Here is a 57,490-nt window from a genome sequence, read left to right as displayed (position 1 = left end):
ATCGCCACCGGATTCGAACGGCGCTACGGGGTGCTCAAGCGGCTCGGCGCCTCGCCGCTGCCCCGCTGGGCGCTGATGACCGCGAAGACCCTCTCCGTGCTGGTCACCGAGGTGCTCCAGGTGGTCCTGCTGACGGTGATCGCGTTCGCGCTCGGCTGGTCGCCGCACGGCAATCCGTTCGCCGTGCTGCTGCTCCTGGTACTGGGTACCGCCGCGTTCTCCGGGCTGGGGCTGCTGATGGCCGGGACGCTGAAGGCGGAGGCGACGCTCGCCGCCGCCAACCTGGTGTTCCTGCTGCTGCTGGTGGGCGGCGGGGTGATCGTGCCGCTGGAGAAGTTCCCGGACGGCGTGCAGTCGGTGCTCGGGCTGCTGCCGATCGCGGCCCTGTCGGACGGGCTGCGGGACGTCCTCCAGCACGGCGCCGGGATGCCGTGGGGCGACCTGGGCATCCTCGCCGTCTGGACGGTGCTGGGGCTCGGGGCCGCGGCGCGGTTCTTCCGCTGGGAGTGAGAGGGCGGATGCGTTCCGTCGCCGTTTCGGGCAACTCGTCCCCCTCGTGAAAGCTTGCACAAGCGGCGTCCTACGATGGTGCGCGTGCCCAAGCTGACCAGAGCCGAAGTCGCTCAAGCCCTGCGCAATCCGCTGCTGTACATCGCCGAGCGCTGGACCCCCGAGCCCAGGACGGTGCGCCGCGCCGCCATGTCGGCGGTCGTCATGGCCGTCGTCATCGTCGTGACCGGCGGCGCCGTCCGGCTGACCGGCTCCGGTCTCGGCTGCCCGACCTGGCCCAAGTGCACCGACGAGAGCCTGACGACCACGAGCGCGATGGGCTTCCACGGCGTCATCGAGTTCGGCAACCGGATGCTGACGTACGTCCTGTGCGCGGCGGTCGGCTGGGCGATCATCGCGGCCCGGTCCGCGAAGCCCTGGCGGCGCAGCCTCACCCGGCTCGGCTGGGTGCAGTTCTGGATCGTGATGGGCAACGCCGTGCTCGGTGGCATCGTCGTGCTCGTCGGCCTCAACCCGTACACCGTGGCGGCGCACTTCCTGCTGTCCTCAGGGCTGCTCGCGGTCGCCCTGGTGACCTGGCAGCGGGTGCGTGAGGGCGACGAGGCACCACGTCCGCTGGTCGGCAAGGCGGTCGCGCAGCTGTCCTGGCTGCTGGCGGTCGCGGCGGGGCTGCTGATCGCCGTCGGCACGGTGGTCACGGGCGCCGGGCGGCACGCGGGCGACTCCAGCGATGTGCACCGCATCCCGATCGACTGGAAGATGACCGCCCAGCTCCACGCCGACCTGGCCTGGGTCGTGGTCGCCCTGACCGTCGCGCTCTGGTTCGTCCTGAAGGCGGTGGACGCCCCCATCGGTCCGCTGCACCGGGTCCGGGACCTGTTCCTGATCCTGCTGGCGCAGGGCGTGATCGGCTATGTGCAGTACTTCACCGACACGCCGGAGATCCTGGTCGGACTGCACATGTTCGGCTCGTGCCTGGTGTGGATCGGGGTCGTACGGGTCCTGCTGTCGCTGCGGGAGCGGCCGGTGGAGGTCCCCCGGGTGCCGGAGCCCGCGACCGAGCGGCCGGAGCCCGCGGCGGCCGGCTGACACCGCGCTCCACCACGGATCAGGGGCTCCCGCTCCACGGCTGTGCGCCGTTGAGCGGGAGCCCCTGATCCGTTCTGTGGGCCTCAGGCCTTGTTGGACGGGCCGCCGACCTGGATGCCGGCCATCCGCGCCCACTCGTACGGGCCGGTGTGCACCTTCGCCGCGAACTCGCCGTCGAACTCGTCGTGCAGGGTGATCCCGGACCGCTGCGCGGCGCTCTCGGCCACCGCGTACGAGGGGGCCACCAGGTCGCCCCAGCCGCCGTCCTCGCCCACGAGGACGATGCGGGTGCCCATCTGCCCGAGGTAGGCGAGCTGCCCCTCGGCGCCGCCGTGCGCCTTCGCGAAGGCGCCGATCTGCTTGGCCAGCCGGGCCGCCCTGCGCTCCGCGCGTGCCGCCTGCCTGCCGTCCGCCTGCTGGGTCTCAGCCGTCTCTGCCGTCTCTGCCATGAACAAGATGCTACCGATGGGTAGATCAACTGGCGACGGGCGGGGAGCGTGGCCTCTGCCACGCTCCCCGCCCGTCGGCCGGAGCGGAGGTGTTACCGCAGGAAGGGGTCCACCGCCACGGCGACGAACAGCAGGGAGACATAGGTGATCGACCAGTGGAACAGCCGCATCTCCTTGAGCTTCGTACCGGTCACCCCGGACTTGGCCCGGCCGAGCAGCGCGTGCGCCTCCCAGAGCCAGAAGCCGCCGGTCAGCAGGGCCACCGCGGTGTAGAACCAGCCGGTGTAGCCCAGCGGGGTGAGCAGCAGCGAGACGGCGACCATCACCCAGCTGTAGGCGACGATCTGGCGGGCGACCACCCGGTTGGAGGCGATGACCGGCAGCATCGGGACGCCGACCCGCGCGTAGTCCTCCTTCACCTTCATGGACAGCGGCCAGTAGTGCGGCGGCGTCCAGAAGAAGATGACGGCGAAGAGGATCACCGCGGCCCAGGAGACCTCGTTCGTCACGGCCGACCAGCCGATGAGGACCGGCATGCAGCCCGCGATGCCGCCCCAGACGATGTTCTGCGAGGTACGGCGCTTCAGCAGCATCGTGTAGACCACGACGTAGAAGAGCAGGGCGCCCAGGGCCAGGGCCGCGGACAGCCAGTTGACGAGCAGCCCGAACCAGACCGTCGAGATCACCGCGAGACAGACGCCGAAGGCCAGGCACTCGCGCGGGCTCACCATGCCGGTGACCAGCGGGCGCTGCGACGTACGGTCCATCAGCGCGTCGATGTCGCGGTCGATGTACATGTTCAGTGCATTGGCACCGCCGGCGGACAGATAGCCGCCGATGGTGGTTGTGAGCACGAGCCACAGGTCGGGTACACCCTGAGCGGCCAGGAACATCACCGGAACAGTGGTGATCAGCAACAGCTCGATGATCCGAGGCTTGGTCAGTGCCACGAATGCCTTGACACGGGCCCCGAACGGGCGTTGGCCCCCTGGGCTCGGAGTCAAGGCGACCCCTGCGGGTCGGGACTCGACGGCCGTCACGCACACCCCTGACAGAGAAATCCCAGCAAGCTCCGGGCGTGAGGGCCCGGTAAAGACTTGCGCGAACCCGACCACTGTAGACGTTGGGGACAGGCCGCCCTTCGCGGGGGTGGGGTCGTGTTGATGTGGCGCCGGAGGCCGTCGTGGAGCACCCTCGCGAGGCTTCGCACGTACGAGTGACGCACAGGTGTCGCAGGGGCGGCGCCGGGTGCTTCGGAGGGCCTCGCGACCGCGCCTCCGGCCGCTCGTCGGAGCGTCTCAGGAGTGGGCCCGCACGCTCATCGGAGAGGCCCATCGGTGAGCCTTCCCGCTCATACGGGAGGCGGATTCCACGGGCCGCCCGCACCCTGGTAGGAGCCGGAAATCGCGGGTACGGACGAGGGTAGGCTCGGCTGCATCCGGTGCGGTCGAAGTCACCGGTCTACAACAGTTGGAGAGGAGCCCTGACTCAGGGTGAGCACCAAGCCGACCACCACAGACCTCCAGTGGACCGAATTGGACCAGCGGGCCGTGGACACCGTCCGCGTCCTCGCCGCGGACGCCGTACAGAAAGTCGGAAACGGCCACCCGGGTACGGCCATGAGCCTGGCTCCCGCCGCGTACACCATCTTCCAGAAGGTGATGCGGCACGACCCCGCCGACGCGGAGTGGACCGGCCGCGACCGGTTCGTGCTCTCGGCGGGCCACAGCAGCCTGACGCTGTACATCCAGCTCTACCTGGCCGGCTACGGCCTGGAGCTCGACGACCTGAAGTCGTTCCGCACCTGGGGCTCCAAGACCCCCGGCCACCCGGAGTACGGCCACACCACCGGGGTGGAGACGACCACGGGCCCGCTGGGCCAGGGCGTCGCCAACGCCGTGGGCATGGCCATGGCCGCCCGCTACGAGCGCGGTCTGTTCGACCCCGAGGCGGCCCCCGGCACCTCCCCCTTCGACCACATGGTGTGGGTCGTCGCCGGTGACGGCTGCCTCCAGGAGGGCATCTCCGCGGAGGCGTCCTCGCTGGCCGGGCACCAGAAGCTGGGCAACCTGGTCCTGCTGTGGGACGACAACCACATCTCCATCGAGGGCGACACGGAGACCGCGGTCTCCGAGGACACCGTCAAGCGCTACGAGGCGTACGGCTGGCACGTCCAGCGCGTCGACCAGCTGCCCAACGGCGACCTGGACCCCGAGGGCCTCTACCACGCGCTGCTGGCCGCCAAGGCCGAGACCGGGCGCCCGTCGTTCATCGCGGCCCGCTCGATCATCGCCTGGCCCGCCCCGCACGCCCAGAACACCGAGGCCTCGCACGGCTCCGCGCTCGGCGACGACGAGGTCGCCGCGACCAAGCGGGTCCTGGGCTTCGACCCGGAGAAGTCCTTCGAGGTCTCCGACGAGGTCATCGCGCACACCCGCCGCGCCCTGGACCGGGGCCGCGAGGCCAAGGCCGAGTGGGCGAAGACCTTCGACGCGTGGCGTGCCGCCGACCCGGAGCGCGCCGCCGACTTCGACCGCGTGCGCGCGGGCGAGCTGCCCAAGGGCTGGGAGGACAGCCTGCCGGTCTTCGAGGCCGGCAAGGGCGTCGCCACCCGCGCCGCTTCCGGCAAGGTGCTCCAGGCGCTCGGCGAGATCGTCCCCGAGCTGTGGGGCGGCTCCGCCGACCTGGCGGGCTCGAACAACACCACGATCGACAAGACGTCGTCGTTCCTCCCGGCGGGCAACCCGCTGCCGGAGGCCGACCCGTACGGGCGCACGATCCACTTCGGCATCCGCGAGCACGCCATGGCCGCCGCCATGAACGGCATCGCGCTGCACGGCAACACCCGCGTCTACGGCGGCACCTTCCTGGTGTTCTCCGACTACATGCGCAACGCCGTGCGGCTGTCCGCGCTGATGCACCTGCCTGTGACGTACGTGTGGACGCACGACTCGATCGGTCTCGGCGAGGACGGCCCGACCCACCAGCCGGTGGAGCACCTGGCCTCGCTGCGCGCCATCCCGGGCCTGAACGTCGTGCGCCCGGCCGACGCCAACGAGACCGCCATCGCCTGGCGCGAGATCCTGCGTCGCTACACCAAGGTGTTCGGCAAGGGCGCCCCGCACGGTCTGGCGCTGACCCGCCAGGGCGTGCCGACGTACGAGGCGAACGAGGACACGGCGAAGGGCGGCTACGTGCTGCGCGACGCCGAGGGCGGCGAGCCGCAGGTCGTGCTGATCGGTACGGGCTCCGAGGTCCAGCTCACCGTGGAGGCGCGCGAGGAGCTCCAGGCGGCCGGAATTCCGACCCGCGTGGTGTCGATGCCGTGTGTCGAGTGGTTCGAGGAGCAGGACCAGGGTTACAAGGACAGCGTGCTGCCGCCGTCGGTCAGGGCCCGTGTGGCCGTCGAGGCGGGCATCGGCCTGACCTGGTACCGGTACGTCGGGGACGCCGGCCGGATCGTTTCGCTGGAGCACTACGGCGCTTCGGCGGACGCCAAGGTCCTGTTCCGCGAGTTCGGCTTCACCGGCGCACACGTCGCCGCCGCCGCGCGGGAATCCCTCGCCGCCGCAGCGCGCTGACGCTGTTATACGACTAGTAGGAGATGCAATTCTCATGACAGACGCACTCAAGCGCCTCTCCGACGAGGGCGTGGCGATCTGGCTCGACGACCTCTCGCGCAAGCGGATCACGTCGGGCAATCTGGCGGAGCTGATCGACCAGAGCCACGTCGTGGGCGTCACGACCAACCCGTCGATCTTCCAGAAGGCGATCTCCTCGGGCGACGGTTACGAGCAGCAGCTCGCCGACCTCGCCGCCCGCCGGGTGACCGTCGAGGAAGCGATCCGCATGATCACCACCGCGGACGTCCGCGACGCGGCCGACATCCTGCGTCCGGTCTTCGACGCGACCGACGGCCAGGACGGCCGGGTCTCCATCGAGGTCGACCCGCGCCTGGCCCACAACACCGCGGCCACCGTCGCCGAGGCCAAGCAGCTGGCCTGGCTGGTGGACCGGCCCAACACGCTCATCAAGATCCCGGCGACCAAGGCCGGTCTGCCGGCGATCACCGAGACGATCGGCCGGGGCATCAGCGTCAACGTCACGCTGATCTTCTCGCTGGAGCGCTACCGCGAGGTCATGGACGCCTACCTGGCGGGCCTGGAGAAGGCGAAGGCCGCCGGCCTGGACCTCTCCAAGATCCACTCGGTGGCGTCGTTCTTCGTGTCCCGCGTGGACACCGAGATCGACAAGCGGCTGGACGCGATCGGCGGCGACGAGGCGAAGGCCGCGCGGGGCAAGTCCGCCCTGGCCAACGCGCGCCTGGCCTACGAGGCGTACGAGCAGGTCTTCGCCGGTGAGCGCTGGGACGCCCTCGACAAGGCGCACGCCAACAAGCAGCGCCCGCTGTGGGCCTCCACCGGCGTGAAGGACCCGTCCCTCAAGGACACCCTTTACGTCGTCGACCTCGTCGCGCCGAACACGGTCAACACCATGCCGGAGGCGACCCTGGACGCGGTGGCGGACCACGGGGAGATCACCGGCAACACCGTCGCCGGTTCGTACGACCAGGGCCGCGCCGACCTCGAAGCGATCAAGAAGCTCGGGGTGGACTACGACGACGTCGTCCAGGTCCTGGAGGACGAGGGCGTCGAGAAGTTCGAGGCGTCCTGGACCGACCTGCTGAACTCGACCGAGGCGGAGCTCAAGCGCCTCGCCCCTTCGGAGGGCTGACCACTTTGTCTGGTGTTCCCGGAGCCAACCCGCTCCGTGACGCCCAGGACCGACGGCTCCCGCGCATCGCGGGGCCGTCGGGCCTGGTCATCTTTGGCGTCACGGGCGATTTGTCCCGTAAAAAGCTGATGCCCGCCGTCTACGACCTGGCCAACCGCGGCCTGCTGCCACCGGGCTTCTCGCTCATCGGCTTCGCGCGCCGCGACTGGGAGGACGAGGACTTCGCCCAGGTCGTGCACGACGCGGTCAAGGAGCATTCCCGTACGCCCTTCCGCGAGGAGGTCTGGCAGCAGCTCAGCCAGGGCATGCGCTTCGTGCCGGGCAACTTCGACGACGACGTGGCCTTCGAGACCCTCAGGGCCACGATCGAGGAGCTCGACAAGGCGCAGGGGACGGGCGGCAACTTCGCCTTCTACCTGTCCGTGCCGCCGAAGTTCTTCCCCAAGGTCGTCCAGCAGCTCAAGAAGCACGGGCTGGCCGACCAGAAGGACGGCAGCTGGCGCCGGGCCGTCATCGAGAAGCCGTTCGGCCACGACCTGGAGAGCGCTCAGGAGCTCAACCAGATCGTGCACGACGTCTTCCCGCCGAACGAGGTCTTCCGCATCGACCACTACCTCGGCAAGGAGACGGTCCAGAACATCCTGGCGCTGCGCTTCGCCAACACGATGTGGGAGCCGATCTGGAACAGGTCGTACGTCGACCACGTCCAGATCACCATGGCCGAGGACATCGGCATCGGCGGCCGGGCCGGCTACTACGACGGCATCGGCGCGGCCCGCGACGTCATCCAGAACCACCTGCTCCAGCTGCTGGCGCTGACCGCGATGGAGGAGCCCGGCTCCTTCCACCCCAAGGCCCTGGTCGCCGAGAAACTCAAGGTGCTCACGGCGGTCGAGCTGCCCGACGACCTGGGCAAGCACACCGTGCGCGGCCAGTACACGCACGCGTGGCAGGGCGGCCAGGAGGTCCCCGGCTATCTGGAGGAAGAGGGAATCGACCCCAAGTCGAAGACCGACACCTTCGCCGCGATCAAGCTGACGATCAACAACCGCCGCTGGGCGGGCGTGCCGTTCTACCTGCGGACCGGAAAGCGGCTCGGCCGCCGGGTCACGGAGATCGCGGTCGTCTTCAAGCGCGCCCCGTACCTGCCGTTCGAGTCCGGCGCCACGGAGGAGCTGGGCGGCAACGCCCTGGTCATCCGGGTACAGCCGGACGAGGGCGTCACGGTGCGGTTCGGCTCCAAGGTGCCCGGCACCTCGATGGAGGTACGGGACGTCACGATGGACTTCGCGTACGGCGAGTCCTTCACGGAGTCCAGCCCGGAGGCGTACGAGCGGCTCATCCTCGACGTCCTGCTCGGCGACGCCAACCTCTTCCCGCGCCACCAGGAGGTCGAGCTCTCCTGGAACATCCTCGACCCGATCGAGGAGTACTGGGACAAGCACGGCAAGCCCGCCCAGTACCCGGCCGGAACCTGGGGACCGGCCGAGGCGGACGAGATGCTCGCACGCGACGGACGGAGCTGGCGCCGGCCATGAAGATCGACCTCACGGAAACCACGTCCAGCAAGATCAACCAGGCCCTGGTCTCGGGCAGGCGCGCGGTCGGCGCCCCCGCCATCGGGATGGTTCTCACCCTCGTCATCGTCACCGACGAGGAGAACGCCTACGACGCGCTCAAGGCGGCCAGCGACTCCTCGCGCGAGCACCCCTCGCGGATCATCGCGGTCATCAAGCGGGTCAGCCGTTCGCCGCGGGCCCGCCGCGACGCGCGGCTGGACGCCGAGATCCGGGTCGGTTCCGACTCGGGTTCCGGCGAGACCGTCGTGCTGCGGCTGCACGGCGAGCTGGCCAACCACGCCCAGTCGGTGGTCCTGCCGCTGCTGCTGCCGGACGCCCCGGTGGTGGTGTGGTGGCCGCAGGACGCCCCCGCCGACCCGGCGAAGGACCCGCTCGGCGCCCTCTCCCAGCGTCGGATCACCGACACCTACTCGGCCGAGCACCCGCTCGACGAGCTGGCGGTGCGCGCGGCGACGTACCAGCCCGGTGACACGGACCTGGCATGGACCCGCATCACGCCGTGGCGCTCGATGCTGGCGGCGGCGCTCGACCAGCAGCCCGCCGAGGTCGTCTCCGCCACGGTCGAGGGCGAGTCGGACAACCCGAGCTGCGAGCTGCTGGCCATGTGGCTGGCGGACCGGCTGGGCGTTCCGGTGGAGCGCACCACGTCCGGCGGCCCCGGCCTCACCGCCGTCCGGATGGCGACGAAGAACGGCGACATCGTCCTGGACCGGGCCGACGGCTCGCTCGCCACGCTCTGCATGGTGGGCCAGCCGGACCGCGCGGTGGCCCTCAAGCGCCGCGAGACGGCGGAGCTGCTCGCGGAGGAGCTGCGCCGGCTGGACCCGGACAACGTCTACGAGTCCACGGTGAAGTTCGGTGTGGACCGACTCGACACGGCGGGCGTGCCCGCCGCCGAGGAGCCGGCCAAGGCCCCCGCCAAGGCGCCGGCCGCCAAGAAGGCCGCCCCGGCGAAGAAGGCGGCGTCGAAGTGAGCACGGTTCCGCAGCTCGTCGTGCACCGCGACAAGGAGCTGATGGCGCAGGCCGCGGCGGCCCGGCTGATCACGAGGATCGTGGACGCCCAGGCCGCGCGCGGCGATGCCTCGGTGGTGCTCACCGGCGGCCGCAACGGCAACGGTCTGCTGGCCGCGCTGGGCGCCGCCCCCGCCCGGGACGCGGTCGACTGGTCGCGGCTCGACCTGTGGTGGGGCGACGAGCGGTTCCTGCCGGAGGGCGACCCGGAGCGCAATGTCACCCAGGCCCGCGAGGCCCTGCTGGACGCGGTGGGGCTGGACCCCTCCCGGGTGCACGTCATGCCCGCGTCCGACGGCCCCTACGGCCCGGACGCCGACGCCGCGGCCGCCGGGTACGCGGCGGAGCTGGCCGCCGCGGCGGCGCCGCAGGACCACGGCCCGGTGCCGGAGTTCGACGTGCTGATGCTGGGCGTCGGCCCGGACACCCATGTAGCCTCGCTCTTCCCCGAGCTGCCGGCGGTACGGGAGACCGAGCGCACCGTCGTCGGTGTGCACGGCGCGCCCAAGCCGCCGCCCGTCCGTATCTCGCTGACGCTGCCCGCCATCCGGGCGGCGCGCGAGGTGTGGCTGCTGGCGGCGGGCGAGGACAAGGCGGAGGCCGTGGCCATCGCCCTGTCGGGGGCCGGGGAGATCCAGGCCCCGGCGGCCGGGGCGTACGGCCGGAGCCGCACGCTGTGGCTGCTGGACGCGGCGGCGGCCTCCCGCCTGCCACGCGCCCTGTACCCGCCGGCTTCCGCCTGACGGGCCGCCACCGGCCGTGCTCCCGGGCCCGGTCCGCTCTTCGCGAGCGGGCCGGGCCCGGGTGCGTGGTCAGCGGTCGCGCAGTTCGCGGTAGGCGGTGACGAGCGCGGCGGTCGAGCTGTCCAGCTGCTCCCCCGCGCCCTCGGCACCCTCGTCCCCGGTCAGCACGGGCTCGATCTTCTTGGCGAGGACCTTGCCGAGCTCGACACCCCACTGGTCGAAGGAGTCGATGTTCCAGACGGCTCCCTGGACGAAGACCTTGTGCTCGTACAGGGCGATCAGCTGGCCGAGCACGGAGGGGGTCAGCCGGTCGGCGAGGATCGTCGTCGTCGGGTGGTTGCCCCGGAACGTCTTGTGCGCCACCAGCTCCTCGGGGACGTCCTCGGCCCGTACCTCGTCCGGTGTCTTGCCGAAGGCCAGGGCCTGGGTCTGGGCGAAGAAGTTGGCCATCAGCAGGTCGTGCTGGGCGACCAGGCCGGGCAGCAGGTCATCGACCGGCTGGGCGAAGCCGATGAAGTCGGCCGGGATGACCTTGGTGCCCTGGTGGATCAGCTGGTAATAGGCGTGCTGCCCGTTGGTGCCGGGGGTGCCCCAGACGACCGGTCCGGTCTGCCAGTCGACCGGATTGCCGTCCCGGTCCACGGACTTGCCGTTGGACTCCATGTCCAGCTGCTGCAAGTACGCGGTGAACTTGGACAGGTAGTGGCTGTAGGGCAGCACGGCATGCGACTGGGCGTCGAAGAACGCGCCGTACCAGACGCCCAGCAGGCCGAGCAGCAGCGGGGCGTTCTCCTCCGCGGGGGCGGTGCGGAAGTGCTCGTCGACGAGGTGGAAGCCGTCGAGCATCTCGCGGAACCGGTCCGGGCCGATGGCGATCATCAGGGAGAGCCCGATGGCGGAGTCGTACGAGTAGCGGCCGCCGACCCAGTCCCAGAACTCGAACATGTTGGCCGTGTCGATGCCGAAGCCGGCGACCTTGTCGGCGTTGGTCGACAGCGCCACGAAGTGCTTGGCCACCGCGTCCTGACCGGCCCTCAGCCCGGTCAGCAGCCAGTCGCGGGCGGAGGTGGCGTTGGTGATCGTCTCGATCGTGGTGAAGGTCTTCGACGCGATGACGAACAGTGTCTCGGCGGGGTCGAGGTCGTGCACGGCCTCGTGCAGGTCGGCACCGTCGACGTTGGAGACGAAGCGGAAGGTGAGCGAGCGGTCCGTGAAGGAGCGCAGCACCTCGTACGCCATGGCGGGGCCGAGGTCGGAGCCGCCGATGCCGATGTTGACGATGTTCTTGATCGGCTTGCCGGTGTGGCCGGTCCACTCCCCCGACCTGACGCGGTCGGAGAAGGCCGCCATCTTGTCGAGCACGGCGTGGACGGCGGGCACCACGTTCTCGCCGTCGACCTCGATCACGGCGCCCCGCGGGGCACGCAGCGCGGTGTGCAGGACAGCGCGGTCCTCGGTGGTGTTGATCTTGTCGCCGCGGAACATGGCGTCGCGCAGTCCGGCGACGTCGGTGGCGGCGGCGAGCTCGCGCAGCAGCGCCAGAGTCTCGTCGGTGACCAGGTGCTTGGAGTAGTCGAGGTACAGGTCGCCGACCCGCAGGGTGTACCCGGTGCCGCGCGCCGGGTCGTCCGCGAACAGCTGGCGCAGATGGGTCGACCCGAGCTGCTCACGGTGCTTGCCCAGCGCCGCCCATTCCGGCGTCTGGTTGAGCCTGGTACGGCTTGTTGCGTTCATCCCGGACATCAGCCCACTTCTCTCGTAACCGCAGTTCCCCGCTGCCCCTCCAACCTAATTGATCAGGCGGCCGGACGTGACAGCGGCGGGCTGCGGCACGACGGAAGCAATCCGGCCGGGCACCCGTGGGGTGTCCGGCCGGTGAACGATTCAGATCTCGCCGCGGAGTTTCGCCAGGGCCTCGGCGAGGATGGCCTCGCCGTCCGCGTCGCTGCGCCGCTCGCGCACGTACGCGAGGTGCGTCTTGTACGGCTCGGTGCGGGGCGGGTCGGGCGGGCTGTCCCGGTCCTGGCCGGCCGGGAAACCGCAGCGCGGGCAGTCCCAGGTCTCCGGTACCTGCGCGTCATGGGCGAAGCTCGGCTGCGTCTCGTGCCCGTTCGAGCACCAGAACGAGATGCGGGCGCGTGGCGCGGACTCGCCGCGCTCGGCCTCCCCCATCGGCCCCGCTCCGACCCGGCTTCCCCGGATCGCGTTGCCACTTGCCACGGTCGTAACTCCCTGCGTGATGGTGCTCGAAGATGCCCCAGTCTACGTAAGGCCCAACGCGCGTCCAGTGAAAGGAGTTACACCGTCACCGGGAATCGCGTACGACGGGTCAGTTGTCCAGCTTGATGAGCAGGCCGAGCACCACGATGCACGCGAACCAGCCCAGACCGACCACGACGGTGATCCGGTCGAGGTTGCGCTCGGCGACCGAGGAACCACCGACGGAGGACTGCATGCCGCCACCGAACATGTCGGAAAGACCGCCGCCCTTGCCCTTGTGCATCAGCACCAGCAGCATCAGCAGCAGGCTGAAGACGATCAGGGCGATCTCGAACCCCAAAATCACGGCTGGTCCCTACTTTCCGGAAATCCTGACTGCATGTACGAACAACGGGGGCCGGGAGGCTGCCCTCCCCGGCCCCCGCAAGGGTACGACGGATCCGCGCTACCGCATACTCACTGGTCGCGGAAGCGGACGATCTTGACGAACTCGTCGGCGTCCAGCGCCGCGCCGCCGATCAGGGCGCCGTCGACGTCGGGCTGGGCCATGATCGCGGCCACGTTGCCGGACTTGACCGAGCCGCCGTACTGGATGCGGACCGCGTCGGCCAGCTCCTGCGAGTACAGCTCGGCGAGCCGGCCGCGGATCGCGCCGCAGACCTCCTGGGCGTCCTCGGGGGTGGCGACCTCGCCGGTCCCGATGGCCCAGACCGGCTCGTAGGCGACCACGATGGTCTCGGCCTGCTCGGCCGGGATGTCCTTCAGGGCGCCGTCGAGCTGCGCGAGGGTGTGCGCGACCTGGTCGCCGGCCTTGCGGACGTCCAGGCCCTCGCCGACGCACAGGATCGGGGTCAGGCCGTGCTTGTAGGCGGCCTTCACCTTGGCGTTGCAGACCTCGTCGGTCTCGCCGTGGTACTGGCGGCGCTCACTGTGGCCGACGGCGACGAAGGTGCACTTCAGCTTGGCGAGCATGGCGCCGGAGATCTCGCCGGTGTACGCGCCGGAGTCGTGCGCCGAGATGTCCTGGGCGCCGTACTTGATCTTCAGCTTGTCGCCGTCGACCAGCGTCTGCACGGAGCGCAGGTCGGTGAAGGGCGGCAGGACGGCGACCTCGACGGCGTCGTAGTCCTTGTCGGCCAGGGCGAAGGCGAGCTTCTGGACGTGGGCGATGGCCTCAAGGTGGTTGAGGTTCATCTTCCAGTTGCCCGCCATCAGCGGGGTGCGGGTGGTCATGAAAGGTCAGTCCTCCAGTGCGGCGAGGCCGGGAAGCGTCTTGCCCTCAAGGTATTCGAGGCTGGCGCCGCCACCGGTCGAGATGTGTCCGAACGCGTTCTCGTCGAAGCCCAGGATGCGGACGGCGGCGGCGGAGTCGCCACCGCCGACCACGCTGAAGCCCGAGGAGTCGACGAGGGCCTGGGCGACGGCCCGGGTGCCCTCGGCGAAGTCGGGGTGCTCGAAGACGCCCATCGGGCCGTTCCAGAAGACGGTGGCCGCGTCGGCGAGCTTCGATGCGTAGAGCTTGTTGGTCTCCGGGCCGTTGTCCAGCCCCATCTGCCCGGCCGGCATGGCGTCGGCGGCGACGGTGGAGGGGTTGGCCGGGGCCTTGGTCTTGAGGTCGGGGAACGCGGGGGCGACCACGACGTCGACGGGGAGTACGAACTCCACGCCCTTCTCCTCGGCGCGCCGCAGGTATTCGCGCACGGCCGGGATCTGGTCCTCCTGGAGCAGCGAGCTGCCGACCTCGTGGCCCTGGGCCTTGAGGAAGGTGTACGCCATGCCGCCGCCGATGAGGATGCGGTCGGCGCGCTCCAGCAGGTGGTCGATGACGCCGAGCTTGTCGGAGACCTTGGCGCCGCCGAGCACGACCGCGTACGGCCGCCGAACGTCGTCGGTGAGCTTCTTCAGGACGCCGACCTCGGTGGCGATCAGGTCGCCCGCGGCGTGCGGGAGCCGGGCCGGGAGGTCGAAGACCGAGGCGTGCTTGCGGTGGACGGCACCGAAGCCGTCGCCCACGTACAGGTCGGCGAGCTCGGCGAGCTGATCCGCGAACGCCCCGCGCTCGGCGTCGTCCTTGGAGGTCTCACCGGGGTTGAAGCGGAGGTTCTCGATGACGGCGACCCGGCCGTCGGTGAGGGCCGCGACGGTGGCGCGGGCGGACTCGCCGACCGTGTCGGTCGCGAAGGCCACGTCGGTGCCGAGCAGTTCACCGAGCCGGGTGGCGGCGGGGGCCAGCGAGAACGCCGGGTCCGGGGCGCCCTTGGGGCGGCCCAGGTGCGAGGCGACGACGACCCGGGCGCCGGCCTCGGCCAGCTTCCGGACGGTCGGGGCGACGGCGCGGATGCGGCCGTCGTCGGTGATGGTGGTGCCGCTCAGCGGCACGTTGAGGTCGGCGCGGACGAATACCCGCTTGCCGGCGACCCCTTCGGCGAGAAGTGCGTCGATCGTCTTCATCTGTCTGGACTCCTTGGAGGACGAGGGAGCATGCGAGGGGGCTCGAACGGCGCGGCGTTGCGCTGTTCGAGCCCCGTGCTCACATCGAGATGCCTGCCGGTTCGGCGCCGGTCAGAGCTGGCTGCCGACGAAGACGGTCAGGTCGACGAGGCGGTTGGAGTAGCCCCACTCGTTGTCGTACCAGCCGAGGATCTTCACCGTGTTGCCCTCCTGGACCATGGTCAGGGAGGAGTCGAAGGTGCAGGACGACGGGTCACCGACGATGTCCGAGGAGACGATCGGGTCCTCGGTGTAGGTCAGGAAGCCGTTCAGGTCGCCGTCGTCGGCGGCCTTCTTGAACGCGGCGTTGACCTCGTCCTTGGTGACCTCGCGCTGCAGGGTCACGACGAGGTCGGTGGCGGAGCCGGTCGGAACCGGGACGCGCATCGCGATGCCGTCGAGCTTGCCCTTGAGCTGCGGGAGGACCAGAGCGGTCGCCTTGGCGGCGCCGGTCGTGGTCGGGATGATGTTCTCGGCGGCGGCGCGGGCGCGGCGCAGGTCCGAGTGCGGGAAGTCCAGGATCCGCTGGTCGTTGGTGTACGCGTGGACCGTGGTCATGAGGCCCTTGACGATGCCGAAGTTCTCGTCGAGAACCTTGGCCATCGGGGCGACACAGTTGGTCGTGCAGGACGCGTTGGAGATGACGTGGTGGTTGGCCGCGTCGTACTTGTCCTGGTTGACGCCCATGACGATAGTGATGTCCTCCTCCTTGGCCGGAGCCGAGATGAGGACCTTCTTCGCACCACCCGCGATGTGCTTCGCCGCGTCGGCCTTCTTGGTGAAGATGCCGGTCGACTCGATGACGATGTCGACGCCCAGCTCACCCCAGGGGATGTCGGCCGGGTTGCGCTCGGAGAGCACCTTGATGGTGTGACCGTCGACGGTGATGGTGTCGGCGGTGTGGCTGACCTCTGCCTTGAGACGACCCAGGATGGTGTCGTACTTCAGCAGGTGGGCCGTGGTCGCAGTGTCACCCAGGTCGTTGACAGCCACGATCTCGATGTCCGCACCCTGCTCCAGCAGCGCGCGGAAGTAGTTACGACCGATGCGGCCAAAGCCGTTGATGCCTACGCGGATCGTCACGAACCGATCTCCTCGTTAGGTACGCCGGTTTTCGACGCCGGCGAGTTGTATGGGATGTCCCCGACCGCCTACGACCCTACCTCTCCGGAGCCGTCGGGGTGACATCGGCCACGGCCGGACGGACGCGGAAAGCCCGTACTCCCCAGTAGGAATACGGGCCTCCGGGCACCTTCCCCGGCCCCTCGCGACGATTACGCAGCGTCAACGCCCGCGGGTGCGCGGGCCGTTCCCGCCGCGGCGCCGGCGCCGGGCACGCGGGTCAGCCGACCAGTCCGTCGGCCAGCTCTTCGCTGAGAGTGGATTCCGTGCCGGGGATACCCAGGTCCTGGGCGCGCTTGTCGGCCATCGCGAGGAGCCGCCGGATGCGCCCGGCGACCGCGTCCTTGGTGAGCGGCGGGTCGGCGAGCGCGCCCAGCTCCTCCAGGGAGGCCTGCTTGTGCTCCATGCGCAGCCGGCCGGCCGCCGCGAGGTGCTCGGGGACCTCCTCGCCCAGGATCTCCAGTGCGCGCCCCACCCGGGCGCCCGCGGCGACCGCCGCCCTGGCCGAGCGGCGCAGGTTGGCGTCGTCGAAGTTGGCGAGGCGGTTGGCGGTGGCGCGGACCTCGCGCCGCATCCGCCGCTCCTCCCAGGCCAGCACCGATTCATGGGCGCCGAGCCGGGTGAGCAGGGCGCCGATCGCGTCGCCGTCACGGACGACGACCCGGTCCACTCCGCGCACCTCGCGGGCCTTCGCCGCGATGGAGAGCCTGCGGGCGGCGCCGACCAGCGCGAGCGCGGCCTCCGGGCCGGGGCAGGTCACCTCCAGCGAGGAGGAGCGGCCGGGCTCGGTGAGCGAGCCGTGCGCCAGGAAGGCCCCGCGCCAGGCGGCCTCCGCGTCGCAGGTGGCCCCCGAGACCACCTGCGGGGGCAGGCCGCGGATGGGGCGGCCCCGGCCGTCGACCAGGCCCGTCTGGCGCGCCAGCTGGTCGCCGCCCGCCACCACGCGTACGACGTAGCGCGAGCCGCGCCGCAGGCCGCCGGGTGCCATCACGATCAGCTCCGAGCTGTGCCCGAAGATCTCCAGGATGTCCCGCTTCAGCCGGCGCGCCGCCATCGCGGTGTCCAGCTCCGCCTCGATCACGATCCGGCCGCTCACCAGGTGGAGTCCACCCGCGAACCGAAGAATCGCCGAAACCTCTGCCTTCCTGCAGCAGGTCCGGGTCACGGGAAGCCGAGAGACTTCATCCTTCACCGCCGGCGTCATCGCCATGGGCCGATCCTTCCATGCATCCGAAAAATACGGTCGTACGCGGCGGCCAACAGCTCCGGATCATGGATCGGAACGCCGTCGGGTGAGGCCACGGGCGCCAGCTCGACCGCGGCGCCGAGCCTTTTCGCTGCGTCGGCGAGTGATTCGCGGTCGGGCACGGCGGCCTCGTCGGCCAGCACCACGTCCAGGGCGAGTTTAGGGGCGTGTCGTCCCAAAACCTCCAAATGACGCTGCGGTGAGAAGCCATCTGTTTCACCGGGTTGCGGTGCGAGGTTCAGTGAGAGGACCTTGCGGGCCTTCGTCTCGATCAGCGCGTCCAGCAGTTCGGGGACGAGCAGATGGGGGATGACCGAGGAGAACCAGGAGCCCGGACCGAGGACCACCCAGTCCGCGTCCAGCACGGCGGCGACCGCCTCGGGGACGGCCGGCGGGTCGGCCGGGACCACGTGCACCGACTGCACCTCGCCCGGGGTGAGGGCGACGGTGGCCTGGCCGCGCACGGTGTCCACGTCCTCCGGGCGGTCGGGGTCGTGGCCCTTGACCAGGGCCTGGAGCTCCAGCGGCACGGCGGACATGGGCAGCACCCGGCCGTGCGCGCCGAGGAGCTTGCCGACCAGGTCCAGGGCCTGGACGTGGTCGCCGAGCTGCTCCCACAGGGCGACGATCAGCAGATTGCCGACCGCGTGCTCGTGCAGGTCGCCCTTGGACTGGAAGCGGTGCTGGATGACCTGCGCCCAGGTCTGGCCCCACTCGTCGTCCCCGCACAGGGCGGCCAGCGCCTTGCGCAGGTCGCCGGGCGGCAGGACGCCCAGCTCTTCGCGGAGCCGCCCGCTGGAGCCTCCGTCGTCGGCGACGGTGACCACGGCAGTCAGGTCGCCGGTGATCCGCCGCAGCGCGGTGAGGGAGGCGGACAGGCCCATGCCGCCGCCGAGCGCGACGACCTTGGGCTGGGCGCCGCGCTTGCGCTTGGCGAACGCGGGCGTGGCACCGCGCAGCCGGCGCAGGCGCAGATTGCGGCTGGTCACTCGCGCCCCATGTCCCTGTGTACGAGCACGGTCTCGATCCCCTCGGTGGCGAGCCGCGCCGCCAGCTTCTCGGACATGGCCACGGAGCGGTGCTTGCCGCCCGTGCAGCCGACGGCGATGGTCACGTAGCGCTTGCCCTCACGGCGGTAGCCCGCGGCGACGAGCTGGAGCAGTTCGGTGTACTGGTTGAGGAATTCCTTGGCGCCGGGCTGGTCGAAGACGTAGGAGGAGACCTCCTCGTTGAGCCCGGTGAAGGGGCGCAGCTCCGGGACCCAGTGCGGGTTGGGCAGGAAGCGGCAGTCGACCACCAGGTCGGCGTCGACCGGCAGGCCGTACTTGAAGCCGAACGACATCACGGTGGCGCGCAGCTCCGGTTCCTCGTCGCCGGCGAACTGGGCGTCCATCTTGGCGCGCAGCTCGTGCACGTTGAGGCTGGAGGTGTCGATCACCAGGTCGGCGTCACCGCGCAGCTCGCGGAGCAGGTCGCGCTCGGCGGCGATGCCGTCGACGATCCGGCCGTCGCCCTGGAGGGGGTGGGGGCGGCGGACCGATTCGAAGCGGCGGACCAGTGCGTCGTCGGAGGACTCCAGGAAGACCACCCGGCGGGTGACGCCCTTGGCGTCCAGGTCGGCGAGGGATTCGCGCAGGTTGTCGAAGAAGCGGCGGCCGCGCACGTCCACGACGACGGCGATCCGTGCCACGTTGCCCTGGGAGCGGGCGCCGAGCTCCACCATGGTGGGGATCAGCGCGGGCGGCAGGTTGTCCACGACGAACCAGCCGAGGTCCTCCAGACACTTGGCAGCGGTGCTGCGCCCGGCGCCGGACATGCCGGAGATGATCACCAGCTCGGGGATGGCGGCCGCGCTGTCACCCGATTCGGTCGAGGTGCCCGTACTCACGTCTGCTGCTCCGTCTGTTCGGTCGGTGCGGTCGTGCCCGTGTTCATGTTCGTGGTCAGTCATGTCGTGCTGCCCCCGTCGTCCTCTTCCATGATCTCTCCTGTGGCCGTGTTCACGGCGGGTGCGGCCGGGGCGGCCGCCGCGAGGGCGACGGCCACTGATTCCGCCGTCCTGCGGCCTATCCCGGGAACCTCGCAGATCTCGTCGATTGTCGCCTGCCTGAGCTTCTTCACGGAGCCGAAATGTTTGATCAGGGCCTGTTTGCGGGTGTCCCCGAGACCGGCGACGGCGTCCAGGGGGCTGGAGCGGATGCGCTTGGCCCGCTTGGCGCGCTGGTAGGTGATGGCGAAGCGGTGGGCCTCGTCGCGGATGCGCTGGAGGAGGTACAGCCCCTCGCTGGAACGGGGCAGGACCACCGGGTCGTCGTCATCGGGCAGCCAGACCTCTTCGAGGCGCTTGGCGAGGCCGCAGACGGCGATGTCGTCGATGCCCAGCTCGTCCAGGGCCCGCTTGGCGGCGGCGACCTGCGGCTGCCCGCCGTCGACCACGAGGAGCTGCGGCGGGTACGCGAAGCGCCTGGGCCGGCCGTCGTCCTCGCGGGGCCCCTCGGCGGCCGGCTCGGCGGACGCCGGTACGGGGCCGGTGGGCGCCGGGCCCGTGGGGGCCGGGGTCTCCTCCCACTCCCCCGTGCGCTCCTTCTCCTGGAGGTAGCGGCGGAAGCGGCGGCTGATCACCTCGTGCATCGAGCGGACGTCGTCCTGGCCCTCGAAGCCCTTGATCTGGAAGCGGCGGTACTCCCCCTTGCGGGCGAGCCCGTCCTCGAAGACGACCATGGACGCCACGACGTCGTCGCCCTGGAGGTGGGAGATGTCGAAGCACTCGATGCGCAGCGGGGCGGTGTCCAGGCCCAGGGCCCCGGCGATCTCCTCCAGGGCCCGGGAGCGGGTGGTGAGGTCGGAGGCGCGCTTGGTCTTGTGCAGCCCGAGGGCCTGCTGGGCGTTGCGCTGGACCGTGACCATCAGGTCCTTCTTGTCGCCGCGCTGCGGGATGCGCAGGCTGACCTGGGATCCTCGGCGGTCCGCCAGCCACTGGGAGACCGCCTCGGGGTCCTCGGGGAGGGCCGGGACGAGGACCTCCTTGGGGACGGCGTCGCCGCTCTCCTCGCCGTACAGCTGCTGGAGGGCGTGCTCCACGAGGCCGGAGGTGTCGACGTTCTCCACCTTGTCGGTGACCCAGCCGCGCTGGCCGCGCACCCGGCCGCCGCGTACGTGGAAGATCTGGACGGCCGCCTCCAGCTCGTCCTCGGCGACCGCGATGAGGTCGGCGTCGGTGGCGTCGGCGAGGACGACGGCGCTCTTCTCCATGGCGCGCCTGAGCGCCTCGACGTCGTCACGCAGCCGCGCGGCCCGCTCGTACTCCATCTCCTCGGCCGCCGCCATCATGTCCTTCTCCAGGCGGCGGATGTACGTGCCGGTGCGGCCGGCCATGAAGTCGCAGAAGTCGTCGGCCAGTTCGCGGTGCTCCTCGGGGGTGACGCGGCCGACGCAGGGGGCCGAGCACTTGCCGATGTAGCCGAGGAGGCAGGGGCGGCCGGTGCGCGCGGCGTTCTTGAAGACGCCGGCGGAGCACGTACGGACGGGGAAGACCCGCAGCATCAGGTCGACGGTCTCGCGGATCGCCCAGGCGTGCCCGTACGGGCCGAAGTAGCGCACGCCCTTCTTCTTGGCGCCGCGCATCACCTGGACCCGGGGGAACTCCTCGTTCAGCGTGACCGCGAGGTAGGGGTAGCTCTTGTCGTCGCGGTACTTGACGTTGAACCGGGGGTCGAACTCCTTGATCCAGGAGTATTCGAGCTGGAGCGCCTCGACCTCGGTGGAGACGACGGTCCACTCCACGGAGGCGGCCGTGGTCACCATCGTGCGCGTGCGCGGGTGGAGGCCGGAGAGGTCCTGGAAGTAGTTGGCCAGGCGCTGGCGCAGGCTCTTGGCCTTCCCGACGTAGATCACCCGGCGGTGTTCGTCGCGGAATTTGTAGACCCCCGGGGAGTCGGGGATCTGTCCCGGCTTGGGGCGGTAGCTGGAGGGGTCTGCCATGTCTCCCACCCTACTTGCGGGCAGTGACAGTGCGGGGTGCCCGGATGTCGCCGCGCTCCGGGACAGGGGTGGGGTCACCTGTCCCGGAGCGCGGGGTCATGGGGTGCGCGTCATCCGGTCCTGCGGCGGCCGCGCAGCCGCAGGGCGGTGACGCCGCAGAGGGCGAGGACGGCGACGGCTCCCCCGGCGGCCGCGGTGGAGCCCGCGGTCAGGGCCGTGTCCGCGCCGCCGCCCGCGGCGATGGCGGGCCCGGACGGCTTCACCGGGGCGGATTTCGCCTCGGCGGGCCCGTAGCCGCCGGCCTCGCCCTTGCGGGCGTAGGCGGAGCCGGGGAGCTTGTCGGCGTAGGCGGCCCGCACCCGGGCGCGGTAGGCGGAGAGGGTCGTCCCCTCCTTGCCGACCGCCCGGACGGCGTCCTGGTCGAGCGGGAGCACCTTGCTCCCCTTCTGGACGTACCAGGCGTCGATCTGGGGCTCGTGGAAGACGACGCCGCCGGGCAGCTTGCGGGCGCCCGCCGCGGCGTACCGGGCCTCGTCGTCCCCGGTGGCGATGTTCACCACCTGGTAGCCGCCGTCCCTGCCCGGCTCGGGCAGCGTCCACAGCGACGCCTTCTGCCCGTCCGACGAGACGGCGGTGCTGGCCAGGTAGTCCAGGGAGGCGATGGGTGCCCCGGGTTCCCCCGCGACGAAGCCGGCGGACAGGGTGCGCACGGGCACGGCGGCGCCCTCGATGCGGGGTGCGGCCGCCGCCTCGCTGACGGCGCCCTCCCGGGCGAAGAACCGGGACAGGGTGTCCAGGGTGGTGGCGTCAGTGGCCGCGTCGTGGGCGGCGGCCAGGGCGGCGGGGGTGGTGGACGGGCCGGTGGCGGCGGCCGCCTGCGGGGCGGCGGTGAGCAGGGCGGCGCCGGCCAGCACGCCCGCGGCGGCCAGGGCGGCGGCGACGGGGCGGGTGCCGCGCGCGTTACGGGTGGTGGTCATGCCGTCACGCCCCGATCCGGTAGAGCGAGTGGGTCCAGGAGAACTCGTTGTTGTTCACGTACCAGGCGTGCGAGGCCCAGTTGTAGCGATTGCTGGACGGCCAGGGGTCGCCCCAGTAGACGAGGCTGTTCGCGTCGTCGTACCCGTACAGCACGTGCATGTGGCCGCCGCCCGACGACCACTGGATGCGGGTCTCCACCGGCCGTCCGGCGGCTATCTCGGCCTGCACGGTGGGGTAGCGCAGCCAGCCGCTGACGTACGAGCCGGGGTTGATGCCGGCCCAGTACAGGGCGTTCTGGACGTTGTCGAGCGCGGCCTGCGAGTTGGGGCACTCGTAGCCCTGGGCACGGCCGAAGGCCGCGTTGCAGAACTCGTTCTGGCTGTAGTTGCGGCCGTACCAGGTGGCGATGGTGTTGCCGGACGCGGCCCAGCACCAGTTGGTCTTCTGCTGCGCCTGCATGGTGATGTTCAGCCGCCGGGTGGCGGCGAGGGCGGCCGTCGGGGCGGTGGCTGCCCGGTCCGGGGCCGCGGCGGCCGCCGGGTGGTCCAGGACCGCGGCGGTGGCGGTGCGGGGCTGGTCGGCGGCGGTGGCGGTCGCCGTGGGCGCGGCGAGCAGGACGGCGGCGAGAACGGCTGTCACCGACAGCCGTGCCGGCCGGATTCTTCGGTTGCGCATGGCGTTCCTCCCGGGGCGGGGGGTGGGGGTCCAAGGAGCGCGTCCGGACGCTGTGGAGGAGCATCAACCGTTGTCGGGAACGGGTCAACACGCTTCAATGCGGGTGAACACCGCGGTGTGAATGCCCGGGGCCCCGGCGTGAACGCGCCCCCCTGACCACCTGCGGTCCGGCACCTGCCGGCGCGGCCCCGTGCCCGGCCGGCGTGAACGTTCACCTGGAGGACCCATGCAGCACACCGAGGCCGAACTGGCGCAGGTGCTGCACACCGGACCGTTCCATCTGGCGCTGCGCACCGCCCTGTCGGTGCGCGGGCTGCCGCTCCAGCGGGTCCAGCACCATCTGGCGCACCGCGGGGTCAAGGTCGGGGTGACCAGCCTGAGTTACTGGCAGCAGGGCGCCCGCCGCCCGCAGCGTCCGGAGTCGCTGCGGGCCGTGAAGGCGCTGGAGGAGGTGCTCGGACTGCCGGTGAACTCGCTGCTCGGGCTGCTGGACGCGGCGGAGTCCCGCCCGGACACCGACCGCCCGCCGGCCAGGACGTACCGCTCGCTGATGGACGCCTCCGGGGCGGTGGAGCGGCTGCTCGCGGACCTGGAGTCACCTGCGGACGGCGGGCTGCACACGGTGGGCCACCAGGAACGGGTGCGGATCGGGCCCGGCCGCCAGATGCAGCACCGCGACTCCCAGCACGTCGTGCGTGCCCACCGGGACGGAATCGACCGCTACCTCGCCGTGTACATCGGTGATCCGGGCTGCGATCCGGGGCAGGTCGTGGTGAGCGCCCGGGAGAACTGCCGCACGGGCCGGGTCCGCTGGGACCGGGAGACGGGGGTGCTGGTCGCCGAGCTGCTCTTCGACACCCGGCTGCGGGCGGGCGACACGTACCTGTTCGGCTACGGCTTCGAGGACGGTACGGGAGGGCCCTGCGGCGAGTACCTGCGGGGCTTCACCTTCGGCGGCGGGCAGTACGTGCTCCAGGTCGGCTTCGACGAGGAGGCGCTGCCGGTGCGGTGCCGCAGTTTCGCCCAGGTGTCGGCGGGCGCGCCCCGGGGCGCGCGGGCGGATCTCACGCTCACCGGCCGGCACCGGACCGTGCATCTGGTGGAGCAGGGGGTGCGGCCGGGGCTGGTCGGGATCGACTGGGACTGGGAGTAGACCGGCCCGCCGGGGCCGGTCCTGGCGGGGCCGGTCCCGGTGGGGTCAGGCGTCGGGGCCCGCGATCAGCTTGTCGCCCTCGACGCGGACCGGGACGGAGGGCAGCGGCACGGTCGCGGGGCCGTGGACGGCCTTGCCGGTCGTCGTGTCGAAGAGGCTGCCGTGGCAGGGGCAGTGGCCCTCGTTCTTCTCGACCTTGTCCAGCAGGCAGCCGGCGTGGGTGCACTGGGCGCTGAACGCCTTGTACTGCCCCTTGGCCGGGCAGCTGACGATGACGCGCTGCTCGCGGAAGAGCTTGGACTCGCCGACCGGGATCTCGTCCGGCGCGCCGAGTTCGACGGGGGCGGTGGGGGTGGGCGTCTCGGCGTGGCCGAGCTTCGAGTCGGTCGAGCAGGCGGCCGCTCCCAGCCCGGCGACGCCCGCGAGGGCGGCGCCCTTCAGCACGGTGCGGCGGGCGGCGGGCTGGCCGGACATGCGGTCTCCACGGGTCGAAGCGACAGAAGGGGCAGAGTGCGAGGCCGTACCGGAGCTGCCCGGGGCGGCGGCGGCATCGGTGCGGTAACCGACGATACCGGCGGAGAAGGACGGGTCTGCGCGCGGGCCGGTCCCGCCCGGTCGTGCCTGGTCAGGGGCGGGGTACGGCGAGGCGGCGACCCCCGGGAGGGGCCGCCGCCTCGCACTGCTTCGCTCCGGTGTCAGGCCTTGCGGGCGCGGGCCGTCTTCTTGGCCGCGGGCTTCTTCGCCGCCGCCTTGGCCGACGCGGTCTTCGCCGGTGTCTTCGCGGCGGCCGTCTTCCGGGCCGCCGTCTTCCTGGCGGGCTTGCGGGCCGTCGGGACGGCTGCCTCGCTGACCCGGTCCGAGCCCAGGATGTCCTGGAGGAACTTGCCGGTGTGGCTGGCGGGGACGCCCGCCACGTACTCCGGGGTGCCCTCGGCGATGACCAGGCCGCCGCCGTTGCCCCCCTCGGGGCCCATGTCCACAACCCAGTCGGCGGTCTTGATGACATCGAGGTTGTGCTCGATGACGATCACCGAATTGCCCTTGTCGACCAGGCCGGAGAGCACCTTGATCAGCTTGGAGATGTCCTCGAAGTGCAGACCGGTGGTCGGCTCGTCCAGGACGTAGACCGTGCGGCCGGTGGAGCGCTTCTGGAGTTCGCTGGCGAGCTTGACCCGCTGGGCCTCACCGCCGGAGAGCGTCGGCGCGGACTGGCCGAGCCGCACGTATCCGAGGCCGACCTCGTTGAGCGTGCGCAGGTGGCGGGCGATGGTCGGGACGGCCTCGAAGAACTCCAGGCCCTCCTCGATCGGCATGTCCAGCACCTCGGCGATGGACTTGCCCTTGTAGTGGACCTCCAGGGTCTCCCGGTTGTAGCGCGCTCCGTGGCAGACCTCGCACGGGACGTACACATCGGGCAGGAAGTTCATCTCGATCTTGATGGTGCCGTCGCCGGAGCAGTTCTCGCAGCGGCCGCCCTTGACGTTGAAGGAGAACCGGCCCGGCAGATAGCCGCGGACCTTGGCCTCCATCGTCTCGGCGAACAGCCTGCGGACGTGGTCGAAGACGCCGGTGTACGTGGCCGGGTTGGACCGGGGTGTACGACCGATGGGCGACTGGTCGACGTGCACCACCTTGTCGACGAGGTCGTCCCCGTCGACCCGGGTGTGCCGGCCGGGCACCGACTTGGCGCCGTTCAGCTCGCGGGCCAGGTGGGTGTAGAGGATGTCGTTGACCAGCGTCGACTTGCCCGAGCCGGAGACGCCGGTGACGGCGGTGAGCACGCCGAGCGGGAAGGAGACGTCGATGTCCTGGAGGTTGTTCTCCCGGGCGCCGTGCACCGTGAGCAGCCGGGAGGGGTCCACGGGACGCCGGACGTCGGGCACCGGGATCGACCTCTTGCCGGTCAGGTACTGCCCGGTGACCGACTTGTCGTTGGCCAGCAACTCCTTGAGCGATCCGGAGTGGACCACCTTGCCGCCGTGCTCACCGGCGCCGGGGCCGATGTCGACCACCCAGTCGGCGACCTTGATGGTGTCCTCGTCGTGCTCCACGACGATGAGCGTGTTGCCCATGTCGCGCAGGCGCACCAGGGTCTCGATCAGCCGGTGGTTGTCGCGCTGGTGCAGCCCGATGGAGGGCTCGTCCAGCACGTACAGCACGCCGACGAGGCCGGAGCCGATCTGGGTGGCGAGCCGGATGCGCTGGGCCTCGCCGCCGGACAGGGTGCCCGCGGCGCGGTTCAGCGAGAGGTAGTCCAGGCCCACGTCGACCAGGAACCTCAGCCGCTCGTTGACCTCCTTGAGCACCCGCTCGGCGATCTTCTTGTCGCGGGCGTTCAGCTTGAGGCGGCCGAGGAATTCGGCGCACTCGCTGATCGACATCGCGGCGACCTGGGCGATGGACTTGTCCATCACGGTGACCGCGAGGACGATCGGCTTGAGCCGGGTGCCCTCACAGGTCGGGCAGGGGACCTCGCGCATGTAACCCTCGAAGCGCTCCCTGCTGGAGTCGCTCTCGGCCTCGGAGTGCCGCCGCTTGACGAACTGGACGGCGCCTTCGAAGGACGGCGTGGTGTAGGCGCGCTCGCGCCCGTAGCGATTGCGGTAGCGGACCTCGGTCTGGATCTTGTGGCCGTGCAGCAGGGCCTTCTTGGCGCGCTGCGGCAGCCCCGCCCAGGGGATGTCCGTACGGAAGCCGAGGGCGTCGGCCAGCGCGTTGATCTGGCGGCCGAAGTACTCCTTGGTGTGGCCGTGCGACCAGGGGTGGATCGCGCCCTCGTCGAGGGACTTCTCCTCGTCGGGGACGATCAGCTCCGGGTCGACCTCCATCCGCGTACCGATACCGGTGCAGTCGGGGCAGGCGCCGAAGGGCGAGTTGAAGGAGAAGGAGCGCGGCTCCAGCTCCTCGAAGGAGAGGTCGTCGTACGGGCAGTACAGGTGCTCGGAGTACATCCGCTCGCGCTCGGGGTCGTCCTCGGGGAGGTCGACGAAGTCCAGCACGACCATGCCGCCGGAGAGGCCCAGCGCGGTCTCGACGGAGTCCGTCAGCCGGCGCTTGGCGCTGTCCTTCACGGTGAGGCGGTCGATGACCACCTCGATGGTGTGCTTCTCCTGCTTCTTGAGCGTGGGCGGCTCGGAGAGCTGGACGGTCGCGCCGTCGACCCTCGCCCTGCTGTACCCCTTGGTCTGGAGATCGGAGAAGAGGTCGACGAACTCGCCCTTGCGCTCGCGCACCAGCGGCGAGAGCACCTGGAAGCGGCTGCCCTCGGGCAGGCCGAGGACCTTGTCCACGATGGCCTGCGGCGACTGGCGCGAGATCGGGCGGCGGCACTCGGGGCAGTGCGGCTTGCCGATCCTGGCGAAGAGCAGGCGCAGGTAGTCGTAGACCTCGGTGATGGTGCCGACCGTCGAGCGGGGATTGCGCGAGGTCGACTTCTGGTCGATGGAGACGGCGGGCGACAGGCCCTCGATGAAATCGACGTCCGGCTTGTCCATCTGGCCGAGGAACTGCCGGGCGTACGAGGAGAGGGACTCCACGTAACGCCGCTGGCCCTCGGCGAAGATCGTGTCGAACGCGAGCGACGACTTGCCCGACCCGGAGAGCCCGGTGAAGACGATGAGGGAGTCGCGGGGGAGGTCGAGCGAGACGTTCTTGAGGTTGTGCTCGCGAGCGCCACGGACGATGAGACGGTCGGTCACGCCGGTCCGCACCTTTCTGGAGAGAAGCGGGGAAACTGAGCCCCTGGCCCAGGTTATGGGGGGCGCCACAGCGGTGTACGGAGCTTTCGACTCCGAGCGTATAGCACGCACATTCGAATTGCGGACGGCTGATGACTCCTTCACCCGAACGAGTGGCCGAGGCTAGGCTCGGCCCCATGACTGACCATGCGCACGACCTGGCAGCACTCCGTGAAGCGACCGATCGACTGCTCAGCGCCACCGAGAAACTGGACGACGCGGCCCTGGCCGAAGCGTCGCGACTGCCGGGCTGGAGCCGCGGTCATGTCGTCGCGCACCTCTCTCGTAACGCCGACGCGCTCGTAAATGTTCTCCAGGGCCGGCCGATGTACGCAGACAGCGAAACCCGCGACCGTGACATCGAGCGGGACGCCCCCCGTCCGCAGGCGGAGCAGCTGGCCGACCTGACGGCGAGCGCGGCCCGCTTCGCGGCGGCGGCGGCCGAGCCCGCGGACTGGTCGCGGATGGTGACCCTGCGCAACGGTGTGACGGACTCGGCCTCCCAGGTCCCCTTCCGGCGCCGCGCCGAGGTCGAGCTGCACCACGTCGACCTGAACGCCGGCTACGAGCTGGAGGACCTGCCGGACGAGTTCACCGCGCGGGAGATCGACTTCCTGGCCGAGCGGTTCGCCGGGCACCCGGATGTCGTGTCGACGGGGCTGGCCGACGACACCGGGCGCGTGTGGACGACCGGCGGCGGCGCGGAGGGCGGCGCGGTCTCCGTACGCGGCAACGCCTCAGAGCTGCTGGGCTGGCTCAGCGGGCGGCGCGACGGAACGGCGCTGACGGTGGAAGGCGGAGCCCTTCCGGCGCTGCCCCCGCTCTAGGCCGCCCCCGCTATAGGCTGAGAGACATGACGTACAGCGGAGCGGTCAGGGTCGGTGGGCCTGCGGACGTGCACGAACTGACGGATCTGATGATCTCCAAGGTCGCCGTCGGCCCGATGGACAACAACGCCTATCTGCTGCGCTGCCGGACCACCGGCGAGCAGCTCCTGATCGACGCGGCCAACGACGCCGGGACTCTGCTGCGGCTGATCGGCGACGACTCGATCATCGCGGTCGTCACCACCCACCGGCACCGCGACCACTGGCAGGCACTGGCCGAGGTGGTCGCGGCGACCGGGGCACGCACCTGTGCCGGACGGTTCGACGCCGAGGGCATCGAGGTGCCGACGGAGGTGCTCGTCGAGGACGGCGACACGATCCGGGTCGGTCAGGTGGCGCTCACCGCCCGCCACCTGACCGGCCACACCCCGGGCTCGATCGCCCTCCTGTACGACGACCCGCACGGGGCGCCGCACCTGTTCACCGGCGACTGCCTCTTCCCGGGCGGAGTCGGCAACACGCACAAGGACCCCGAGGCGTTCGCGAGCCTGCTGCACGACGTGGAGACCAAGCTCTTCGCCCCGCTGCCGGACGAGACCTGGGTCTACCCGGGCCACGGGGGCGACACCACGCTGGGCGACGAGCGGCCCCACCTGCCCGAGTGGCGCGCCCGGGGCTGGTGACGCGACGCCCTCCTAGGAGGCGTGGCTCTTCTCGGCCCGCTCCTCGGCCTCGGCCTGTTTCCTGTTGGCGATCAGACTCGTGATCGTGGTGATCACCAGCACTCCGCAGATGACGCCGAGCGAGACCGGGATGGAGATCTCGGGGACGTGTACCCCGGACTCGTGCAGGGCGTGCAGCACGAGCTTGACGCCGATGAAGCCGAGGATCACCGACAGCCCGTAGCTGAGGTGGACCAGCTTCTTGAGCAGTCCGCCGATCAGGAAGTACAGCTGGCGCAGCCCCATCAGGGCGAAGGCGTTGGCGGTGAAGACGATGTACGGGTCCTGGGTCAGGCCGAAGATCGCGGGGATGGAGTCCAGCGCGAACAGCACGTCGGTGGTGCCGATGGCGAGCATGACGACCATCAGCGGGGTCAGGACGCGCTTGCCGTTGTTGCGGATGAACAGCTTGGTGCCGTGGTACCGGTCGGCGACGCCGAAGCGGCGCTCGATGTTCTTGAGGAGGCGGTTCTCCTCGAACTCCTCTTCCTCCTCGTCGGCCCGCGCCTCCTGGATGAGCTTCCAGGCGGTGTAGATCAGGAACGCGCCGAAGATGTAGAAGACCCACGAGAAGTTGGCGATGACCGCGGCACCGGCGGCGATGAAGCCCGCCCTCAGCACCAGCGCGATCAGCACGCCGACGAGCAGCACCCGCTGCTGGAGGTGGGAGGGCACCGAGAACTTCGCCATGATCAGCACGAAGACGAAGAGGTTGTCGACACTCAGCGACTTCTCGGTGATGAAGCCCGCGAAGAACTCGCCCGACGCCTGGCTCTCGCCGAAGACGAGCAGGCCGAGGCCGAAGAGGACGGCCAGCGCGATCCAGACGATCGTCCAGATCCCGGCTTCCTTGGTCGACACGTCGTGGGGCTTGCGCCCGATGAAGAAGTCGACGGCGATGAGGGCGCAGAGACCGATGATGGTCAGCGCCCAGAGGGTCCATGAAACGTCCACTGCGCCTCCGGCAGTTCGCTACGTGCTACTGATCAGCGTCGTCGCTGCCGGAGGTCTCTTCCACCTGGGCGCACGGGACGCGCGTCCGGGCCGGCGCCCCGGGACCGGTCACGGTCCGTACTGACGGGAACGCCGCGTATGGGAGTACTCCCCTCCGCCCGATGAACGGTACAGGAAACCCCAAGAGAAGGTAAAGAGAAGGCTAAATAATCTCCAAAAGCCCAGGTGGATGAGGTGCGAAGAGGGCGCGGGCACGCATCCCGAGGTGTGGGCTCAGCGGTGTCCGGTGCGGCGGGCGTTCGCCACCTGGGCCAGCACCTGGTCCAGAACCGCGCTGCCCGGCGGCGTCCGCAGCGGTTCGTACGTCCACGCGTGACCGACCCAGGGGTCGGCCAGATGGTCGTCGGCGACCGGGGTGACGCGCAGCAGCGAACGCCACAGGGGGTCGAGGACCGGTCCGTACCCGGAGGCCTCCTCCCGGTCGGCGACCATCATGAGGTGGACGCCGACGGAGGGCCCCTCGTCGGCGAGGTAGCGCAGCTGGGTGACCGCTCGGTCGTCGAAGCCGTGCGGGAAGTCGTTGACGATCAGCAGCTGCTCGGCCGGGTCCAGATCCGGCGGCAGCGAGTCGGCGGCACCGGCCCGGATCGCCATCTGCACCAGGTCGACGCGCCGGGTCAGGTGGGCGAGGACCGAGGAGACCCCCTGGGCCCCGGAAGCGGGCGGAGCCGGGAGAACCCCGGAGCGGACCAGCGGGGCGAGCGCCCCGGCGGCCGAACCGGCCGGGTCGATCACATGGACCGAGAACTCGTTCGGCGGGTAGACGGCCAGCAGCCGGGCGGCGTGCAGCACCGCGCTCTCCATCGCGAGCCGGCGCAGGTGCTCCGGGCCGGCCTGCGCATCGGCCCCGGACGCCGTACGCCCGCTGTCGATCCACATGCCCCGCTCCAGCGGGAGCCGGACGAGCAGCGGGATGCGCAGGCCGGTGCTCTCCGGCAGGCGGAGGTCCCCGATCCGCAGGGCCATGGGTATCTCCATCGGCACGCGGTAGCCGTGCCAGACGGGGTTGTCCCAGCCCGCGTAGGCGGCGGGGAGCGCGGGCTCCACGACGGCGGACTCGGCGGCGAGCTGGGCCAGGTCGCGGTCCAGCGACTCGCGGGCCCGGCCGGTCAGCTCGTCGCGCTTGGCGCGGGCCGCCTCGCGGGCCCGGTCCCCCGCACCGCCGATGCGACTGCGCGGGTCGGACAGGGTCCGCTCCAGCTCCTGGTCCATCCGGGACTCGGCGAAGTCGACGGCGCTGCGGTACGCGGCGACGGTCCGGGCCATGTCCTCGAACATGCCCCACACCTGGTTGTAGAGGCGCTCGTCCATGGACCAGCCGGTCGCGTCCCCGGCGACGGGCTGGGCGGGCCGCCCCGGCCCGGCGGGCGGCGCGGCCGGAGGGGGCGGCGGGGGCGCGGTGGACTGGCGGCGCGGGTGCGCGTAGTCGACGGGCCCGCCCTGGGGCGCCGGGGCCGCCGGCTGGGCCAGGGGCTCGGGCCGCGGGTCCGGCGAGGGCGCGCCCGGCTCCGGGACGGGGGGCTGCCCGTTGCCCGGGGCGGGGGGCTGCCCGTTGCCCGGGACGGGGGGCTGCCCGTTGCCCGGGGCGGGGGCCGGCGCGGGGGCCTGGGCCGGGGTGTGTCTGACGCGGTCGCCCTCCGGGGTGCGGGGCGGGGGCGGGGCCACGGAGCGGGCCAGTCCGCGGGCGACCGCCTCCTGGATCGACCCGGCCAGTTCGGCGGCCCGGTCCACACCCTGGTCGGTGAGCATCGCGGCGAGACCGCCCGCGTAGCCCTGGCCGACCGCCCGGACCTTCCAGGCGCCCTGGCGCCGGTACAGCTCCAGCGCGGCGACCGCGGACTCGCTGTCGAGCCCGGTCAGGGTGAACGTGGCGATCTCGTCGCCTTCGAGGCCGGTGACCGCGACGAAGGGCGCGGCGACGGCCCCGAACCGGGTCGGGCCGCCCACGCCCAGCGGCAGGGCCAGCAGCACCGTGACCCGGTGGACCGCGCCGGGCAGGGCGTCGAGGTCGACGGCGAGCCGGTGGTCGGCGGCGGCCTGCCGGGAGACTTCGAGGCCGTGCAGCTGCGGCGATCCCGGGTGGGCGACCCACTCCACGCCGTGCACCCTGCCGTGCTCGTCGCCGAGCGTGGCACCGGCCACGACGGGCGCCCCGGCCGATATCCGGATCTCCAGACGGGTCTGGGGCAAGGTGTGGTTCTGCCCCCGGACCAGCTCGGCCGTCATTGCCCTGTCCCCTCGACGAGTTTCTGCTGCGTGGTGCGGGTCTGTGCCGGATGTGCGCGCGCCCGGTGGCACGCGGGGTGCTGTGATGCGGTGCAGCTCCCGGCGGCCGATGCCTCCGGGAGCTGCGCGTACCGCGAGCGGACCTGTCGGTCCGGTGCCGTCTACAGGTGCGGCAGGATCGCCGGCATGAGGTCCTGGAACGTGCGGCCGTTGGCCGGGTTGCCGATGGCGGTCATCTTCCAGGCGTTCCCCGAGCGGTGCACCTTCGCCATGATCTGCGCCGTGTACTGCCCGCCGCCGTCCAGCGTGTAGCGGGCGAGCTCCTGGCCGTTGGTCTCGTCCACGATGCGGCAGAACGCGTTCTGCACCTCCTGGAACGTCTGGCCGGTGAAGGAGTTCACCGTGAAGACGATCTGGTCGATGTGGACCGGGACCCGCTGGAGGTCCACGAGGATCGCCTCGTCGTCGCCGCCGGAGCCGGCGCCGCCCACCAGGTTGTCCCCGGTGTGCTTGACCGATCCGTCGTCGCTGGTGAGGTGCCGGAAGAAGACGACGTCGACCGGCTGCTTGTCGGCGAACAGGACCGCCGAGGCGTCCAGGTCGATCTCCCGGGTGCGCGAACCGAACAGACCGCGGCGCGGTGCCGCCTGCCAGCCGAGCCCCATCCGTACCGCGGTCAGGGTCCCCCCGTCGCTCTTCTGCAGACTGATGGCCTGGCCCTTGGTCATATTGACCGTCACGCGCTGTCCCCTCTCCGCTGTCCCCGCAACCGTCCTTGTGCGGTTTCCCCGCACCCTACGCAGTGGTGTCACCCGCGCCGAGGGCCCGGGGTGTTTTGTGTCGGTCCTGCAACACACCGGCCGGCACGTCAGGCCAGACCGGCCTCGCGCATCTGGCGCAGCTCCTTCTTCAACTCCCCCACCTCGTCGCGCAGTCGGGCGGCGACCTCGAACTGGAGGTCGGCCGCGGCGGCGCGCATCCGGTCGGTCATCTCCTCGATGATCCCGGCGAGCTCGGTCGCCGGGCGGTCGGTGACCGCCGCCGCGTCCCGGCCGGCCCTCCCCTTCTTCCCGCCCTTCGCCGCCTTCCCGTCGCCCGGGACGGCGTGCTTCCCGAGCGTGGGCACGGGTGCCTTGCCCTCCTTGGCCTGGCGGTAGCCGGTGCCGAGCAGCTGCTCGGTGTCGACCTCCTCGCGCGCGATCGTGGCGACGATGTCGTTGATCTTCTTGCGCAGCGGCTGCGGGTCGATTCCGCGCTCGGTGTTGTAGGCGATCTGCTTCTCGCGGCGGCGGTTGGTCTCGTCGATGGCCTGCGCCATCGCCGGGGTGACCTTGTCCGCGTACATATGAACCTGGCCCGAGACGTTGCGCGCCGCGCGGCCGATGGTCTGGATCAGGGAGGTGCCGGAGCGCAGGAAGCCCTGCTTGTCGGCGTCGAGGATGGCCACGAGGGACACCTCCGGCAGGTCGAGGCCCTCACGCAGGAGGTTGATGCCGACCAGGACGTCGTACTCGCCGGAGCGCAGCTCCCGCAGCAGCTCGATGCGGCGCAGCGTGTCGACGTCGCTGTGGAGGTAGCGGACCTGGATGCCGAGCTCCAGGAAGTAGTCGGTGAGGTCCTCGGCCATCTTCTTGGTGAGGGTGGTGACCAGGACCCTTTCGTCCTTCTCGGCGCGCTCGCGGATCTCGTGCACCAGGTCGTCGATCTGGCCCTCGGTGGGCTTGACGACGACCTCCGGGTCGATGAGGCCGGTGGGGCGGATGATCTGCTCGACGAAGCCGTCGCCCCGGGACAGCTCGTAGTTTCCGGGGGTCGCGGAGAGGTAGACCGTCTGGTTGATCCGTTCGAGGAACTCCTCCCACTTCAGCGGGCGGTTGTCCAGGGCGGACGGCAGCCTGAAGCCGTGGTCGACCAGGGTCCGCTTGCGGGAGGCGTCGCCCTCGTACATGGCGCCGATCTGCGGCACGGTGACGTGGGACTCGTCCAGGACCAGGAGGAAGTCCTCCGGGAAGTAGTCGAGGAGGGTGTTGGGGGCGGTGCCGGGGGAACGGTCGTCGAAGTGCATCGAGTAGTTCTCCACGCCGGAGCAGGTGCCGATCTGGCGGAGCATCTCGATGTCGTACGTCGTGCGCATGCGCAGCCGCTGGGCCTCCAGCATCTTGCCCTGCTTCTCCAGCTCGGCCAGGCGCTGCTCCAGCTCCTGCTCGATGCCGGTGACGGCCTTCTCCATGCGCTCGGGCCCCGCCACGTAGTGGCTGGCGGGGAAGACGTGGAGGGACTGGTCCTCGCTGATGACCTCGCCGGTGAGCGGGTGCAGGGTGGAGAGGGCCTCGATCTCGTCGCCGAACATCTCGATGCGGACGGCGAGCTCCTCGTAGACCGGGAAGATCTCGATGGTGTCGCCGCGCACCCGGAAGGTGCCGCGGGTGAAGGCCAGGTCGTTCCTCGTGTACTGGATCTCCACGAAGCGGCGCAGCAGCTGCTCGCGGTCGATCTCCTGGCCCACCTTGAGCTGGACCATCCGGTCGACGTACTCCTGCGGCGTACCCAGGCCGTAGATGCAGGAGACGGAGGCGACCACGACGACGTCGCGCCGGGTGAGCAGCGAGTTGGTCGCGGAGTGGCGCAGCCGCTCGACCTCCTCGTTGATCGAGGAGTCCTTCTCGATGTAGGTGTCCGACTGCGGGACGTACGCCTCGGGCTGGTAGTAGTCGTAGTACGAGACGAAGTACTCGACGGCGTTGTTGGGCAGGAGCTCGCGGAATTCGTTGGCGAGCTGGGCGGCGAGGGTCTTGTTCGGCGCCATGACCAGGGTGGGGCGCTGCAGCTTCTCGATCATCCAGGCGGTGGTGGCGGACTTGCCGGTGCCGGTCGCGCCGAGGAGCACGACGTCCTTCTCACCCGCCCGGACGCGCTTCTCCAGCTCGGCGATGGCCGTGGGCTGGTCGCCGCTGGGCTGGTAGGGACTGATGACCTCGAAAGGCGCCACCGTACGTTCGATCTTCGAGACTGGCCGCATGAATCCACCGTACGACCCCCCACTGACAACGGGGTCGGTCAGCGGTCGCGCAGGGCCCGGTCCACCGGTCCCCTCACCAGTCCCCGGGCTGTACGGCGTCGCGCGGACGGGAGTGGAAGGACGCCGGGTCGGCGTGCGTACCGAAGCGGGGGACCTGGCGCTGGGCCGGGATTCCGCGGGCCGGGCGGTGCGTGGTGACGGGGCCGTCCCAGTCCGGCGTGCCCATGACGACCAGCGGGTCGAACATGACCACGACCCCGGCCAGCAGCAGGAAGCAGGCAGGTCCGAGCAGCATGGGCACCAGCAGCGACGTGGCGCTGTCCCCCGGGGCGTGCCCCGTGGTGAGGGCCGACGTGTGCAGGTGGACGCGGAGGGCGGCCATGCCCGTGTAGTGCATGCCGCTCACCGCGACGGCCATCACGACGCTCGCGCCGAGGCTGGGCAGGAAGCCGTGGATGGAGACGGCTGCCCACAGCGCGGCGGTCGAGGCCACCACGGCGATCACGACGGAGAGGGCCACGGTCACCGTGTCGTACTCGAACTGCCCATCAAGCCGCATTCCGGCCATGCCGAGATAATGCATGGAGGCCACACCGAGCCCGGTGACCGTGCCTCCCGTCACCAGGGCCATACGGGTGGCGCCCCGGTACCCGACCAGGAAGATCCCGACGCCGACCATGACGATCGCGACGGCAAGGCTGGCGAAGGTGATCGTTCTGTCGTATCCGACCGGCACCTCGTCGACGGAGAAGCCCACCATCGCGATGAAGTGCATGGTCCAGATGCCCGAACCTATGGAGGTCGCCCCGAGAGCCAGCCACCCGGCCTTGAAGGAACGCTCGGTACGCAGCGACCGCGTGGTGCAGCGCAGGCCCAGTGCCGCGCCGAGGCACGCCATGAGGAACGCCGCCGCCGGGGTCACCGCCCCATAGCTGAAGCCGTCGATTGTGCCCTGCATCCTTGTACGCCCTTCGCAGCAGCAAGCCCGGGTCCGGACGACCCTAAGGCGCAAGGCCCGGCAAACAAACAGAAGAACTGCATTTTATCGGCGGGGCCACCGGCGCATGAGGCGGTACCCCGGGGCGTTCACACGGTGGCCATCCTTCGCCTGTTCCCCGTTCGGGGGCGCCTGGGACGCTCGGGCCGTCCGCAACTCTGACGCTAGGAGTCCACGTGTACGCAGGCACCGCTACCGCCTCCGTCGCCGCTGCCGCCCTGATGGGCGCCGGCACGTTGCTGATGCCGGGCACCGGTACGCCGGTCACGGACACCCCCGCGGCCCGGCGGCCCGCGCCCCAGCTCGCCCCGGTCCGTCATGCGAGCGACGCCACGGCCCGGGGCCCGCGCGTCTTCGCGCACCGGGGGGCCTCCGCGTACGCCCCCGAGAACACCCTCGTCGCCGTGGACAGGGCCGACGCGCTCGGCTTCGACTGGGTGGAGAACGACGTCCAGCTCACCAAGGACGGGGTGCTGGTCGTCATCCACGACACGGACCTCAAGCGGACGACGAACGCCGAGGAGGTGTTCCCGGACCGGGCGCCCTGGGCGGTCAAGGACTTCACGGCCGCCGAGATCTCCCGGCTGGACGCGGGCAGCTGGTTCGGTGCGAAGTACACCGGCACCCGGGTGCCCACCCTCCACCAGTACCTGAAGCGGATCGCCCGCAACCGGCAGAACCTCCTGCTGGAGATCAAGAGCCCCGAGATCTACCCGGGGATCGAGCGGGCCACCCTCCAGGTGCTGAACCAGGAGGGCTGGCTGGACCGCAGCCACGTCAGGGACCGCCTCGTGATCCAGAGCTTCGGTGCCGACAGCGTGCGCACGGTGCACGAACTGCGCCCGGACGTGATCACGGGCTTCCTCGGCACCCCTGCCGTCGCGGAGCTGCCCGCGTACGCCGCGTTCACCGACCAGATCAATCCGTCCTACACCACCCTGTCGGGCGACTACGTGGCGGCGGTGCACGCGCTGAAGGGGCCGCACGACAAGAAGCTCCAGGTGAACACGTGGACGGTCAATGACGCGACGCACGCGCTCCAGGTGAACGGCATGGGCGTGGACGGCATCATCACCAACACCCCCGACGTGGTGCGCGCCGCGACCCGCCCGGGTTCCTGACCTCCGGGACCGGCCGCCGCCGTCCGCTGTCGGTGGCCGGTCGTACGGTGGTGCCCAGGCACAGCAACGGGGCCGTCGAGTGGGCCGTCGTCGAGAGCGGCATCGGCCCTTTGATGCCGGCCGCGACGGATGCCGGACTGGTCGGTGTGTTCTTCCACGCCCGCCCCGAGGCGCGGGACAGGCGGCTTCGGCGGCGGCCTGGAGACGAGCGGCGGCTGCCGGAGCTGGAGAGGTCCTGCCCCGGCCGCTGTTCCGACCCGGGCGGGCGTGTCGGTGGTACCGCACACGGGGTCACAGGCGGTCGCGGGGTGGCCCCTCGCCGCTCCCGAGGGCCGCGTCGATCAGGGGGAGAGCGCGACCGCCCCGGCGGTCGATGCTCGCCTGCCCGTCGGCGTACACGAGGTCGTAGTCGGCGGCCAGGTCGTCGTGGAAGTGACGCACGGTGGCGGGGGCAGGATTCGTCGCGGGCCGCGTGCGAGACCCTCAACGCGCTTACGTGCACGGGGTGGTGGGGCTTTTCGCGCCATCGCCCGGTCCGTGCGCGGGCGCACGCCGGCACCGCACGTTTGAGCCCCGCCCGCCCGCGACAGGGATGTGGACATGTCACTAACTGCGCGCTCCGCCGCCGGCCCGTACGCCCCCGTGCTCTCCGCCGAGGTGCGGGACGCCCTCGCCGCACACCGGCCCGTCGTCGCCCTGGAATCGACGATCATCGCCCACGGCCTGCCCCGCCCCCGCAATCTGCGGGTCGCCGAGGAGCTGGAGGGGCTCGTGCGGTCGGCCGGGGCCGTCCCCGCCACCATCGCCGTGCTGGATGGCCGGGCCAGGGTCGGCCTGGACAAGGCCGAGCTGGAGCGGGTGGCCAAGGACCCGGCGATGCGCAAGCTGGGCCACCGCGACCTCGCCCCGGCCCTGGCGGCGGGCGCGAGCGGGGCGACGACCGTGTCCGCGACCGCCTTCCTCGCCGCCCGGACGGGGCTGCGGATCTTCGCGACCGGCGGGCTCGGCGGGGTGCACCGGGGCTGGACGGAGACCCAGGACGAGTCGGCGGACCTGCGGCTGCTGGCGCGGACCGGAATGACCGTGGTCTGCGCGGGCGTGAAGTCGATCCTGGACGTGCCGGCCACGCTGCAACGCCTGGAGACGCTGGGGGTCGGGGTGCTGGGCTACGGCACCGACCGGTTCCCCGGCTTCTACCTGAGCAGTTCGGGCGAGCCGGTCGACTGGACGGTGGAATCGCCGGAGGAGGTCGCCGAGGTGATGCGGGCCCAGGACGCGCTCGGCGGCCCGGACGCGGCGCTGATCGTGGCCAACCCCGTACCGCGTGCGCGGCAGCTGGACCCCGCCCTGCACGACCGGGTGCTCGCCGAGGCGCTGGCGGCGTGCCGGGAGCGGGGGGTCGTGGGGCAGGCCGTCACGCCGTTCCTGCTCGACCATCTGATGCGGCACACGAAGGGCGCGTCCCTGGAGGCCAACCTCGCGGCCGTCCGCGGCAATGTGGCGCTCGCCGCCCGCATCGCCACCGCCTGGACGGCCCGGTGACCGGCGCCCTGCTCGTCATCGGGGACGTGGTCACCGATGTGGTGGCCCGGCACGGTTCGGCGCTGGTCCACGGCACGGACACGGTGGCCGCGATCCGGACGCGGGCGGGCGGCGCGGGAGCCAACGTGGCGTGCTGGGCGGTGCGTGCCGGCTGCCGTGACGTACGGCTGCTGGCCCGGGTCGGCGCCGACTCGGCCGGCTGGCACCGGGAGCTGCTGCGCCGGGCGGGGGTGCGCGGGCTGCTGGCGGTGGACGAGGAGGCGCCGACCGCGACCGTCGTGGCCCTGGTCGACTCCGCCGCCGAGCGCACGTTCCTCACCGACAGCGGTGCGGTGCTGCGGCTGTCCCCCGACGACTGGTCGCCCTCGCTGCTCGACGGGGTCGCCCACCTCCACCTCTCCGGCTATCTGCTGTTCGCCGCGACGAGCCGGGAGACGGCCCTGCTCGCGCTGCGGGAGGCCCGGCGGCGGAACATCCCGGTCAGCGTCGACCCCGCTTCGGCCGGCTTCCTCGCCGGTCTCGGCGTCGACCGGTTCCTGGCCCTGACCGAGGAGGCGGACCTCCTGCTGCCCAACGCGGACGAGGCGCTGCTCCTGACCGGGCTGCCCGAGGCCGCTGACGCGGCGGCCAAGCTGAGCATGCCCGCCCGCCGGGTCGTCGTCACGCTCGGCGGGGACGGGGCGCTGCTCGCCGCCGGGGGCGTGGTGACCGGGCGCGTTCCGGCCGGTCCGGTGCGGGTGGCCGTGGACTCCACCGGGGCGGGCGACGCGTTCACCGGCGGCTTCCTCGCGGCGCGGCTGGCGGGGGCGGGCGACACGGAGGCCGCGGCGGCGGGGTGCCGGGCGGGTGCGGAGGCCGTCGGGACGGTGGGCGGGCGGCCGCCGTTGCCGGGCGAGCGGGACGTGCGGTGAAAGCACCGTTCCTGCCGTGCCGTGAACGTTCCCCGTCGGCCCCTCTCGCGGCCTGAGCCCGTACCTCCCGCGGAGCGCGGCGGCCGGTTCACGTCCTGCGGAGCGCGGCGGCCGGTTCACGCCAGGTCGGCCGGTTTCGCGGACACCGCCTCGTCGGTCCCCTTGTCCTCGGTGGCGCCGCCCAGAGTCATGACCCCGGGTATGCGCAGGACGGCGACCACGGTCACCGGCAGGGCGCAGGCGGCGACGGCCGCGATGGCGGACGTGGAGAGCACGCTCAGCAGGAGCCCGGCCGCGGCCATGCACAGCGGCATGAGGGCCTGGGTGAGCAGCGCGTCCAGGGCGTAGACCCGGCCGAGCATGGCGTCCGGGGTCCGCTCCTGCAACGCCGCTCCCCACAGGACGGCGAACACCGAGGCCCCCGCTCCGGTAAGGGCGCTGAAGGCAACCACCAGCACGGTCGGCGCGTCCACCGCCACGGCGACGATCTGGGGCAGTTCGCACATCAGGGCGAGCATGGCGACCGCGCCGGGCTGCCTGGCGCGGATCCGGGAGGCGGTGAGGGACGCGGCGAGCGCACCGCACGCGGTGGCGCTCGTGACGAGGCTGAGGGCGGCGGGTCCACGTCCGCCCATCACGAGCGGCAGGATCACCGCCATCGGGGCGATGACCAGGGCCGCCTGCGCCGTGCCCTGGAGCATGACGCCGAGCATCCACTTCCGGCGCCGGACATACCGCAGGCCGTCCTGGGCCTCGCGCAGTATTCCGGCCCTCTCCTCCTTCTTGTCGTCGTCCCCGCGGACGTGCGGTTCGTCCAGCCTCGCGAGCGTGGCAAGGCTGAACACAAAGGTGAGGATGTTGATCAGGAGGCCCCAGCGAGGTGACGAGGCGGCCGCGACGGCCCCGCCGACGACGGGACCGACGATCCCGGTGAATCGGCTGGTGGCGGAGCGCAGGGCCGAGGCCTCCCGGCGCTTCTCCCGTCCGGCGAGCTGGGCGATGAGCGCCGTGTACGCGGGGCGGTGGATACCGGCGCCGCAGCCGAACACCACCCCGAGGGCGACCAGCATCCCGATGTGCGCGTCCGGGCCCGCGAGCAGCAGGGCGACGACCCCGAGGATCCGCAGCAGGTCGGCGACACAGATCACCAGGGACCTGCGGACCCGGTCGGCCACGGCTCCGCCGACTATGAGCGTGGCGATGCTGCCGAGCGCGGTCGCGGCCAGCAGACTGCCCAGCGCCTGCGCGGCGTCGGCCCGGGGCAGCAGGTACAGGGAGACGGTGACGGTGTAGACCCCGTCGCCGATCATGCTGACGAGCTGGCCGGACCACACGCGTCCGACCTTGGGAGTCCGCAGTACGGAGAACACCGTCACCTCTTACTGATCACCGGGCGATTTCGTGGCTGTGGAAGACGCGCTGTACGGCTCACATGATGAGCGATTCCTTTCGGGACGCGTCCGCCGCTTCGGGAACAGGGGCGGAGACCGCGTCCAGCAGGTGGGTCACCTCGTCGGGCAGATGTACGGCGCAGGCCGTCAGCGAAGCGGTCAGCTGGTCGACGTCACGGGCGCCCACCAGGGCGGAGACCACCCCCGGCCGGTCCCGCAGCCAGGCCAGGGCGACCGCGCCGGGCGGAACGTCCATGGCCCTGGCGACGATCCCGACGGCTTCGACCACGCGCCGGTCCTCCGGTGGTTGCAGATAGCGCTCGGTGAATCCCTCGTAGTAGGGGTCGCTCGCGCGGGTGCCGGCGGAGACGGCCCCGTCGTACTTGCCCGTCAGGGCGCCCCCGGCCAGGGGTGACCATGCCAGCAGTCCCGTCCCGGCCGCCGCGACGGAGGGGAGTACGTCGTGTTCGATCTCCCTGCGCAGCAGCGAGTACTCGGCCTGGACGGAGACGAGAGGGGCGCCGGATACCTCTTGCTGCAGGGCCGCCGCCTGCCTGATCAGCGGGCCGGGATGGTTGCACAGGCCGACGTGCCGTGCGCGGCCGGAGGTCACCGCGGTGTCCAGCGCGCCAAGGATCTCGGCGAGGTCGGCATCGTCGGACCAGGCGTGGACCTGCCACACGTCCACATGATCGGTGCCCAGTCTGCGCAGCGAACCGTCGAGGGCGTCCAGCATCGCGGTCCGGGACAGGTTCAGTTCTTTGGTCCGCGGGTCCACGCCGGCCTTCGTGGCGATGACCACGCGGTCCCGCAGTCCGCCCCGTACGAGAGATCCTAGGAACTCCTCGGCCGTGCCGCCGTTGTACGAGGGGGCGGTGTCCAGGAGGAATCCGCCGGCGTCGAGGTAGGCGTGCAGACACCCCCTGGCTTCCCGCAGCCGGACTTCCCTTCCCCAGTTCCAGGTGCCGAGCCCGATCTCCGGCAGCAGCGGCCCGGCGCCGACGGAACGCCGGATCACGCGGTGGCTCCTTCCAGTCCGAGCCGGTGTGCCATGGCCGCGGAGAGTGAACCGACGACGCCGTGGCCGCGCAGGTCGGCGCGGAACCTCTCGCAGAACTCCTGGTTCAGTGCGGTGGCCTGCTTGGCCAGGCCGGACGTCGGTTCCCCCCGCGCGGGTACACCGAGGTGGGCGAGCACCTCGTTGACCGTGCCGGCCAGGTCGTCCACGAGAGCCTCGTAGGCGACGACGACCGATCTCAGCCCTCGGTCCGCCACGAAACGCGACCAGTTCTCCTCGTCCTCCGCGAAACGGATCACGCGGCGCAGCAGCTCGAAGAAGTCGTACTCCACCGTGTCGGAACGGCTCTCCCCCTCGTACTCGTAGGAGACCTCCGGCTCCTCGCCCTTCCGCTGGAAGAAGACGTGGGTGGTCTCGGCGATGAGGCTCGACACCGCCTGGCCCACCAGATCGGTCCGGTGGATCAGTACCGCGGCCGGCCGGCCGGACTCGCCGAACATGTCCAGCGGTGAACGGCCGAAGTGTTCCTCGACCCATTCGTGCTGGTGCCAGTGCACCTTGGCCGACAGGATGCCGTCGACCCGCGCGCCGAGCGCCACGCCTTCGAGGTACGCCGCGGGGTCGGACACGTCGGGGCGCCGCACGCTGGAGGAGGGGCCGCGCAGGCCCCACTCACCCGCGTGGTGGTGGATCAGCGCCCTGGAGAACCACTCCTGCGGGTCGCCGGCCCCCGCCCTCGCGAGCGCGTCACACAGATATGTGCTTCCTGATCTCGGTGTCGCGAGGACGACGTAGTCATGGTCAGAAGACCGGGGTGACGCGTGCATCAGCTGCCTCCGACTGCCATGGTGATCCGGTCGGCCAGGGAGAGGCCGGGAGCGGGGCCGGTGTTGGTCCTGGCCGGCACCGGGTGTGCGGTGTCCAGGACGAGATCGGCCTGAGGCAGAAGGGCATGCGCGGCGCGGACCAGTGTGCTGATGAGGTCCGTGCCTCCGCTCTCCAGCCACTCGTCCGTGAAGGGGTCGTCCGCGCCACGGGCCCGGACGCGATCGGTCAGACAGTCGGCGCACCGTTGTGGATCCCCGGGGAAGGGCAGCACAAGCACGGTGAACTCCGCTGTCCCGAGGGCCCGGTGAACGCGCAGGGTGTCCGCCTCGGTGTACTGGTGGAGTACGCCGCCACCGGTGTCGAGCACCGAGCCGGCGTGGCGCGTGACGTCCCGGGCCAGGGCTCGTGCCTCGAACCGTGCCTCGTAGCGGTGCAGCCCACCGGCGCCGCCCTCCTGGAACATCCGGTCCGCCCGGGACCTGGTGTAGCCGTAGGACCGGTAGGTCTCGGCGCGGACCTCGTCACAGTGCATCACGGCACGTCCCAGGGCGCGGCCGACGGCCGCAGCCGCGGTCGTCTTTCCCGCCCCGGGCGGCCCTACGAGGACGACGGCCACCGGTCAGGCTCCCAGAGACCTGTACATGCGGGCGGCGAGGTCCGGGCGCACCTGTTCGCTCAGTGCCCCGTAGAGGAAACCGACCGGGCTGTCCATCCGGTCTCCGAGGTACCACTGGCGCATCCGGCTCACGGCGAGCTCCCAGATGTGGATCTCTCCGCGCAGGACGGCGGCCAGGTCGCCGGCGTTGACGTCGATACCGCTGGGGATGGTGAAGAGGGCGTCGCGCAGCCCGCCGGGGCAGGGCTCGAACCGGGCGCTGTTGAAGTCCAGCGCGTGCACCACGTCGCCCTGGGGCGTGCCGCGCAGATGGACCGCGAACCGCAGGGGGCCGGTCTCACCGCCGAGGTAGGCATTGCTGTTGATCAGCCCGCGGCCAAGAGGCGCGAGCATGATCAGTGGGGCCAGCGCGGCGAGTTCGTCGTGGATGAGCCGCATGTCCGCCTCGTCGGCGGTGCGCTCGAAGATGGGGGGCAGGGGGGCGCCGGGATCGAATTCGCCGCGTGCCTGCCGGTCCGACGGCTCGACGGTGAGCGCGGGTTCGGTCCTGGTGACCCATGGCAGGCCGGTCTTGAGCACAGGGCTCTGCCCATATTCGGCCAGTTCGCCGGGCGCCAGTCCGACGAGCTTCTTGTCGATCGAGAGCGCGTTGGCGATGTCCTCCAGCTCCGCGAAGTCGTTCCACAGGAACGATCCGTGCTTGCGGGGTGCCTGGACGTAGCCGCCGCCGCTCAGGGCGATCAGGCGGACGGACGGGAACTGTTCCGTGGTGCCGTTGAGGAGGGTGAACAGCAGATCGAGTCCGGTGAGTTCCGGCGCCTGCGGCTCGGGCACCGGCAGCATGTTGTCGAAGGCGCCGAGTTCGCCGGCGGGCGGCACCTGCGCGTTGTGGGTGGCGATGAACACCTCGGGAGTGCAGCCGGCGGCCGTGTCCTGGCTCAGGCTGGTGTCCGACTGGATGAAGACGCCACCGCCCTCGGCGCCGGCGGGCTTGACGTAGAGGCTGGCCACCCGGCTCTCCCAGACCGGCACGTCCGGGTCACCGAGCAGCAGCCGCAGTTCGGCACCACCGATCCGCAGCGGCTCGTCGTGGCCGAGGAGCTGCACCTTCCTCCCGATTGCCTCCAGTGCGTCAGTACAGACCTTGGGCATCAGCCGGTGCGTGACGACCGGTACGTCTGCGGGAAGGCGGCGCAGCGAGGGCAGGTGGAAGTGGTCGAGATGTTCGTTGGTCACCACCACGGCGTCCACCGGGGGCATTTGGTCCAGGTCGACCCTGCGGGAGGGGTATATCTCGAAGCGCAACTGGTCGCTGTGGCCGAAGCTGGTGTCGAGCATCGGGTCGACGAGGATCCGGGCTCCGCCCATCTCCACCATCCAGGACTGCTGACCGAGAAAAGCGATGGCGTCCGGCATTTCTATTCGGCTCCCCTCTTGATCGTCTCAAGCTGCAGGTCGTATACCTGACAGCTGATGTCCGGACGGGTCTGTTCGCCAAGCGCGTCGAACAGCAGGGCGACCGGTGACTCGTAGGTGTCGTTCGCGTACCAGGAGTGCATGGCGATTCCGACGATGTCCCAGATCTGCAGGCTGCCGCTGAGGACCGCGGCCAGGTCGGCGGCGTGGACGACGATGCCGTAGGGGTAGGCGTCCAGAGCCTCTGCCAGCGAGATGTCCTCGGTGGAGACGAAGGCTCCCTCGGTGATGTCGAACACCAGCGATACGTCACCGGAGTGGGGGCGGATGAGCTTGAGGATCAACGGCCGCACCCCGTGCGGTCCCGAGCGCGCGGACTGGATCAGACCTCGCCCGAGCGGGGAAAGGAGAATCACCCGTGCGAGATAGGTCAGCTCCTTCTCGATGTCACGGAGCGCCGCCTCCTCCTGGTCCGCGCCGGCCGAGGTGATGATCTCGCGCAGGGGGATGGATCCGCCGGACCGCAGGAAGCGGTCCCGCCGGGCCCGCAGTTCCTCGAAGCGCACACGGTCGGTCGTCAGCCAGGCCAGCTCCCCGATGTTCTGGAATCCGTCGGGAGTGACGTCAAGGATGTCTCCCGGCTCGGGTCCGAGAACCTCCACCCAGCGAGTGAGCCGGGCCGCGTGCTCCGCCAGATCCTTCTGCTCCGAGAAAGGAAAGGGCCCCATCTGCTCATAGTCCTTGAGGAAGCCGCCACCACAGACGAGGAAGTGACAGCCCCGGAATATGGGGGTCTGTTCGGCCGTGTCGGATATGATTCCCTGAAGAATGTCGAGGCCGGCGAACGCACCTCGTCGACCATTGTGCTCCGCGATTTCCGGGGACCCGAGAACATCCAGTGACCCGAACACTCCCGGGGGCGTGATCTGCGCGTTGTTGCTCACTGCCACAGCAATGGGCCCGGGGAGCGATCCCTCCTCGACCTGCTCCGAGAATTCCTCGGAAATGAGTGCGTCGATCCCGAGGTACAGTCCCCCGATTTCCGGATCCTCCGCGTCCCTGACATACACCTGACTCACGCGGCTCTCCCAGAGGACGGTATCCGGCCCCGGCGGGAAGAGAGTGATCAGCACGGACCCGTACTGCCGGGTCTCACCGAAGGGGAGCCGGTGGACGGCGAATCCCAGCGCCTCGATCCCCTCGACCACCCGGTTGATCATCAACGGCCCCACAACAATGGGTACGGAGCGGTCCAACTTGTTCAGCGAGGGCAGATGGTAATGATCCGAGTGCTCGTGGCTGATGACGACCGCCGAAGGCGTGGGCATCGCGTCGTGCATGATCTTCCGGGGCGGGTATATTTCCACCGGACTGGACGTGTATTCCTCCCCGTACCTCGGAAGCAATATCGCATCGATGAGGACAGGGGAATCCTGGTCGCCTACCGCGAACCCGTTATGCCCAAGAAATCCAAGCTGCATGGCCGGCCTCCCGCACACTATCTGAATCGACGCCCACAAATCTCCAGCAGCAAGCATCACGACGTCGGATCAAGGGAAATTTCTTGATTAAAATGTGCCGGCCCAAGGCACAAACCCAAAGCCGGCACATCATCACCGCATTACCGCGTGTACGCCCACTTGAAGTCCCTGCGGGCCTTGGGCTTACCCTTCGTCTGCGCGGGAACTGCCTGACTGACCAGTTCCTTGAGCTGACTCAGGTCGCTCTTCGTAAGCGCCTGATTCTTCTCGACCGAAGTCATCCTGCTCTCCCTTCATTTCGGGACGGGATAGCGATACCGCTTCCCTTGGCGGGAGATCGTAGTCCTGCCCAACCAACCCTTCCAGAGGGCCCTGTTCTTGAATTATCTGTGACGTTGAGGTAGGGATACGACCCCAATCCGCCCGGGAGAGTGAGCAGTTGGGCACAGCCGGGGAGAATGCCCGGAATGAAGATTTTTTCCCGAGAGGAACACCTTCGGAACGTCGCAAACGGCATCGACATCCGGCAGTCCGTCAAAAATTCTGGCAGATCTTCCACAGATTCACATCGGCCCTAAATGTCAGGCAAGTCCGGTATCCGGTGGCCGGCGGGAGCGATCGCACGCACAGCGCGCGCAAGATATCTCAGAATGTGGACGTGAATCGCCACCAGGCACCCTGCACCGAGGCGAGCCCTACGATCGGGCGGGTGGGTCGGACGCCCTTCGCCAGGACCCGCTTATCGATGCGTACCAGGTCACGAGAGCCTCTGGGCTCACCCTGGGAACACCCCGGTGGCAACGGAAGTCAGGAAGTTCCGCCCGCCCACCGCGTCCCTCTCCCATCACCCCTGATGGCACAGGAACGCACTTCGGCTTGCCCTCCGCCCCGCTCACCGGGTCCGTCGAAATCTCGTACCCGTAATCCTTGCACAGCGCTATTTCGATCTCCCGGAACCTCGTTCTGCGCAGGAGGTTCGGGCAGACGGAGAAGGAATATGCGGCGCATTCCAAATGTATGGGAGCCTCGCGGAAATGCACGGATTCCACAGGCCCGATCAGCCCCAGCCACGCATCACGCGGTATGGACTCCCCGCACGACTGGCATCGCCTTTCAGCGATGCATGAATTCACCTTGTCCGCATCGACGAGGCTGAGGACGGGTGTGCCGTCCGCCTGTCTGTGGGCGACGTGCGTCACGATGTTTCCACGTGAGTCCTGCTCACCGTTGGTCCCGCGCAGCAGACGGGGCGGGGCGTTGACGAGGCGTCTGATCAGGCCGAGTTCCTTCATCGAGATCGGCTGCTTCGCGTCGGCCGCTTCCATCTCACTTCCCCTTCGCCTGCGTACGGGACAGGGCCACACCCCGGGCCGGGCTCGGAGAATACTGCGGATCCGCTCACCGCAGCCCGGTCCAGGCGGGGTGGTGCGGGTCGTCGGCGCGCACCACCGCGTCCGCGTTCTCGCTGGGCGCCGCCTCGTCCTCGTACCGCTCGAAGGCGGGGAGGGTCCACTGCTCGTCCTGCGCCGTACGCCGCCGCAGTGCGCCGGGTGACAGGCGCAGATGGACGGTCAGGTCGAACGGGAACCAGTGGCCGAGCAGCAGCGGCCCGTGCAGGATCAGGGCGCCGCCCTCCGGCAGGTGCGCGTACGGGCTGCGGGTGGCCCGGTCCGTCGCCGGGTCCCACAGGTCGGGCAGCACGCGTCCGCTGCCGCCCGGTTCCAGGGGGCCGAACACCTCGCGCCACAGGGCCCCGGTGTCGAACCAGCTGCCGTAGTACGAGTCCGGGTCCTGTTTGCCGTACTCGTACCGCAGGCTGGCCGGCCGCAGGAAACCGGCGGTGGATACGGGCAGCACGGCGCGGCCCCGGAGTCTCAGGGCTTCGGCGACCGACTCCGCGAGGCCGCCGGGGCGGGCGGCCGGTGCGCCGTCCACGGCGACTTTGAGCCAGGCCGAGCCGTCGGCCGGCGCCTGCGCGTCGGCGTGCTCGGCCAGCGCGTCCGTGAGCCGTTCCCAGGTGATCGCTTCGAATCGCACGCGTCCATCATGTCCCCCGGCCGGCGGCCCGGGGCCGGGGGAGGCACTCGGTGCGAAAACCCGCGGTCACGGCCTGCCGCTCGGCCGATTACGGTCGTACTCATGGATCTCGCATTCGCCCGCAAGTTCGCCGCCGAGTGGCAGGACGACTGGAACTCACACGATCTGGAGCGCATCCTGACGCACTATCACGAGGACGTGACGTTCAGCTCCCCGATGATCGCCCGGTTCACCGGGGACGCCTCGGGGACCGTGCGCGGCAAGGACGCGCTGCGGGCGTACTGGGCGCGCGGCCTCGAACTCATCCCCGACCTGGAGTTCGAGGTGATGGACGTCCGGGCGGGCGTCGACACGCTGGTCATCGACTACCGCAACCAGATCGGCGGCCGGGTCTACGAGGTGCTGACCTTCCGCGACGGCCTGGTGAGCGCCGGTCTCGGCGCGTACGGGGAGACACTCGCCCGCTGACATCCGGCGCCCGGCGGCGCGGTGGCCGGCGGCGCGGCAGCCGGCGGGCGGGTGCCGCCGCGTCTCACTTGCCCGGTCCGCAGTCCACCGCGTCGGCGTCGTCGGAGAGTTCGCTGCCCTCGGGCAGCAGATAGGTCACCCAGAGCACGACGGGCTCGCTGCCCAGATTGCGCCCGACGTGGCGGTGCTTCTTGCCGGACGGCTCGATGAACGAGGTCCCCGCCGGCGACACCTCCACCGAGCAGTCGTCGAGCGTGCGGGTGAGCGTCCCGGCCTGGACGACGGCGATCAGCTGACCGCGGTGGGTGTGCCAGCCGGTGGAGCCGCCCGGTTCGATGGTGATCCTGCGGAAGGTGACGTCGGTGCGCCCCTTGGGCGTCTTCACCTTCAGCTTGCCCGCCGAGGTGCCTTCGGCCACGACCGTGGCGCTCACCCCGCTGCCGGGGGTGGCGCCGGCCGCCGTCGGTACGAAGGCGAGCGCGGCCACGCATCCCGCGATGACGAGCGACTTTCCCAGCCGCCCCTGCCGTCCCGGTCGCCCCGGCCGTCCCTGCTGCTCCTGGTGTCTGCCGATCCTCACGGGCATCCCCTCTCCACAGGTGTCACGGACATCCCAAATGCCCCGACGCTACCCGGATGAGGGCCGCAGGAACCCCGTCACCGCCGTCGGCCCGCTCCGCCCCCGTGCTCCCGCCGGTCACTCGCCGCGCAGCTCCGCGGCCAGCGCGCCGTCGCCCGACACCTCGATCCGGCCGTCCTTGACCGCCTCGGCGAACGTCGGCTCGCCGCGCCCCAGCGCGAGGCACAGCTCCGCGTCGAGGGCGACGCGCGCGTCGGCGCGGGCGGCGGGCCCGTCCCCGTACACCGGGTCCCCGGCGGCCGTCGCTCCCGTACGTACATGGAACTCGCCCTCGTCCAGGTGGACGTCGAGCACGCCCGTGGCGATCGGGCCGCCCGGTCCCTCCAGCGCGCGCAGCAGCGGGAGCGCGAACCAGTGTGCCCGGACCGCGTCCGTCGGCCGGCGCTCGGCCAGTGCGGGGGCGCCCCACTCGGCGAGGGCGGCGAGGACCGGCAGGAGTCCGTGGCCGCGCGCGGTGAGTTCGTACACCGCGGCGGCGGCCGGCGGCGGCAGCTTGCGGCGGGTGACGAGGCCGCCCTGCTCCATGTCCTTGAGCCGGGAGGCCAGGACGTCCGTGCTGACACCGGGCAGGTCGGCGTGCAGATCGGTGTAGCGGCGGGGACCGGCCAGCAGTTCACGGACGATCAGCAGGGTCCACCGGTCGCCGACCGCGTCCAGCGCGCGGGCACTGGCGCAGAACTGGTCGTAACTCCGGCGGCGGACCGGGCGGGTTGCGGGCTGTTGCTGACGTGGCATGCGACGCAGTCTAGACATGTTGTTGGACTTTCCAAGCCCGAGCTTGGTAAAACCAAGTATCGCAATCGGGTCGGGAGGCACCGCATGGAATTCCGCCAGTCCAGCAAGCTCAACGAGGTCTGTTACGAGATCCGGGGCCCGGTCATCGAGCACGCCAACGCCCTGGAGGAGGCGGGCCACAGCGTGCTCCGGCTCAACACGGGCAACCCGGCGCTCTTCGGCTTCGAGGCACCGGAGGAGATCGTCCAGGACATGATCCGGATGCTCCCGCAGGCCCACGGTTACACAGACTCGCGGGGCATCCTGTCCGCCCGCCGCGCCGTGGCCCAGCGCTACCAGGCGATGGGCCTGACGGAGATCGGCGTGGACGACGTCTTCCTCGGCAACGGTGTCTCCGAGCTGATCTCGATGGCCGTGCAGGGGCTGCTGGAGGACGGCGACGAGGTCCTGATCCCGTCCCCCGACTATCCGCTGTGGACCGCGGTGACGACGCTGGCCGGCGGGAAAGCCGTGCACTACACGTGCGACGAGGCCTCGGACTGGAACCCCGATGTCGCCGACATGGCATCGAAGATCACCGACCGCACCCGGGCCGTCGTGATCATCAACCCCAACAACCCGACCGGTGCCGTCTATCCGCGCGAGGTCCTGGAGGACATCCTCGACCTGGCCCGCAGGCACGGCCTGATGGTGTTCGCGGACGAGATCTACGACCAGATCCTGTACGACGACGCCGAGCACCACAGCGTGGCGGTGCTCGCCCCCGACCTGGTCTGCCTCACCTTCAGCGGGCTCTCGAAGACGTACCGGGTGGCCGGCTTCCGTTCGGGCTGGATGGTGGTCTCGGGACCGAAGCAGCACGCCCGCAGCTATCTGGAGGGGCTGACCATGCTCGCCTCCATGCGGCTGTGCCCCAACGCCCCCGCCCAGTACGCGATTCAGGCCGCGCTCGGCGGCCGGCAGTCGATCCGGGAGCTGGTGGTGCCCGGGGGCAGGCTGTACGAGCAGCGCGACCGCGCCTGGCAGAAGCTGAACGAGATTCCCGGCGTCTCCTGCGTGAAGCCGAAGGGCGCGCTGTACGCCTTCCCGCGCATCGACCCGAAGGTGCACCCGATCGCGGACGACGAGAAGTTCGTCCTGGACCTGCTGCTGCGCGAGAAGATCCAGGTGGTCCAGGGCACCGGCTTCAACTGGCCGCGCCCCGACCACTTCCGCATCCTGACCCTGCCCTACGTCGATGACCTGGACGCGGCGATCAGCCGCATCGGCCGGTTCCTTGCCGGGTACCGGCAGCGGTGACGGGGCGGGCCTCCGGGTGTGACGGGGATACCCCTCTTCGCACGACGGAAGCGAGCCACTCCATGTGACGGGAGCGAGCCCGGGTGTGCCCCTGTGCGCTCCCGCCCGTTCGGGTGGTTTCCCGGTGACGCTTCCCCTTCGCCCCCGTCGGCCGGGGGGCGCTTGCGACAGTGAGCCCGGCGCGCGTCAGCGCACTCCCCCGCATCCGGAACGAAGGGCTCCGTCATGCCTCTCCTCCCCCGCCCGACCGGCACCGAGACCCGGGCCACCGCCCCCTGTGACTGTCCGGACGACCGTCGCCGCCCGCGACGGCGTGCCGCGCTCGTCGCCGCCACGACGGGCATCGCCGTCCTTGCGGCGGGCGCCCCCGTCGCCTACGCCACGCTCGGCTCGGCCGCCACTCCGGAGCCGCGGCCGGCGGTCGCGAGCGCCGTGCGGGGCAAGGACTACATCGAGACGCGGCTCCTGTTCGGCACCGAACGCCCGGACGGCGGGCCCGATGTGACCGACCGGCAGTTCCTGGACTTCATCGACGCCGAGGTCACCCCGCGCTTCCCGAACGGGCTGACCATCCAGAACGGTCGCGGACAGTGGCGCGACTCCAACGGGGTGATCGAGCGGGAGCGGAGCTACGAGCTGACCCTGCTCTACCCGGCGTCCGAGGCCCGGGTCCGCGGCCCGCAGATCGAGCGCATCCGCAACGCCTACGAGAAGGCGTACGCCCAGGACTCGGTGGCACGGCTGGAGGAACGGCTGAACGCCGACTTCTGACACCGCGCGACCCGCCGGGAGCCGCGCGCGGTACACGTGACGGCGAGCAGCGCGGTACGCCTGACGACGAACGGCGCGGTACACCTGGCAGCGAACGGCGCGGTACACCTGCCCGCGAACGGCGCGGTACACCTGACGGTTCGGCGGGCCGTCGCCGCCCCGTGGTCGGTCACGTCTCCGCCGTACGCGGCCCGGCCAGGACGCGGGCCGCCGCGTGCACCCCCGCCACGGCCACCGGCAGGAACATCAGCCCGGTGGCCGCCGCGCGTCCCCCGCCCGTCTCGATCCCCGCCGCCCTCAGCCGGCGCAGCGCCCAGAGCGAGTACGGGATGACGACGGTCGGCGAGGTGGCGACGCCCGGGGTGTAGCCGCCGTACGCGGCCGACTGGGCGATGTGCGCCACCCCGTGGAGCCCGAATCCGGCCAGGACGGTACGGAAGAACGGGCTGCGCCCGCCGGTGCGCGCCCCGTCGGCGGCGGCAGCGGCAACGATCCCGCCCATGAGGCCGATGGCCGCGTTCACCTCGCGCTGCGAGAGGTCCGTGCGCTGCCACACCCGGTCGGGCACCCACGGCAACCGCTTCTTGAGCTTCGGCCGGGCGGTGCGGAGCCAGCCCGCCATGGTGACGATCTCCTCCAGGTCATTGGCCGCCCAGGCGGCCAGCAGTCCCCAGGTCACCGCTCCGGAAACCCCGGAGGTCCTGTCGCTCTTCATGAGCACCCCTCTGCGTGTCGTGTGCCGTCAGTCGGCCGCAGCATATAATGCAACGCAACGTTGCGTTGCATTTCTCTGGAGCCGCCATGTCAGTCCCGCCCCCGCACCCCCGCTCCGGCAAGGGCCCCCGCGCCGCCGAGGCGATCTTCGACGCCACGCTGCGTCTGCTCGCCGAACGCGGATACGACGGGCTCACCATCGAGGCGGTCGCCCTGGCGGCCGGGGTCAACAAGACGACGATCTACCGCTGGTGGCCGTCCAAGGCGGCGCTGCTGCACGCGGCCCTGCTCCGGGCCCGGGTCCTGGACATCGAGATCCCCGACACCGGCTCCCTGCGCGGGGACCTGATCGCCCTGGCGGACCAGGTGATCGACCTGGTCACGGGCGTACGAAGCCGGGCGATCGTGCGGGCCGTGGCCTCGGGTCCCGGTCTGCCGGACGACGGTCTCGCCTCCCTGGCCAGGGACTTCTTCGCCGACCGGTTCTCCCGTGAGCAGCCCGTGTTCACCCGGGCCTTCGCCCGCGGTGAACTGCCCCCGGGCACCGACCCGATGCTGCTGCTCGACCTGATCGCCGGAGCCGTCTGGGTGCGGGCGCTGCTCCGGAACGAGCCGGTTCCGCCCGGCTTCGCCGCCGCCGTCGTCGACGCGGTGCTGCCCGCCCCGCGCACGGCCTGAACCGGCGGGCGTGGTGCGGGAGCCCTTCAACCGCCGGTCAGCTCCAGGAGCGTGCTCACCGGGTCGCGGCCCGGGGCGGCGCGGGGCCACCAGTCGTCCTCGCCGGGGTCGGACTCGTAGCCGTACCAGCGGCCGTCGCGGCCGAAGCGGAGCTGGAAGGCGTGGCCCGGGTGGGTGAGGTGGTTGCGCCAGGGCTGGAAGCGGGGGAAGCCGGCGGCGGCGAGGGCGGGGCGGGCGCGGTCGAAGGGGCCCGCCGGGGGGTCCCACGGCGTTTCCAGGACCGCCAGTCCCTCGGCCTCGCCCTGGCGCCAGGCGGCCACGGCACGAGCCAGGTCCGTGGTGTTGCGGCCCGTGGCGGAGGCCAGCTCCCGGTAGAGGGCGCGGGTGGTGGCGGTGAGCCCGGCGGTGGGGCCTGCCGCTGCCAGCCGGACGGCGTCCTGCCAGGCGGTGAGTCCGGCGAGCGGGTCGCGGCCGGTGGTGAGCAGCGCGTGGGCGCGGGCCGCCGCGTCGGTGGCGAGCTGGTCGAGGGCGAGCGGGTCCCGGGCGCCGGGGAGCGCCGGACAGGCGGGCGGGCGGCCGGGGTGCGGCTCCACCGGGAAGGGTGCGGGCAGCGGCGGCAGGAAGCGGCCGGCGAGTGCCTCCTTCGCCGGTACGGACGGGGTGTCGGGGGCGGCGGGCCGCTCCCGGGCGGAGTGCGCGGCGTTGCGCCGGCCCAGCTCTTCCAGGAGGGCCCGCTCGCCCCGGCCGCGCAGCAGGAGCAGGACGAACGGGTCGGTGTCCAGGAGGAGGGCCATCTGGTAGCAGAGGGCCGCCACGTGCTTGCAGGGCCGACCCCGGTCGGGGCAGGTGCAGGCGGGATCGAGGTCGCCGGGGGCGGGCAGCAGGGTGATCCCGGCCGTGGTGGCGGTCTCGGCCAGGGAGTGCGGCACCTCCTTGGCGAGCAGCGCGGCGAGGTGGCCGGGGCGGGCGGCGACCGCGTCGAGCAGGGTGTCCCAGTCGGCGTCGGCGAAGGTGCGCGGCCGCAGTTCGGCGCGGTAGGGGCGGGGGCGGCTGCCGTGCACATAGGCGACGACGTGCCCCGGCGTGACGGTGATCGCGGCGACGTGCCCGCCGTCCGCGTACGCCCGGCCCCGGGCGAGCCTCGGCGCGTCCATCGACAGGGACTCCAGGGCCGCCACCCAGGCGCGGCCCCACCAGCTCTCCGCGAACGGCCCGTCCTCGCCGGAGGTGCGCGCGGGCACGGCCTCGAAGGTACGCCGCAGGTCGTCGGGTCCGGGGCGGGAGCGGGCGGCGGGCCGTGCGTCGCGGCGGGCGGCGAGCGGCCCGGAGTCGGGGCGGGCGGCGCCCGGTGCGGGGCTCATGACGGCCTCCGGAGGGAGACGAGGTCGGCCAGGTCGCGGTCGCTGAGCTCGGTCAGCGCGCTCTCGCCGGTACCGAGGACGGCGTCGGCCAGGGCACGCTTGGCGAGGAGCATCTCGCCGATGCGGTCCTCCACCGTGCCCTCGGCGATCAGCCGGTGCACTTGGACGGGCTGGGTCTGGCCGATGCGGTAGGCGCGGTCCGTGGCCTGTTCCTCGACCGCCGGATTCCACCAGCGGTCGTAGTGGATGACATGCGCGGCCCGGGTCAGATTGAGGCCGGTGCCCGCCGCCTTCAGGGAGAGCAGGAAGACCGGCACCTCGCCGGACTGGAAACGGTCCACCATCCGCTCCCGCTCGGGCACCGGGGTGCCGCCGTGCAGCAGCTGGGAGGGGATCGCGCGCGCGGCCAGGTGCGCCGAGAGCAGCCGGGCCATCGTCACGTACTGGGTGAAGACGAGGACCGAGCCGTCCTCGGCGAGGATCGTGTCGAGGAGTTCGTCGAGCAGGGCGAGCTTGCCCGAGCGGCCGGTGAGGCGGGCCGCGTCCTCCTTCAGATACTGCGCGGGGTGGTTGCAGATCTGCTTGAGGGAGGCGAGCAGCTTCATGATCAGGCCGCGTCTGGCGATGCCCTCCGACGCCTCGATGTACGCCATGGTCTCGCGCACGGTGGCCTCGTAGAGCGTGACCTGCTCGCGGGTGAGGAAGACGGGGTGGTCGGTCTCCGTCTTGGGCGGCAGCTCGGGCGCGATGCCGGGGTCGGACTTCTTGCGGCGCAGCAGGAAGGGCCGCACCAGCCGGGAGAGCCGCTCCACCGCCTCGTCGTTGCCGAGGCCCGCCGCCGTGCCGGTGTTCTCCACGATCCGGGCATGGCGGGCCCGGAACGCCTTGAGGGGGCCGAGCAGTCCGGGCGTCGTCCAGTCGAGCAGCGCCCAGAGCTCGGAGAGGTTGTTCTCCACGGGCGTGCCGGTCAGGGCGACCCGTGCGGGGGACGGGATGGTGCGCAGGGCCTTCGCGGTGGAGGAGTGGGGGTTCTTCACGTGCTGCGCCTCGTCGGCGACGACGAGCCCCCAGCCGTGGGCGGCCAGTTCGGCCGCGCTGGAGCGCATCGTGCCGTACGTGGTGAGGACGAAGCCGCCGTCGGCTCCGGCGAGGGTGCGGCCGGTGCCGTGGAACCGGCGCACGGGCACCCCGGGTGCGAAGCGGTTGATCTCGCGGTGCCAGTTGCCCAGGAGGGAGGCGGGGCAGATCACCAGCGTGGGCGCGGGGTGGGCACGGTGCAGGTGGAGGGCGATCAGGGTGATCGTCTTGCCGAGGCCCATGTCGTCGGCGAGGCAGCCGCCGAGGCCGAGCGAGGTCATCCGGTCCAGCCAGGCGAGCCCGCGCAGCTGGTAGTCGCGGAGCGTCGCGTGGAGTCCTGGCGGCGGGGCGAGGGCGGCGTCATCGGTGAGGATGCGCGTACGCAGCTGCGCCAGCGCGCCGAGCGGCACCGCCTCGACCTGCTCGCCGTCCACCTCCGCGCTGCCGGTCAGGGCGACGGCCAGGGCGTCCACGGGGTCGAGCAGGCCCAGCTCCCGCTTGCGCGCCTTGCGGACGAGCGCGGGATCGACCACGACCCACTGGTCGCGCAGCCGCACCACGGGCCGGTGTGCCTCGGCGAGCACGTCCATCTCGGCCTCGGTGAGCTGCTCGTCGCCCAGGGAGAGCTGCCAGTTGAAGGCGAAGAGCTGTTCGGCGTCGAAGAACGAGGTGCCATCGGTGGCGGTCCCGGGCGCGGGCCTGACCACGGCCGACGCGGTGAGGGAGCGGGCCAGCTCCCGGGGCCAGTGCACGCTCACCCCGGCGGCCGACAGCCTGGCCCCGGCGTCGCCCAGCAGCTCGTACAGTTCGTCCTCGCCGAGGGCCAGCACATCGGGCACCGGCTGGTCCAGCAGCCGTTCG

The 57,490-nt window shown here is 71.1% G+C and carries 51 protein-coding genes (2 of these 51 only partly in view); 17 read left to right on the top strand and 34 right to left on the bottom strand.

The features are described from left to right. Window positions 1-510: the 3' portion of an ABC transporter permease gene (locus B082_RS0131055; RefSeq protein ID WP_018555697.1), read on the top strand. Its footprint begins 258 nt before the window's first position; only the last 510 of its 768 coding nucleotides appear in the window; the start codon falls outside the window, past its left edge; the stop codon is at window positions 508-510. Window positions 511-585: 75 nt separating this feature from the next. After that, on the top strand, window positions 586-1,599 hold the full coding sequence (locus B082_RS0131050; protein WP_018555696.1) for a COX15/CtaA family protein: 1,014 nt from the start codon (window positions 586-588) through the stop codon (window positions 1,597-1,599). 83 nt (window positions 1,600-1,682) lie between these two features. Here the strand turns inward: B082_RS0131050 and B082_RS0131045 are convergent, their stop codons facing one another. Both B082_RS0131045 and B082_RS0131040 read right to left on the bottom strand, forming a co-directional pair. Then, window positions 1,683-2,048 carry a hypothetical protein gene (locus tag B082_RS0131045; protein ID WP_018555695.1) on the bottom strand — a complete coding sequence of 122 codons (366 nt, stop codon included), beginning with the start codon at window positions 2,046-2,048 and terminating at the stop codon, window positions 1,683-1,685. A 92-nt stretch (window positions 2,049-2,140) separates the two neighbouring features. After that, entirely contained in the window at window positions 2,141-3,094 is a 954-nt protein-coding gene (locus B082_RS0131040; RefSeq protein WP_078622700.1) for a heme o synthase, read from the bottom strand. A 447-nt stretch (window positions 3,095-3,541) separates the two neighbouring features. Here B082_RS0131040 and tkt point away from each other — a divergent pair, with 447 nt between their 5' ends. From tkt to pgl, 5 genes are read left to right on the top strand one after another with little or no spacing between them, the layout of a single operon-like run. Continuing rightward, window positions 3,542-5,629, top strand: coding sequence for a transketolase (gene tkt, locus B082_RS0131035; RefSeq protein WP_018555693.1), 2,088 nt, complete (start codon window positions 3,542-3,544; stop codon window positions 5,627-5,629). Window positions 5,630-5,663: 34 nt separating this feature from the next. Continuing rightward, entirely contained in the window at window positions 5,664-6,782 is a 1,119-nt protein-coding gene (tal, locus tag B082_RS0131030; protein ID WP_018555692.1) for a transaldolase, read from the top strand. A 5-nt stretch (window positions 6,783-6,787) separates the two neighbouring features. Next, window positions 6,788-8,320 carry a glucose-6-phosphate dehydrogenase gene (zwf, locus tag B082_RS0131025; RefSeq protein WP_018555691.1) on the top strand — a complete coding sequence of 511 codons (1,533 nt, stop codon included), beginning with the start codon at window positions 6,788-6,790 and terminating at the stop codon, window positions 8,318-8,320. Continuing rightward, window positions 8,317-9,336 (top strand): glucose-6-phosphate dehydrogenase assembly protein OpcA, encoded by a 1,020-nt coding sequence (gene opcA / locus B082_RS0131020; protein WP_018555690.1) that lies wholly within the window; start codon window positions 8,317-8,319, stop codon window positions 9,334-9,336. The genes zwf and opcA overlap by 4 nt, the downstream gene beginning before the upstream one ends. After that, on the top strand, window positions 9,333-10,118 hold the full coding sequence (pgl, locus tag B082_RS0131015; RefSeq protein WP_018555689.1) for a 6-phosphogluconolactonase: 786 nt from the start codon (window positions 9,333-9,335) through the stop codon (window positions 10,116-10,118). Before opcA ends, pgl begins: the two co-directional genes overlap by 4 nt. Before the next feature lie 69 nt (window positions 10,119-10,187). Here pgl and pgi read toward each other — a convergent pair whose 3' ends face one another. From pgi to B082_RS0130955, 12 genes are all read right to left on the bottom strand, one after another. Then, on the bottom strand, window positions 10,188-11,852 hold the full coding sequence (pgi, locus tag B082_RS0131010) for a glucose-6-phosphate isomerase (protein ID WP_026250371.1): 1,665 nt from the start codon (window positions 11,850-11,852) through the stop codon (window positions 10,188-10,190). 150 nt (window positions 11,853-12,002) lie between these two features. After that, window positions 12,003-12,338 (bottom strand): RNA polymerase-binding protein RbpA, encoded by a 336-nt coding sequence (locus B082_RS0131005; protein ID WP_078622699.1) that lies wholly within the window; start codon window positions 12,336-12,338, stop codon window positions 12,003-12,005. 109 nt (window positions 12,339-12,447) lie between these two features. Beyond that, entirely contained in the window at window positions 12,448-12,684 is a 237-nt protein-coding gene (secG, locus tag B082_RS0131000) for a preprotein translocase subunit SecG (RefSeq protein ID WP_018104607.1), read from the bottom strand. Window positions 12,685-12,794: 110 nt separating this feature from the next. Continuing rightward, window positions 12,795-13,571, bottom strand: a complete 777-nt coding sequence (gene tpiA / locus B082_RS0130995) for a triose-phosphate isomerase (protein WP_018555685.1) — start codon at window positions 13,569-13,571, stop codon at window positions 12,795-12,797. 6 nt (window positions 13,572-13,577) lie between these two features. After that, window positions 13,578-14,789 carry a phosphoglycerate kinase gene (locus B082_RS0130990; RefSeq protein WP_018555684.1) on the bottom strand — a complete coding sequence of 404 codons (1,212 nt, stop codon included), beginning with the start codon at window positions 14,787-14,789 and terminating at the stop codon, window positions 13,578-13,580. Window positions 14,790-14,900: 111 nt separating this feature from the next. Next, window positions 14,901-15,911, bottom strand: coding sequence for a type I glyceraldehyde-3-phosphate dehydrogenase (gene gap, locus B082_RS0130985; protein WP_018555683.1), 1,011 nt, complete (start codon window positions 15,909-15,911; stop codon window positions 14,901-14,903). A gap of 259 nt (window positions 15,912-16,170) precedes the next feature. Beyond that, window positions 16,171-17,160 carry a DNA-binding protein WhiA gene (whiA, locus tag B082_RS0130980; RefSeq protein ID WP_018104603.1) on the bottom strand — a complete coding sequence of 330 codons (990 nt, stop codon included), beginning with the start codon at window positions 17,158-17,160 and terminating at the stop codon, window positions 16,171-16,173. After that, the gene (locus B082_RS0130975) at window positions 17,151-18,185 is read right to left on the bottom strand and encodes a gluconeogenesis factor YvcK family protein (RefSeq protein ID WP_018555681.1); all 1,035 of its coding nucleotides are present in this window, start codon (window positions 18,183-18,185) and stop codon (window positions 17,151-17,153) included. Before B082_RS0130975 ends, whiA begins: the two co-directional genes overlap by 10 nt. After that, on the bottom strand, window positions 18,182-19,147 hold the full coding sequence (gene rapZ / locus B082_RS0130970) for an RNase adapter RapZ (protein WP_026250370.1): 966 nt from the start codon (window positions 19,145-19,147) through the stop codon (window positions 18,182-18,184). The genes B082_RS0130975 and rapZ overlap by 4 nt, the downstream gene beginning before the upstream one ends. Further along, window positions 19,144-21,177 (bottom strand): excinuclease ABC subunit UvrC, encoded by a 2,034-nt coding sequence (gene uvrC, locus B082_RS0130965; protein ID WP_018555679.1) that lies wholly within the window; start codon window positions 21,175-21,177, stop codon window positions 19,144-19,146. Before uvrC ends, rapZ begins: the two co-directional genes overlap by 4 nt. Before the next feature lie 110 nt (window positions 21,178-21,287). Beyond that, window positions 21,288-22,154: a hypothetical protein gene (locus B082_RS0130960; RefSeq protein ID WP_018555678.1), complete on the bottom strand. Its 867-nt coding sequence runs from the start codon at window positions 22,152-22,154 to the stop codon at window positions 21,288-21,290. A gap of 4 nt (window positions 22,155-22,158) precedes the next feature. Next, complete coding sequence (locus B082_RS0130955) at window positions 22,159-22,830, bottom strand: papain-like cysteine protease family protein (protein WP_018555677.1); 672 nt, start codon at window positions 22,828-22,830, stop codon at window positions 22,159-22,161. A 226-nt stretch (window positions 22,831-23,056) separates the two neighbouring features. Between B082_RS0130955 and B082_RS0130950 the strand changes: the two genes are divergently transcribed. Beyond that, window positions 23,057-23,983: a hypothetical protein gene (locus tag B082_RS0130950; RefSeq protein WP_018555676.1), complete on the top strand. Its 927-nt coding sequence runs from the start codon at window positions 23,057-23,059 to the stop codon at window positions 23,981-23,983. 45 nt (window positions 23,984-24,028) lie between these two features. Here the strand turns inward: B082_RS0130950 and B082_RS0130945 are convergent, their stop codons facing one another. Next, a complete protein-coding gene (locus B082_RS0130945; protein ID WP_018555675.1) occupies window positions 24,029-24,457 on the bottom strand; it encodes a Rieske (2Fe-2S) protein in 429 nt (142 codons plus the stop codon). Window positions 24,458-24,678: 221 nt separating this feature from the next. Beyond that, entirely contained in the window at window positions 24,679-27,681 is a 3,003-nt protein-coding gene (gene uvrA, locus B082_RS0130940) for an excinuclease ABC subunit UvrA (protein WP_018555674.1), read from the bottom strand. A 176-nt stretch (window positions 27,682-27,857) separates the two neighbouring features. Here uvrA and B082_RS0130935 point away from each other — a divergent pair, with 176 nt between their 5' ends. After that, complete coding sequence (locus B082_RS0130935; protein WP_026250369.1) at window positions 27,858-28,547, top strand: maleylpyruvate isomerase family mycothiol-dependent enzyme; 690 nt, start codon at window positions 27,858-27,860, stop codon at window positions 28,545-28,547. Between the two features lie 26 nt (window positions 28,548-28,573). Further along, a complete protein-coding gene (locus B082_RS0130930) occupies window positions 28,574-29,230 on the top strand; it encodes an MBL fold metallo-hydrolase (RefSeq protein WP_026250368.1) in 657 nt (218 codons plus the stop codon). A gap of 12 nt (window positions 29,231-29,242) precedes the next feature. On the opposite strand, the gene B082_RS0130925 is transcribed toward B082_RS0130930, so the two are convergent. The 5 genes from B082_RS0130925 to B082_RS0130905 all read right to left on the bottom strand — a co-directional run bounded on the left by B082_RS0130925 (window position 29,243) and on the right by B082_RS0130905 (window position 36,486). After that, entirely contained in the window at window positions 29,243-30,223 is a 981-nt protein-coding gene (locus tag B082_RS0130925) for a TerC family protein (protein ID WP_018555670.1), read from the bottom strand. A gap of 273 nt (window positions 30,224-30,496) precedes the next feature. Next, window positions 30,497-32,509 carry a TerD family protein gene (locus B082_RS0130920; protein WP_018555669.1) on the bottom strand — a complete coding sequence of 671 codons (2,013 nt, stop codon included), beginning with the start codon at window positions 32,507-32,509 and terminating at the stop codon, window positions 30,497-30,499. 161 nt (window positions 32,510-32,670) lie between these two features. Continuing rightward, on the bottom strand, window positions 32,671-33,249 hold the full coding sequence (locus tag B082_RS0130915; RefSeq protein WP_026250367.1) for a TerD family protein: 579 nt from the start codon (window positions 33,247-33,249) through the stop codon (window positions 32,671-32,673). 128 nt (window positions 33,250-33,377) lie between these two features. Further along, the gene (gene uvrB, locus B082_RS0130910) at window positions 33,378-35,528 is read right to left on the bottom strand and encodes an excinuclease ABC subunit UvrB (protein ID WP_018555667.1); all 2,151 of its coding nucleotides are present in this window, start codon (window positions 35,526-35,528) and stop codon (window positions 33,378-33,380) included. Between the two features lie 73 nt (window positions 35,529-35,601). Then, window positions 35,602-36,486, bottom strand: coding sequence for an MHYT domain-containing protein (locus B082_RS0130905; RefSeq protein ID WP_026250366.1), 885 nt, complete (start codon window positions 36,484-36,486; stop codon window positions 35,602-35,604). Between the two features lie 215 nt (window positions 36,487-36,701). Here B082_RS0130905 and B082_RS0130900 point away from each other — a divergent pair, with 215 nt between their 5' ends. Further along, entirely contained in the window at window positions 36,702-37,646 is a 945-nt protein-coding gene (locus B082_RS0130900) for a glycerophosphodiester phosphodiesterase (RefSeq protein WP_018555665.1), read from the top strand. Window positions 37,647-37,937: 291 nt separating this feature from the next. Here B082_RS0130900 and B082_RS39335 read toward each other — a convergent pair whose 3' ends face one another. Next, a complete protein-coding gene (locus B082_RS39335; RefSeq protein ID WP_018555664.1) occupies window positions 37,938-38,087 on the bottom strand; it encodes a hypothetical protein in 150 nt (49 codons plus the stop codon). Window positions 38,088-38,246: 159 nt separating this feature from the next. Here B082_RS39335 and B082_RS0130890 point away from each other — a divergent pair, with 159 nt between their 5' ends. Together B082_RS0130890 and B082_RS0130885 are read left to right on the top strand one after the other, a co-directional pair. Beyond that, entirely contained in the window at window positions 38,247-39,188 is a 942-nt protein-coding gene (locus B082_RS0130890; RefSeq protein WP_026250365.1) for a pseudouridine-5'-phosphate glycosidase, read from the top strand. Then, window positions 39,185-40,099, top strand: a complete 915-nt coding sequence (locus tag B082_RS0130885) for a carbohydrate kinase family protein (RefSeq protein WP_018555663.1) — start codon at window positions 39,185-39,187, stop codon at window positions 40,097-40,099. Before B082_RS0130890 ends, B082_RS0130885 begins: the two co-directional genes overlap by 4 nt. A 116-nt stretch (window positions 40,100-40,215) precedes the next feature. On the opposite strand, the gene B082_RS37055 is transcribed toward B082_RS0130885, so the two are convergent. The 7 genes from B082_RS37055 to B082_RS0130845 all read right to left on the bottom strand — a co-directional run bounded on the left by B082_RS37055 (window position 40,216) and on the right by B082_RS0130845 (window position 48,886). Beyond that, entirely contained in the window at window positions 40,216-41,469 is a 1,254-nt protein-coding gene (locus B082_RS37055; protein ID WP_158688915.1) for an MFS transporter, read from the bottom strand. A gap of 58 nt (window positions 41,470-41,527) precedes the next feature. Then, window positions 41,528-42,508 carry an aldo/keto reductase gene (locus B082_RS0130875; RefSeq protein WP_018555661.1) on the bottom strand — a complete coding sequence of 327 codons (981 nt, stop codon included), beginning with the start codon at window positions 42,506-42,508 and terminating at the stop codon, window positions 41,528-41,530. Further along, window positions 42,505-43,335 carry a Stf0 family sulfotransferase gene (locus B082_RS0130870; protein ID WP_078622698.1) on the bottom strand — a complete coding sequence of 277 codons (831 nt, stop codon included), beginning with the start codon at window positions 43,333-43,335 and terminating at the stop codon, window positions 42,505-42,507. Before B082_RS0130870 ends, B082_RS0130875 begins: the two co-directional genes overlap by 4 nt. Then, window positions 43,335-43,952, bottom strand: coding sequence for a shikimate kinase (locus B082_RS37555; protein ID WP_018555659.1), 618 nt, complete (start codon window positions 43,950-43,952; stop codon window positions 43,335-43,337). The genes B082_RS0130870 and B082_RS37555 overlap by 1 nt, the downstream gene beginning before the upstream one ends. Window positions 43,953-43,955: 3 nt before the next feature. Next, window positions 43,956-45,368, bottom strand: a complete 1,413-nt coding sequence (locus tag B082_RS0130860) for an MBL fold metallo-hydrolase (RefSeq protein WP_018555658.1) — start codon at window positions 45,366-45,368, stop codon at window positions 43,956-43,958. A gap of 2 nt (window positions 45,369-45,370) precedes the next feature. Continuing rightward, a complete protein-coding gene (locus tag B082_RS0130855; protein ID WP_026250364.1) occupies window positions 45,371-46,849 on the bottom strand; it encodes an MBL fold metallo-hydrolase in 1,479 nt (492 codons plus the stop codon). Between the two features lie 1,398 nt (window positions 46,850-48,247). Then, window positions 48,248-48,886: a uridine kinase gene (locus B082_RS0130845; protein WP_018555656.1), complete on the bottom strand. Its 639-nt coding sequence runs from the start codon at window positions 48,884-48,886 to the stop codon at window positions 48,248-48,250. 102 nt (window positions 48,887-48,988) lie between these two features. Here B082_RS0130845 and B082_RS0130840 point away from each other — a divergent pair, with 102 nt between their 5' ends. Continuing rightward, window positions 48,989-49,354: a nuclear transport factor 2 family protein gene (locus B082_RS0130840; protein WP_018555655.1), complete on the top strand. Its 366-nt coding sequence runs from the start codon at window positions 48,989-48,991 to the stop codon at window positions 49,352-49,354. 64 nt (window positions 49,355-49,418) lie between these two features. On the opposite strand, the gene B082_RS0130835 is transcribed toward B082_RS0130840, so the two are convergent. Together B082_RS0130835 and B082_RS0130830 are read right to left on the bottom strand one after the other, a co-directional pair. Continuing rightward, on the bottom strand, window positions 49,419-49,940 hold the full coding sequence (locus tag B082_RS0130835; RefSeq protein WP_018555654.1) for a cupin domain-containing protein: 522 nt from the start codon (window positions 49,938-49,940) through the stop codon (window positions 49,419-49,421). 111 nt (window positions 49,941-50,051) lie between these two features. Beyond that, a complete protein-coding gene (locus B082_RS0130830) occupies window positions 50,052-50,729 on the bottom strand; it encodes a winged helix-turn-helix transcriptional regulator (protein WP_018555653.1) in 678 nt (225 codons plus the stop codon). Between the two features lie 84 nt (window positions 50,730-50,813). Between B082_RS0130830 and B082_RS0130825 the strand changes: the two genes are divergently transcribed. After that, on the top strand, window positions 50,814-52,028 hold the full coding sequence (locus tag B082_RS0130825; RefSeq protein WP_018555652.1) for a pyridoxal phosphate-dependent aminotransferase: 1,215 nt from the start codon (window positions 50,814-50,816) through the stop codon (window positions 52,026-52,028). A 225-nt stretch (window positions 52,029-52,253) separates the two neighbouring features. After that, window positions 52,254-52,799, top strand: a complete 546-nt coding sequence (locus B082_RS0130820) for a DUF3574 domain-containing protein (protein WP_018555651.1) — start codon at window positions 52,254-52,256, stop codon at window positions 52,797-52,799. A gap of 169 nt (window positions 52,800-52,968) precedes the next feature. Here B082_RS0130820 and B082_RS0130815 read toward each other — a convergent pair whose 3' ends face one another. Further along, on the bottom strand, window positions 52,969-53,514 hold the full coding sequence (locus tag B082_RS0130815; RefSeq protein WP_051094724.1) for an HXXEE domain-containing protein: 546 nt from the start codon (window positions 53,512-53,514) through the stop codon (window positions 52,969-52,971). Between the two features lie 86 nt (window positions 53,515-53,600). On the opposite strand from B082_RS0130815, the gene B082_RS0130810 reads away from it, so the two are divergent. After that, entirely contained in the window at window positions 53,601-54,191 is a 591-nt protein-coding gene (locus B082_RS0130810; protein WP_018555649.1) for a TetR/AcrR family transcriptional regulator, read from the top strand. A gap of 26 nt (window positions 54,192-54,217) precedes the next feature. Here B082_RS0130810 and B082_RS0130805 read toward each other — a convergent pair whose 3' ends face one another. Together B082_RS0130805 and B082_RS0130800 are read right to left on the bottom strand one after the other, a co-directional pair. Next, window positions 54,218-55,552 carry an SWIM zinc finger family protein gene (locus B082_RS0130805; RefSeq protein ID WP_018555648.1) on the bottom strand — a complete coding sequence of 445 codons (1,335 nt, stop codon included), beginning with the start codon at window positions 55,550-55,552 and terminating at the stop codon, window positions 54,218-54,220. Beyond that, window positions 55,549-57,490 carry the 3' portion of a DEAD/DEAH box helicase gene (locus B082_RS0130800; protein ID WP_202454117.1) on the bottom strand. 983 nt of this gene lie beyond the right edge of the window, so 1,942 of the gene's 2,925 nt are visible here — the last part of the coding sequence; the start codon falls outside the window, past its right edge; the stop codon is at window positions 55,549-55,551. Before B082_RS0130800 ends, B082_RS0130805 begins: the two co-directional genes overlap by 4 nt.

It is taken from the genome of Streptomyces sp. ATexAB-D23 (genome assembly GCF_000373645.1).
Classification (GTDB): Bacteria; Actinomycetota; Actinomycetes; order Streptomycetales; family Streptomycetaceae; genus Streptomyces; species Streptomyces castrisilvae.
The sequence above is the reverse complement of the archived record's forward strand: the minus strand, read 5'-3'. Positions and strand labels throughout refer to the sequence as shown.

Bases quoted from the DNA above. Each gene is read 5' to 3' on its own strand.
- B082_RS0130810 (WP_018555649.1), top strand. From the start codon at position 53,601: ATGTCAGTCCCGCCCCCGCACCCCCGCTCCGGCAAGGGCCCCCGCGCC.
- B082_RS0130890 (WP_026250365.1), top strand. From the start codon at position 38,247: ATGTCACTAACTGCGCGCTCCGCCGCCGGCCCGTACGCCCCCGTGCTC.
- uvrC (WP_018555679.1), bottom strand. From the start codon at position 21,177: ATGGCAGACCCCTCCAGCTACCGCCCCAAGCCGGGACAGATCCCCGAC.
- B082_RS0130935 (WP_026250369.1), top strand. From the start codon at position 27,858: ATGACTGACCATGCGCACGACCTGGCAGCACTCCGTGAAGCGACCGAT.
- B082_RS0130955 (WP_018555677.1), bottom strand. From the start codon at position 22,830: ATGCGCAACCGAAGAATCCGGCCGGCACGGCTGTCGGTGACAGCCGTT.
- B082_RS0130930 (WP_026250368.1), top strand. From the start codon at position 28,574: ATGACGTACAGCGGAGCGGTCAGGGTCGGTGGGCCTGCGGACGTGCAC.
- opcA (WP_018555690.1), top strand. From the start codon at position 8,317: ATGAAGATCGACCTCACGGAAACCACGTCCAGCAAGATCAACCAGGCC.
- B082_RS0130830 (WP_018555653.1), bottom strand. From the start codon at position 50,729: ATGCCACGTCAGCAACAGCCCGCAACCCGCCCGGTCCGCCGCCGGAGT.
- pgi (WP_026250371.1), bottom strand. From the start codon at position 11,852: ATGAACGCAACAAGCCGTACCAGGCTCAACCAGACGCCGGAATGGGCG.
- B082_RS0130990 (WP_018555684.1), bottom strand. From the start codon at position 14,789: ATGAAGACGATCGACGCACTTCTCGCCGAAGGGGTCGCCGGCAAGCGG.
- B082_RS0130835 (WP_018555654.1), bottom strand. From the start codon at position 49,940: ATGCCCGTGAGGATCGGCAGACACCAGGAGCAGCAGGGACGGCCGGGG.
- B082_RS0130905 (WP_026250366.1), bottom strand. From the start codon at position 36,486: ATGCAGGGCACAATCGACGGCTTCAGCTATGGGGCGGTGACCCCGGCG.
- B082_RS0130950 (WP_018555676.1), top strand. From the start codon at position 23,057: ATGCAGCACACCGAGGCCGAACTGGCGCAGGTGCTGCACACCGGACCG.
- tal (WP_018555692.1), top strand. From the start codon at position 5,664: ATGACAGACGCACTCAAGCGCCTCTCCGACGAGGGCGTGGCGATCTGG.
- whiA (WP_018104603.1), bottom strand. From the start codon at position 17,160: ATGGCGATGACGCCGGCGGTGAAGGATGAAGTCTCTCGGCTTCCCGTG.
- tpiA (WP_018555685.1), bottom strand. From the start codon at position 13,571: ATGACCACCCGCACCCCGCTGATGGCGGGCAACTGGAAGATGAACCTC.
- B082_RS0130820 (WP_018555651.1), top strand. From the start codon at position 52,254: ATGCCTCTCCTCCCCCGCCCGACCGGCACCGAGACCCGGGCCACCGCC.
- rapZ (WP_026250370.1), bottom strand. From the start codon at position 19,147: ATGACTGACCACGAACATGAACACGGGCACGACCGCACCGACCGAACA.
- B082_RS0130805 (WP_018555648.1), bottom strand. From the start codon at position 55,552: ATGAGCCCCGCACCGGGCGCCGCCCGCCCCGACTCCGGGCCGCTCGCC.
- B082_RS0130825 (WP_018555652.1), top strand. From the start codon at position 50,814: ATGGAATTCCGCCAGTCCAGCAAGCTCAACGAGGTCTGTTACGAGATC.
- B082_RS0130840 (WP_018555655.1), top strand. From the start codon at position 48,989: ATGGATCTCGCATTCGCCCGCAAGTTCGCCGCCGAGTGGCAGGACGAC.
- B082_RS0130860 (WP_018555658.1), bottom strand. From the start codon at position 45,368: ATGCCGGACGCCATCGCTTTTCTCGGTCAGCAGTCCTGGATGGTGGAG.
- uvrB (WP_018555667.1), bottom strand. From the start codon at position 35,528: ATGCGGCCAGTCTCGAAGATCGAACGTACGGTGGCGCCTTTCGAGGTC.
- B082_RS0130855 (WP_026250364.1), bottom strand. From the start codon at position 46,849: ATGCAGCTTGGATTTCTTGGGCATAACGGGTTCGCGGTAGGCGACCAG.
- B082_RS0130815 (WP_051094724.1), bottom strand. From the start codon at position 53,514: ATGAAGAGCGACAGGACCTCCGGGGTTTCCGGAGCGGTGACCTGGGGA.
- B082_RS0130945 (WP_018555675.1), bottom strand. From the start codon at position 24,457: ATGTCCGGCCAGCCCGCCGCCCGCCGCACCGTGCTGAAGGGCGCCGCC.
- B082_RS0131045 (WP_018555695.1), bottom strand. From the start codon at position 2,048: ATGGCAGAGACGGCAGAGACGGCTGAGACCCAGCAGGCGGACGGCAGG.
- B082_RS0130870 (WP_078622698.1), bottom strand. From the start codon at position 43,335: ATGCACGCGTCACCCCGGTCTTCTGACCATGACTACGTCGTCCTCGCG.
- B082_RS0131050 (WP_018555696.1), top strand. From the start codon at position 586: ATGGTGCGCGTGCCCAAGCTGACCAGAGCCGAAGTCGCTCAAGCCCTG.
- B082_RS0130960 (WP_018555678.1), bottom strand. From the start codon at position 22,154: ATGACCACCACCCGTAACGCGCGCGGCACCCGCCCCGTCGCCGCCGCC.
- B082_RS0130920 (WP_018555669.1), bottom strand. From the start codon at position 32,509: ATGACGGCCGAGCTGGTCCGGGGGCAGAACCACACCTTGCCCCAGACC.